Raw genomic sequence first — 47,755 nt, forward strand, 5'->3', positions numbered from 1 at the left:
CGGTGGCGTGTTTCCCGCCGCCGTTTCCGATTCGTCGCATACCCTGCGCTGATGGCGGAGGTTTCGGGTCAGGCGACGGTCGGGCAGGCCAGTGGTCGCGGGCAGGTGGTCGCGTGGGGGCTGTGGGACTGGGGTTCGGCGGCGTTCAATGCCGTGATCCTCACCTTCGTATTCTCGGTGTACCTCACCGACAAGGTGGGCGAGAATCTGCCCGGTGACATCTCGGCGAGCGCCTGGCTGGGGTGGGCGCTGGGAGCGGCGGGTCTGGTGGTGGCCCTCACCGCGCCCGTGAGCGGCCAGTGGTTCGACGCCACCGCCAAACGCAAACTCTCCCTGGCGATTCTGACCGGGCTGACCGTGCTGAGCATGTCGCTCATGTTCTTCGTGCGCGACGACTACCACTACCTGTGGCTGGGTCTGGTGCTGCTGGCCTTCGGCTCGGCCTTCTTCGAACTCGCGAACGTCCCCTACAACGCCATGCTGCGCCAGGTCTCCACGCCCGCCACGGTGGGCCGCGTCTCCGGATTCGGCTGGGCCATGGGCTATTTCGGCGGCATCCTGCTGCTGCTCATCTGCTATTTCGGTTTCATCAGCGGTGACGGCGATTTCCGCGGCCTGTTCGGCGTCCCCACCGATACCGGCCTGAACATCCGGCTGGTGGCGGTGCTGGCGGCCGTCTGGTTCGCCGCCTTCGCCCTGCCGGTGCTGTTCCTGGTTCCGGAGCTGCCGCGCACCGACGCCGATCCCGGTGCGGCCGTGCGGGTTCGGACCGGCGGCAGGCTGACCGGCTGGTGGCGCGCCCTGCTCACCTCGTACCGGGTGCTGTGGCGAGACCTGCGTGAACTCTGGCGCGTCGACCGCCGCACGGTCGGTTTCCTGCTGGCCAGCGCGGTCTTCCGCGACGGCCTGGCGGGTGTCTTCACCTTCGGCGCGGTCCTGGCCGTGAACGTCTACGGCATCGCCGACGCCGACGTGCTGCTGTTCGGCATCGCCGCGAACGTGGTCGCCGCCCTCGGCGCCGTCGTCGCGGGCCGTTTCGACGACCGCGTCGGCCCCAAATCCGTCATCGTGGTGTCACTGGTGTCCATGATCATCTGCGGCACCGCGCTACTCGCGGTCTCCGGCCCCCTCATGTTCTGGATCTTCGGCCTCCTGCTCACCGTCTTCGTCGGCCCCGCCCAAGCCTCCGCCCGCTCCTTCCTGGCCCGCCTCGCCCCACCCGGCCGCGAAGGCCAGATGTTCGGCCTCTACACCACCACCGGCCGAGCCGTATCCTTCCTCGCCCCCACCCTTTTCGGCCTCTTCGCCTACGCCTTCGACGCCGACCGCGCGGGCATAGTCGGCCTGCTGCTGGTGCTGGTAGCGGGCCTACTGGCCCTTCTGCCGGTGCGCGCCCCCGCGCTGCGCGCCGACTGACGGCTCACGGGCGCCAGGCGCTCATGCCGAGGGAGATCAGTCGGACCTGGCGGACGGCGGTGTCGATCAGGTGGGTGTGGTCGTGGGGGGCGGCGGTGATGTAGTCGGCTATGCGGGCGGCGACGGTGGAGACGATGAGGTCGGCGGCCAGTTCGAGGTCGTCGTGGGACCAGGCGTCGAGGGCGCGGATGCGGGAGAGGTCGACCACCAGTTCGCGGACTATGAGCTGTAGTTCGACGGAGATGGCGCCGCGCAGGGCCGCGGAACCGCCGTGGCGTTCGCGGAGCAGGAAGCCGTAGAGATCTTCCTTGCCGTCGACTTGCTCGAAGACGAAGCGGACGGTCTCGGCCAGGCGGGCGTCGGGGGTGCGGCGCAGTTCCCGCAGGGCCAGGCGGAGTTCGCGGACGCCCTGATCCACCAGGGTGGCGCCGAGTTCGTCGAGGGAGGTGAAGTGCCGGTAGAAGGCGGTCGGCACGATGCCCGCGGAGCGGGCGATCTCGCGCAGGCTCAGGGCGGCGAACCCGCGGTCGGCGGCGAGAGCGAGGGTGCCTTCGAGGAGCGCGGCGCGGGTGCGTTCCTTGCGTTCGACTCGGGTAGCTGCCTGCTCGCTCACGTCGATGAGCATACATGCGTTCACATTCAGTTCCTTCACGAGATGTCGCGTGGGTCACACGAACTGCTGGTTGCACTCGAGGCCGGGTACTCGGCAGACTAGTTCAGTGTACAGATGTGCACCGAAAAGCTGGCGAGCTAGTGCTCCCGGTGCACCGCAAGATCGACGGGGCGCGCCGAGGCGAACTCGGCGACGCGACAGGAGGCCCGCATGGTTGGACTGCTCGAACTGGTGCAGACGCTCACCAGCCCGCACCCGCTGGACCGCTACCTCGAGCTGGTGCGCCCGACCTTGACCGTGCGCGATATGCGCGCCGAGATCACCCACGTGCGCCGTCATCCGGGGCCGGGCAGCGCGGAGGGCTCGGTGACCCTGACCCTGCGCCCCACCCGGCAGTGGACCGGACACCTGGCGGGGCAGTACGTGCAGATCGGCGTGGTCATCGACGGCGTGCGCCACACCCGCTGCTACTCGCCGGTGAATACGCAGAGCCGCCGCGACCGGCATATCGAACTCACCGTCAAGGCCCACCCGAACGGCCTCGTCTCCCAGTACCTCAACGCGCACGCCATCCCCGGCATGGTGGTGGACCTGTCCCCGGCGGCGGGAGTGTTCCATCTGCCCGACCCGCGCCCGGACCGCATCGTGCTCATCAGCGGTGGCAGCGGCATCACCCCCGTGCTGTCCATGCTGCGCACCCTGGCGGCCGAGAGCTACGCCGGCCAGGTCGTCTTCCTGCATTACAACCGTGCTCCGGAAATGGTGCCGCACCGCGCCGAACTCGACGCCATCGCCATGCAGCACGGCAATGTGCGCATCGAGCTGCTGTATCCGGAACGCGATCCGGGGCACCGCTTCTCCTACGACCAGCTGGAGGAGTTCGCCCCCTGGTTCGCCGACGCCGAGACCTACCTGTGCGGCCCGCCCGCGCTCATGAACGCGGTGCGCACCGTCTACGAGGCCGAGCAACTGGCCGACCACCTGCACAGCGAGGAGTTCACGCTAACGGTGGCCCCGGCCGATCCGGAGACCGCCGAGGGCGAGGTCACCTTCTCCGGCAGCGGCGTCACCGCCGCCAATTCCGGCGCGACCCTGCTCGAGCAGGCCGAGGCCGCCGGACTCACGCCCGAATACGGCTGCCGCATGGGGATCTGCTTCTCCTGCACGGCGGTCAAGACCAGCGGGTGCACCCGCAATCTGCGCACCGGGGAGCTCGACAGCGACCCGGATCAGCCCATCCAGCTCTGCATCAACGCCCCGGTCGGGGACGTTGACATCGCCATCTGAAAAGGAGGGTTCATCATGGCGATTCTGACCGAAACCACCGCGGGACCCCTGGTCCTGTCCGCCGAGCAGGTCGAGGAGATCGGCCGCGAACTCGACGAGTTGCGCGCCCGTGTCGTCGCCGACCTGGGCGAGCGCGACCGCGAATACATCTACACGATCATCAAAGCGCAGCGCGGCTTCGAGATCGCCGGGCGCGGCCTGATGTACCTGGGCTTCCTGCCGCCGTTCTGGCTGGCGGGCGTGGCCGCCCTGGGCGTGTCCAAGATCCTCGACAATATGGAGATCGGCCACAACGTCATGCACGGCCAGTACGACTGGATGCGTGAACCGGGCCTGAACTCGCGGGTGTTCGAGTGGGATACGGTCTGCCCCGCCGACCAGTGGAAGCACTCGCACAACTACATGCACCACACTTTCACCAATATCCACGACATGGACCGGGATATCGGGTACGGCATCCTTCGTATCGACGAGGGCCAGAAGTGGAACCCCTACTACCTGGGCAACCCCATTTACGCGTTCTGGCTGATGGTGCTGTTCGAGTGGGGCGTCATGCTGCACGACCTCGAGGCCGAGAACATCGTGCAGGGTAAGCGCAAGTGGTCGGATATCAAGCCGCTGCTGATCGGACAGTGGCGCAAGTCCGGGCGGCAGGTGCTCAAGGACTACATCGTGTTCCCGGCGCTGACCGGGCCGCTGTTCCTGTCCACGCTGGCGGGCAACGCGGCCGCCAATCTGATCCGCAACGTCTGGGCCTTCTCGATCATCTTCTGCGGGCACTTCCCCTCCGGCGTACAGACGTTCACCAAGGAGGAGACCGCTGAGGAGACGCGCGGTGAGTGGTACGTCCGGCAGATGCTGGGTTCGGCCAATATCACCGGCGGCAAGCTGTTCCACATCATGTCGGGCAACCTGTCGCACCAGATCGAGCACCACCTGTTCCCGGATCTGCCCGCCAACCGCTACCCGGAGATCGCGCCCCAGGTCCGCGCGCTGTGCGAGAAGTACGGCCTGCCGTACAACGCCGGTCGGCTCGGCAAGCAGATCGGCTCGGTGTGGGCGAAGCTGTTCAAGCTGGCACTGCCGGACTTCCTCGTCAAGAAGTCGCCGCAGCCGGGTGTTATCGTCATGCGGCGGGGGAAGCCGAGCGAAGTGGGCGTTTAGATGATCGGAAAATTCGAGAGCAACAAGGATCTGATCCAGGAATTGACGTCGTCGGGCGCGAAGCACGTCGGCAATATCGCGAACATCATCACCGGCACCGTGGCCGAGGTGACCCGCGAGATCGGCGACTGGATCACCGACGCCATCGAGATGCGTGAGGCCGCCGCGGCCGCCGCCCGGGACGCCGAGGCACAGCGTGCCGCGGAGGGTGATGCGGCGGGCAGCGTCGATGGTCTCGACGATGACGCGGATATTGCTGCGCCGCAAGATGTTTCGCCCAAGCGTTCCCCTTCCGGGGACGTCATCGACGCCGAGGTCGTGGTCGAACCTCGCCAGTACTGACCGTCATTACGCCGGGCAATCGGGGTCCTGTCGGCGCGGGGGTGGCAGCCGGATGCCCCCACGCCGACCGGTGGTGGGCGGGCCGCCGCGGCCGGTTCACCGAGGCCGAGCCGGGGTGCGTCCCGGTGCACCGCCCGGCGACGCGCCGCGTCCCCGGACCCTGCGGCCGATCATCCGCGCAGGTCACCACACGGGCAGCCGACGCCGGTGCTCGGCCACGTCGGTGATCAGATCCCGGTAGCCGTCGGCCAGCTCGGCCAGGCGGTACCAAAGTAGATGTGTTTCCCGGTCGACGCCGCGCCTGCCATTGCGCCGCGCGGCGTCGTCGCCGTTCTTGGCGATGTGTTCCCGGCCGGTGCCAGTGCCTCGTGCGGAATCGTCGGCACCGCCGCGTGGGCCGTCGCCGGTGTGGACCGGTGGCCCGTCACCTCGATGGGGTCCGATGCGTGGGCGGGGGCGGCCGTCGGCCGTGGGGGGCCGGGCGGAACTGCTGGGCATGCCCAAAGCCTGTTGTGCCGCAACCCATTTCGCCGCCATTCGATCGATGACCGCGCCCAGGGTCTCGGTGTGCAGCGAGGCTCCGCTGCGATGCGCGATATTGGCGGCCACCCAGGTGTCGATGCGTTCGACGAGTTCCGAGCGGCGGGCGTCGATGTTCTCCACGACCTGGCTGCAGTGCGCGACGCGGCGCGGGGTGGCCCCGCTGGCGTGCGCGGACTGCTGCGCCTGGTGTCGGCGTTCGTGGCATTGCACCAGCTCATGGGCGGCGTCGAGGACGTCGCGGTCCGGGCGGTCGGTGGCGACCGGTTCGCGGAAGGCCCGCAGGAGGGTGGCCGGTGCGGGTAGTCGCGCCCCGGACATCGGCAGTTCTTCCCCGAAAACCGCTGCGCCGTAGTCGGTTGTCATACTTCCACCCTCGACTGTCTGTGGTGTTGGATGCGCCAGGGCCGAGGGGGTTTCGGGGAGGGGCTCCCCTCGGCTCCGGCGCAGCCCCGTATGCCGGAACGCACAGCCCACCACTCAAACGACACGGTGAAGAAACCGGGAAATCCGCGACGATGCGATGAGAAGACTGTCCGAAATACGGGACATATCCAGGTTGGCGCGACTGTCGGAGACGCGCAACCAGTGGGCGTGCGATTCGCCGAAGCTGCCGGGGAATCGTTATACACCATTACAGGACGGTCACACACGGGGTGCGGTTCGAGGCGATTCGACACCTGAGCGCCCGGCTTGCCGGCGCGGGTGCACCCGCGCGCCGGGACCGTCGGCGCATGCGACCCGGTGATCGTCAGGCGCATCGATGGCAATCCGCAGGGCGTGGCGACCGGGCCGGACGGGTTCGCGGGGATAGCCTCGATATTCGTGCCAGCATACGTGTCCTCACCGGAGCTGACCTTCGGTTTCATGTTCGCACTGGAAGACCCGGAGCGAATCGCGGAAGTGGTGCGCACGCTCATGGTTCGCCGGACCGTGTCGGTGTTCCGGCTCGCGCACCTGTCCACCGACAACGGCCCGCCGGAGCGCTACGTCGTCAACTGGGCCGCCATCCCGCAGATCTCCATCACCACCGCCGCACCCGAACCGGACGAGTTGCGTACCTCGGCGACGATGCTGGTCAACGCCTTCCTGGGGGAGGACGGCGAGGTGAGTCTGTATTCGGCCGGGGCGCAGCCTCCGCGATAGGCGCGCACCGGCTTTCGTTACGGTGACACTACCCACAACGGGACTCAGCGATCTCTCAGCTACCAGCCAGTGCGCTGTAAGTCTGCGTCGGCAGTGTGGTCACGTCCACGGCGGGAAATCCTCGCCGGGGGCGCCATACGACAGAGAGGTTGATTCCATGATCCCGGTTATCATCGACACCGGTAGCGCCGCCCTGAACGGTCTGTTCAGCACCGGTTCGGCCGCGCTGCACGGCATTCTGAGCACCCTCTGGACGGGTTCCTTCGGCGGCTGATACCGCCCGCGAAGGGTTTTCGGGCTACCGCCCCGGATGCGAGCGCATCCGGGGCGGTCTTCGTGTGGGCGGTGTTCATCCTGCCAGCGCGGGCGCGCGGCGGCGCAGCAGGACCTGCTCCAGCAGCGCGACCAGCACCGCCTGCACCGATTTCCGGTCGCGCGCATCGCAATCCATGAGATGGATGGCCGGATCGATTTCCAGCGCCTCGCGTACCTCGTCGAGTTCGAACCGCTGCCCGGCGTCGAATCGGTTGACCGCCACCACGAATGGGGTGCGCCGCCGTTCGAAGAAGTCGAGCACCGGATAGCAGTCCTCGATCCGGTCGGTGTCCACCAGCACGACGCCGCCCAGGGCGCCGTCGAGCAGATCGTCCCAGAGGAATTCGAAGCGCTCCTGGCCGGGCGTGCCGAACAGGTACAGCACCAAGGATCGGTCCAGGGTGAGGCGGCCGAAGTCGAGCGCCACCGTGGTGGTGGTCTTGCCGGTGTCGCGGCCGGGAGTGTCCACGCCCACCGAGACCTCGGTCATGGCGGCCTCGGTGGCCAGCGGCTCGATCTCGGAGATGGCCCCGATGAAGGTGGTCTTGCCGACCCCGAAACCGCCGCTCACGACGATCTTCACGGAGGAGGCCAGGGCGGGTGCGGCGGTGACGTGCTCAGAGTGCCCGGACAAGGTCCCGGATCCTTTCGATGGCGGCGGTGGACAGTTCATCGGCCCCGTTGACCGATACGTGGCCCGCGCTCACCAGATCGCTGACCAGCACGCGGGCGACGCCGACCGGAACCCGCAGGGCCGCGCCGATTTCGGCGATGGAGTGGGTGTGCTGACACAGCCGCACCACGCGTTCGAGTTCGAAGCGCAGCGGGGCGGACAGCGCGGCGGGGGTGGCGCGAACCAGGGTCTCCAGGCGCAGACCGTCCATCAGCGGGGTGGTGCGGCCCGAGGTCACCATGAACGGTCGCACCACGAGTTCGTCGGCGGGGTCGGGGCGGAGTTGGCTGTCGCGCGGGGCGGTGGTGGGCCGAGCCCAGCCCGCGGGCTGGTTCAGCGTGATCATGCGGGGGTCCGGGAGCCGTTGCCGATCGTTCATCGCGACAGCGACTCTCTCAGTTCGGTGATGAGCGCCGGGGTGAGCAGCGCTCCGGCGCGGTCGGCCAGCACCGCCATCTGGTAGCCGACCAGTCCGACATCGCAGGTGTTGTCGGCGATGACGCCGACGCTGCTGCCGTCGGCCATGGCGGAGACGAGCAGGAAGCCCCGGCCCATCTCGATCATGATGAGCCGGAGCCCGTCGAAATCGTAACTGCGGGAGGCGCTTCGGCTCAGACTGGTGAGTCCGGAGACAATGGCGGCGAGCCGGTCGGCGCCGGTGCGGTCCAGTCCGGCCGACATGGCCATGAGCAGTCCGTCCGAGGACACCGCGACGGCGTCGCGCACCCCGTCGGTGGTGCGGACGAAGTCGGCGAGCAGCCAGTTGAAGGTGTGCGGATCGGTCTCGGTGTAGTGGGTGGTCACCTGCGGTCCTCCTGGGTGTTCGACGCGCCGCGCTGATGCCCGGCACGAAATCCGGCGAGGATGCCGCGCACCTCGTCGGGGGAGCGTTGTGCGAGCGCGGCGCTGGGCTGCCGAGTCGGCGCGGGGTGCCCGCTCTCCGCCGCACCGGTGTGCCCCCGAGCCTTCCGGTTCCGCTTGACGAGCCCGTTTCGAGTGCGTTGCACCTCCGTGCCGTTCGCTTCGTCCGCAATCCGAGAAGCGTTGCCCGGCAGGGGGTTCGTCACCTCCACTGCCGGGGACGGGCCCGCTGTCCGATCGGTCGGTGCGTGGTCGAGTGGGAACGACTGCCGCTCGCAGGTGGCCGCGCCGTCCGAGTCCCGTGTCACGCTGATCTCTTGGGGCGCAGTGTCTTTCGCCGTCAGTGCGGGTTGCTCCGCGCGCTGGTCCACCACCAGATCCGGTGGCAGCAGCAGTCGCGCCACCACGCCGCTGACCGGCGAGATGGTGAGCTCCACCTGCACGCCGAGGCGGCGGGCGAGGCGGCCGACCACGTAGTGGCCGAGGAAGCGGGTGGGGGCGACCAGGAAGTCGGCCTCGCCGCGCAGCCGGGCATTGGCGATGGCGAGCTGGTCGGGCGACATGCCGACGCCGTGGTCGACGATGGCGATCAGGTAGCGCTGGCCGGTCCGCCGCCCGTAGATCTCCACCTCCAGATCCGGTGGGGAGAAGGACAATCCGTTCTCGATGAGTTCGGCGAGCATATGCGCCACCTCGCTGACCGCCGAGCCGACGACGGCGATCTCGTCCACCCGCCGCAGCACCACCCGTCGGTAGTCGTCCACCTCGGACAGCCCGGCCCGGATCACATCGCTGAGTGGAATGGGCTCCGACCAGCGCCGCGGGCTGGCCTCCCCGACCAGTACGAGCAGGCTTTCGGCATTGCGGCGCATGCGCGTGGCCAGATGGTCGAGTTCGAACAGATTGGACAGTGCGGTGGGATCCAGTTCCGCCCGCTCGAATTCACTGATCAGCCCGAGCTGGCGGCGCACCAGATTCTGATTGCGCCGTCCCAGGTTCGCCAGGGATTCGGTCGTATTGCGCCGCAGCAGCGCCTGTTCCGAGGCCAGGTCGAAGGCGGTGGTCTGGACGCGGTCGAGAGCCTGTGCCACCGAGACGATTTCCTCGCCCGCCCCGGCACTGACCCGTACCGGTGGCGGCGGCGCGGGGTCCGCGTCCGCGTCCCGGTGCCAGGCCGCGATGAGTTCCGGCAGCCGGTGACCCGCCACGTCGTCGGCTTCCGACGCCAGTCGCGCCAGCGGCCGCACGATGGAGCGCACGGTCGCCACCACCAGCGCCACCAGTGCCAGCACGGCCAGCAGCGCCGCGAGCACGTACCCGCCGAGCAGCAGCGCGGCCCGGTCCCGCAGCGTGTCGGCGCGAGCGCGGATATCGGCTCCGACCGACTGCTGCACCTCGTGTTCGAGGTCGACGACGGCCGTCATCTGCCGCCACCAGTCGGCGGTGCTCACCGGTTCCAGCAGCGGTCCCGCGGTGGACGCGATAGCGACGGCCTCGGCAGCGCCGGCACCGACCGCGTCCTCGGAACGCATGGCGGCGATGAGCAGGGCGCGCTGCTCGGGAGTGGCGTCGCGGTCGAAGGCGGTGATCGCGGCCTGTTTGGCGGCCCGGATATCGAGGAACCGCACGTATTCGCCCGGTTCGAAGCCGCCCGCGGCGAAGACGCCGTGCAGGAACCCGCGCTCCTGTCCGGTGTATTCCTTGGCGTCGCCGAGTGCGTACAGCGCCTGGAGGCCGTGCCACAGGTCGGTTTCCCCGGCCTTGTCGAGTCCGGGCCGGGCCCGGTTCAGTGCGGTGATGGCACCGGTGTAGAACTGGAAGGAGGCCGAGCGGTCGATGCGGCGGGCGTCGACGTCGGCGCGGTTGGCGCTCAATCCGGCCACGTGCGTGAGTGCCGAACGCACCTGGTCGGTACCGGCGGGCTGCGCGGCCACGGCGCGTTCGAGCGCCAGCAGGGCGTTATCGGTGGCGGCGCGCTGCTGCTCCACCACCGGCCGCAGCGAATCGTCGCCGCCCTGAAGTCCATTGGTGAGGCCGCGCTCGCGCTGCGCCTCGTGGACCAGATCCTGGACCGCCAGGGCGAGGGTGACCGCCCGTACGGTCGACCCGGTGTCGCGGTAGGCCGCGACCTCCCGGGAGATGATGATCGCGAGCAGTCCGAGCACCATCGCCACCGAGACCAGCAGGATGCGCCGCAGCCGGGCGCGGATCGTGCGCGGGCGTACCAATGCCGTTGCCAGCGCGCGCTTTCCGCTACCGTTCGGCAGCAATGCCGTAGGTCGGAATAACACCATTCGACTCCTGCTCGATCGGTTACCGTGTCGAGGACGGCATGTCACATGCGCACACGATCCTGCTCGCGCGGGATGTGGAGTTCGGGTCCGGCGGGAAACAACGAGATGTCCATCGGCTCACCGCCGTGTCGGCGGTACGCGAGAGCCGCGGCGGTCCGGCCGGTCGCCGCGGGCGGTATCGCGGAATTGTTACGAACCGAGCGGTTTCGCGCTGGATTCGTAGATGCGCCGCACCACATCCTCGATATCGGGTTCCTCCAGCGACAGGTCACGCACCTGGGTGCGGGCCGAGATGGCGGCCAGCAGCTCCGCGGCCGTGGTGCGCTCGGAGTCGAACGCGAACCGCTGCCGCAGCCCCGCGCCCTCGCTGTCGAGCAGTTTCGCGCCCGGCAGGTCGGTGAGTTCGGCGCAGGGCTCGATCAGGTCCACGGTCAGCACCCGCTGCGCCCCGACGGTGGCGGCCAGTCCGGTCAGCGAGCCGTCGTAGACGAGACGGCCGCGGTCGACCACCAGGACGCGCTCGCACAGTCGCTCGATATCGCCCATATCGTGGGTGGTGAGCAGCAGCGTGGTGCCGCGCCGGGTGCGTTCGTAGCGCAGGAATTCGCGCAAACGCTGTTTGGACAGCACATCCAGGCCGATGGTCGGCTCGTCGAGAATGACCAGCTCGGGCGAGTGCAGCAGGGCCGCGGCGACTTCCGCGCGCATGCGTTGCCCTAGGGAGAGCTGCCGTACCGGAGTGTCCAGGGTCTCGGCCATCTCCAGCTGCTCCACGAGTTCGTCCAGGCGTCGCCGCGCCGCCGACTCGGGCAGCCGGTGGATGGCCGCGAGAATCGAGAAGGATTCGCGCAGCGGCAGATCCCACCACAGCTGGGAGCGCTGCCCGAACACCACCCCGATCCGGGCGGCCAGTTCCCGCCGCTGCCGGACCGGATCGAGCCCGCAGGTGCGCACCGTCCCGGACGAGGGCACCAGAATGCCGGTGATCATCTTGATGGTGGTCGACTTCCCGGCTCCGTTCGCGCCGATATAGCCGACCGCGGCGCCCGGTTCGACGCGAAAGCTCATGGCGTCCACCGCCGTCAGCTCCTCGCGTCGTCGCCGCCAGCGTCCCTGGCGGCGGTGCAGGACGAAAGTCCTGGTCAGTTCCTCGATATCGATGATCTGTCCGGTCATCCGCCGCCTCCCTGGTAGTGCCTGGTCCCCAGCCGCCACAGTCCCAGCGCCGCCGCCCACACCCAGATCGCCGCCAGCGGCGCGCCCCAGGCCAGCCAGGACGGCAGCATGGGCGGGCCGGGGAGCTCCAGCAGTGCGATGGTCGGCAGATAGGAGGTGAAGGCCACGGGCACCAGGAATCCGAAGATGAGTTTCATCGGTGTGGGGAACACCGAGGTCGGTTGCATCGAGGCGTAGGAACCGCCGTAGGTGAAGGAGTTGGTGAGCTCCGCGCCGTCGATCAGATAGAACTGGAGCCCCGCCGCGCAGACGAACAAACCCGCGAAGATCGCGATCCCGGACAGCAGGGTCAGGGCGAACAACGCGAGATGCGATGGGGTCCAGTCGATGTCGTTGTGGGCTATGCCGAGGCCGAGGATCGTCACCGCCACCGCGAGGCGGGCGATGCGGCGCAGCGCGATATCGCTGGTGGCCAATTGCAGCAGCAGCGGCTGCGGGCGCAGATAGAAGGCGTCCAGCTGTCCCATGCGGATGTAGTTCGGCAGCGTGTCGAGATGTCCCACCAGCATGTCCGCCACCGTGAAGGCGGTATTGCTCAGGCCGAACAGCAGCAGCATGGCGGTGAGGTCGAGCCCGCCGAGCCGCGGCACGTTGGCGAAGATCACGTACATCTCCGCGAATTCGACGAGGCCGATGAGGAGCGCGCTGCACAGGTCCAGCCCGAACGACAGCGGGTAGGCGCGTTGCGCGCGCAGCCGGGATGCGAGCACGGCCCGATAGGGGGCCAGCCGCGAGGGCGCCTCACCCACCCTGCACCTCCAGCTTGCGCTGTCCGGCGCGCAGCACCAGCTGCCCGGCGGCCAGCAGCGCGAACAGCCAGCAGAGCTGCGCTCCGACCAGTCCCACCGCGTGCCAGCCGACGGTGCGCCCGGAGAGCACGTCGATGGGCCATTGCAGCATGGACGGGAACGGCGTGCAGTAGGCCAGGATGCGCAGCCACTCCGGGAACAGGTGGACCGGTGCGAAGAGTCCGGCCAGGAAGGTGCCGAGGATCATGTGCAGCGTCCGCAGTCCGCGCGTCTCGACCACCCAGAATCCGGCCAGGCATACGGTGAACAGCGACAGGAAGGATACGGCGATGGCCAGGACCAGGCTGATCGCGCCGAGCAGGTAGGGCCCCGGCGTGGCGGGCACGGCGAGTCCGAAGGTGAGCGCGCCGATGAGCACGCTGGGCAGCCCGCGCGGCAGCAGGGTGTAGACGGCGCGTCCGCAGTATTCCGCCAGGTGCGCCAGCTGGATGTCGATGGGTCGCAGGAAGTCGATGGCCACATCGCCGGACTTGATGCGCTCCACGATATTCGGCACGCCCCAGAATGCGATGGCGCCCAGCAGTCCCTGTGACAGCCAGGTGTAGGCGCCGATGGTGCCCTGGTCGTAGCCGCCGAATTCACTGCCGCTGTTTACGGCGGTCATCAGCACGGCGGCGCGGACGAAGCCGAAGACCACATTGGTGATCAGGCCCGCGACCATGGCCGATCGGTAATAGGACTGTCGGCGGAATCCCGCTCGGACCAGCTGCCAGTAGATCCCTACGTCAGCACGCACAAGATGTCGACAGTATGGTGGCCGCGCCGCTGGCGCAAAGGATTTATTCCGGCCACCCCGCCGGGATTCGGCGAAAACGGTCCGGTCCGCCACCTCGCAGTGATAGAAACAGTCACGTTTCACTTTGCCGCACTGCGAGGACGCCCATGACCACCGCCGAGACGACCGTGTTCGAGACGCTCGAATCAAATGTGCGCGGCTACTGCCGGTGCTGGCCGACGGTCTTCGCGACCGCCCGGGGCGCCTGGCTGACCGATGAGAGCGGCAAGGACTACCTCGACTTCTTCGCCGGGGCGGGCGCGCTCAACTACGGGCACAACAATCCGATCCTGAAGCAGGCGCTCATCGACTACCTGCTCGCGGACGGGGTCACGCACAGCCTCGACATGTCCACCGCGGCCAAGCGGGGACTGCTGGAAGCCCTGCGCGAGGTGGTCCTCGACCCGCGCGAGCTGGACTACAAGGTGCAGTTCCCGGGCCCGACCGGAGCCAATGCGGTGGAGGCGGCGCTCAAACTGGCCCGCAAGATCACCGGCCGCGGCACCGTCCTGAACTTCACCAATGCCTTCCACGGCATGACCCTGGGCGCGCTCGCGGTGACCGGCAATGCCGCCAAGCGAGCGGGCGCGGGCGTGCCGCTGGTGCACGCCACCCCCATGCCCTACGACGGCTACCTCGGTGCGGCAGACGATTTCGCCTGGATGCGCCGCGCGCTCGACGACTCGTCCTCGGGCCTGGACCGCCCCGCCGCGGTCATCGTGGAAACCGTGCAGGGCGAGGGCGGGGTGAACGTGGCGCGCCCCGAATGGCTGCGCCAGTTGGCCGACCTGTGCTCCGATCGCGGCATCCTGCTCATCGTCGACGATGTGCAGATGGGTTGCGGGCGTACCGGACCGTTCTTCTCCTTCGAGGTCGCGGGTATCACTCCCGATATCGTGACGCTCTCGAAATCCATTGGCGGATACGGACTTCCCATGGCGCTGGTGCTCATGAAACGAGAGCTCGACCAGTGGACGCCCGGCGAGCACAACGGCACTTTCCGCGGTAACAACGCCGCCTTCGTGACGGGTGCCGCGGCGCTGCGGCACTACTGGTCCGACGGCGCGCTGGAAGCCGCGACCCTGGCCAAGGGGGAGCGGGTGCGCGCCGGGCTCACCGCCCTGGCCGCGCATTTCGACGGCGTGTCCACGCGCGGCCGCGGCCTCGTGCACGGGCTGGTCTTCGCGGAAGCCTCCGAGGCCGCCAAGGTCAGCCAGATCGCCTTCGAGATGGGACTGCTGGTGGAGACTTCCGGATCCGAGGACGAAGTGGTGAAATTGCTCCCACCGCTGACGATTACGGACGAGGAGCTCGACCACGGCCTGGACCTGCTGGGCCGGGCGCTGGACACCGTGCGCCACGCCCACTGACCCCGCGCCATCCGGCGCGTAGACGTCGGCCCACCGCCCACACCGGTGTGTCGACAGGGGGCCGGGCTCCCAGCTGCGGAGGGAGCCCGGCTTCACCCTGTGCCGAGCCGATCGCATGCGCGTCACCGTCGACGCGTGCGCCACCGGGCTCAGCGCCGGAATTCCTCGACCGGCTCGAATTCGGCCGCGCGGTCCCCGACCTCGTTGCGGTACCACTGCTCCCGCCGGTGGCGCTGCACGCGGTCGGCGACGGCATCCAGTCCGGGGATGGTGCGCCGCAGGGTTTCCGCGCCGAAGATGAGCGGGGCCTGGACGATGGGGTGCAGCACCCAGGGGAAGCGGCGCGGCATGGAGTGGCGCGCGTAGGTGGACGGCAGCAGCCAGACGCCCGTGTAGCCGATCTGCATCCGATAGTTGATCTCGTCGCGTAGTCGTTTGCGCCACGGCGTACCGGGTTTCGGTTCGAAGGCGGGCAGATACGACTCCACCAGTTCCGCGCCGTCCACGCCCGCGGTGTGTGCGCGTTTGACGAAGGCCGCGAACATGAGCCGCACCGATTCCCGGAAGTCCCGCGGGTACCACGGCGGCTGCACACCGAGCAGATGTCCCACGTATCGCCAGAAGTGCAGTGTCGCTTCGATTTCGCGCACCGTGGTCTGGTGTCCGATGCTCCACAGCGCCAGACCGGGCACCACGCTGCCGCCCATCAGGGTCAGCGTCGCGTCACCCACGCTGATCGGCACGCCCCAGGCGTCGTAGTCCCATTCCGGTCGGGCCATGAGCTTGCGGCGGATGAATACGTGCATGATCCGGACCCGCATGGCGGTCTGCCGTCCCCGAGCGCCGGGGTCGAGCCCGCCGGGTTCGGATACGTCGATCCAGAATCGCACGGTCTCGAGCTGCCGCTTGTGCGCCCGGTCGCCCGCGTAGCCGCCGGTGTAGGACAGCGGTTTGGCGATGGAGCTCTCCGAATACATCTCCAGTGTGCTGGTGGTGGCGAAGCTGAATACCGAAGTGCCCCACCGTCGGAACACCCGCGCGCCCTGGGCGACCAGTTCCGGGTCCAGCCAGTCCGGCGGCGTCTCGAACTCCTCGAACAGCCGGATGAGGGAGGGCGGTGCGTCGGGCACCGAATCCACGCCGTACTCCAGGGCGCGGTCGAGCATGGCCCGGCCCGCCTTCGGGCCGGGCTCACCCAGGTACACCTCGTCCACGAACGCCTCGGCCACCGGGTCGGCCTGGTAATACGCCTCCCCGAAGGCGCGCACCAGGTCCTCCGCGGGTTGCGGGTCGAATCGGAAGACGGTGCGGAACATGCGGCGCGCCTGCTGCACCCGAGGATCGGCGAGCCGGTCCCAGTAGCGGAATTCGGTGGGGATCTTGCCTGCCGCGGCGGTATCGAGCGTCGCGGGCACCTTCTCGCGGACCATGTCAGCAGCGTAAAATGAGCTGATGCTCAGGTTCTACTCACTTTTCACGCCGAACCGGTTCCATGGCTGAAACCGGCAATCACCGGCGTAAACGTCCGACGCAGGAGCGGGCCCGGGAGTCCCGCGAGCGCATCGTCGCGACCGCGGCTCGACTTTTCGCCGAACGCGGTATCGCCGACACCTCCACCAATCGGATCGCCGCCGGCGCCAATATGAGCATCGGCACGCTCTACCGCTACTTCACCGACAAACACGAGATCGTGGAGGTGCTGCGGGCCCGGCTGCTCGCGGAACTGGAGGAGCGGTTCACCGCGGCCGTACTCGACGGCATGGGTCTGTCCCCACGGGATTCGGTGGCCACCAGCCTGCGCGCCATCGTCGCGGTGCTGGCCGAGCGGGAGCCACTGGTGCGCGCGCTCACCGCCGACGCGACGGTGGACGGCGCGGGCTTCGGCGGCCTGGAACGCCGCCTGCTGCTGCTCACCCGCGCCTACCTGCTCCAGCAGCTGGGGCCGCTGCCCGAGCACGATCTGGACGTCCGCGCCTTCGTCATGGCCAATGCGGGCCTGGCCGCGGCCCTGCGCATCGGCCTGAAACCGCCGCCGGAGCTCGACCGCGACCGGCTCATCGACGAGACCGCGGAGATGATCGGCGGCTGGGTCAGCCGTTCCTGATCCGTTGCACAGGCGCTTCACCCGAATCGGGTGAAGGGGCGAAGGTGCGGCGGGGTGAGAATGGGAGGCCATGAACGGCGAACTCGATCGGTTGTCGACGCGCGTCTCGCGCCGCACCGCCCTCGGGCTGGCCGCCGCGGCCGGTATCACCCTGGCCGCCTGCGGACGTTCCGACGATGGCACGGGTGCGACGTCGACCGACGCCGCCGATCTTCGGGGAATCGCCGCCGACGCCTACGTCTTCGGCTACCCGCTGGTGCTCATGGACGCCACCCGCGCCGCGTTCGAGGCCATCGTCCCGACGAATCGCTTCCTGCACGCCGACAGCCTGCCCACCCCGGCCCGTCGCGATCTGGTGCGCGTCAATATCGACACGCTGTACTCCATCTCCTGGCTGGATCTGGCCGCGGGGCCGATCGTGCTGCGGGTGCCCGCGGTGGAATCGGGCCGGTTCTGGGTGATGCAGTTCCTGGACGCCTGGACCAATACCGTGCACAGTCCGGGCAGCATCCGGCCGCGGGTGGGACCCGACGCGCCCGGACCGCCCTATACGTACGTGGTCACCGGACCGGGGTGGGCGGGAGACCTGCCCGACGACGCCGTACGCCTGGAGATGCCGACGCCCATGGTGTGGCTGATCGGCCGCATCCAGGTCGACGGCGTCGCGGACGTGCCCGCGGTGCGGGCCCGTCAACGCGAGTTGGTGCTGGTGCCACTCGGTGACTGGCTGGCCGGGCGGCCCGCCCCCGAGGGAACGGTCAAACCCGTCGAGACCACGACCCCGCCCGCCTTCCGGGTCGGCAGCATGGATGCGAACAGCTTCTTCACCCGCCTGTGCGCGCTCATGGCCGTGAATCCGCCCGCGCCGGAGGACGCACCCGCCCTGGCGCGTTTCGCGCGGATCGGCATCCGGCCCGGGGGAGCGGTCACCGGGATCTCCGCCGCCGACCTCGCCGCGGGGGTGGCCACCGCCCGGCGGCAGCTCCCGACCTACACCGATCCGGATACCACGGTCGCCAACGGCTGGGAGTACTCCACCGAACTCGGCGACTACGGCACCGACTACCGGTTGCGCGCCCGGGTGGCCCAGCAGGGGCTGGGCGCGAATCTGCCCGAGCATGCGATCTATCCGAATCTGGACGGGCTGGCCGACACCGACGGCACGCCCAACCGCTACCGGCTGCGCTTCCCGCCGGACCAGATCCCGCCCGTGGACGCCTTCTGGTCGATCACCGCCTACGACGGCGACGGCTTCCTGATCCCGCATCCCTCGGGCGTGCACTCGGTCGGCCATCATATTCCGCCGGTGCCGAATCCGGACGGGTCGCTGGAGATCGCGGTTCAGTACGAGCATCCCGGATCCGCTGTCCCGCCGGGCAATTGGCTGCCCATTCCGGACGCGGGGCCGTTCTCGCTGACCATGCGCCTGTACGCGCCGCAACCGAGTGTGCTGCGCGGCGAGTGGCGGCCGCCCGCCCTGGAACCCGCGCCGTGACCGGTCAGTTGGTCTGGATGCCCGTGGCGATCTTCACCACGACCTGATCCGGCGTGACCTCCTGCACGGAGACGTTCATGCCGTCTGCGGGCTGCGTCTCCCCGGCCGGCACCGACACCTCCTGTCCGGCCACCTTCAACGTCACCAGATTGCCGTTCACGGCAACGAGTTCCGCCTCCACCCCCAGCACGCTGGCCTTGGCGTTCACACCCCGGTCGAAGGTGATGGTGCAGCCGCTGACCTGGCACTCGGTCTTGGATCCGGGGCCCTCCGAGGTGCAGGCGGCCACGCCGAGCGGGGTCAACACGACACAGGCGGACAGGGCGATCAGACGTCGAATGCGCACGCGGTCAGTGTAGAGCGAAACCTCGCCTCCCCGGGGCGGGAGCCGCCACCCGGGTGGCCCGGAATCCGCCACCGGGGCGATAGGGTTGCCCGGAGTTGACCGCCCGCCGAGCCGTCGTGGAGGAGTGCGCCGATGCCGAAGGGATCCCGCCGGGCGTACCGCACCGGCCTGTCGCGCGCGGTGATCGTCGATGCCGCACTGGCATTGACGGCCGAGCGCGGGCTGGACGGCTGGAGTATGCGGGAGCTGACCGGCCGGTTGGACACCTCGCTCTCGGTGATCTACCACCATGTCGGCGACCGGGGCAAGGTGTGCGCCGCGGTGGTGGACCGCGTGTACGCGGACATGGGCTTGACCTTCGACGATACCGATTGGCGCGCAGGGCTGTACGCGGAGCTGTCGGCCATGATCGATCAGCTGTCGCGGTATCCGGGGGTGGCCGCCTGGCTGCTGCGCAACGGTCCGCAGACCGAGGGGTTGCTGCCCATGGTCGACGCGGGGCTGACCCGCATGATCGAGGCGGGCTGGGGCGAGGAGGCGGCCCCGGCGTACACCGTCGCCTTCAACACCTGCCTCGGGTTGATCTCCATCGGTGACCAACGCGAGGACGAGGGATTCGGCCTCGCTGGGCTGGAGCGGTTGCTCGCCGCGCATCCGTCGACCGGGGTGGAGCGGATGCGGCGCATGATGGCGGGGTTCGTCACGGCTCCCGAGGGCGTGGCGGCGGCGCGGCGGGAGTACTGCCGCTACGCGCTGGATCGCGTGCTGGACGGGTTGGAAGCGCGCCTGCGACAGATCGTCGAGGCCGGTTAGCCGCGCTGTGCCGGCGATCGCTTGTCATTGTCGGGATGCTCGGTACACTCCAAATTAGAACAGTGATCTAATTTGTGGAGGGGTCATGAGTACCGCGGTGCTGGAACCGGTGACGTCCGAGGAGACCCCGCCACCGCGCGAGCGCGGCGGCCTGGCAGTCGTGCTGGGGCCGGTGCGGCACCGGCTCGCCGGGGCCGCCGCCCTGCAGCTGGTGGGCACCCTCGCCGGACTCGCGCCCTATATCGCCGTGGTCGAGATCGCGCGCGAACTGCTCGCCGGGACGGCGGTGGACCGTGCCGCGGTCTGGGGATGGGTGGCCGTCGCGGTCGCCGGTTTCGTGGTCCGAACCCTCTGTGCGGCAGCGGCTTACACCATCAGCCATATCGCCGACGCCGATGTGGGGCTGGAGATCCGTCGCCGGATGGCCGCGCGGTTGAGCCGAGTTCCGCTGGGCTGGTTCACCGCTCGCAGTTCCGGTCGGGTGAAGCGGGTGCTGTCCGATGATGTGGCGTCGGTGCATCATGTCGTGGCGCACGCGCTCAACGATCTGGTGGCCGGGATCGTGACACCGATCGTGGCGCTGGGCTACCTGTTCGTCCTGGACTGGCGGCTGGCGCTGGTCTGCCTGGTGCCGCTGCTGCTCTGGTTCGGCATCCAGTTGTGGATGATGCGGGACGAGAACGGCGCCATGGACCGCTGGACCGCCGAACTCGACCGGGTCAATGCCGCCGTCGTCGAATTCGTGGACGGCATCGCGGTGGTGAAGGCGTTCGGTCAGGCCGGACGCGCGCAGGACCGCTATCGGCGCGCCGCCGACGAGATGGCGCGCTCGCTCAGCGCCTGGTCCGGCCCGATGAACCGGATGGAAGCGCTGTCCTCCACGCTGATCTCGCCGCCGGTCCTGCTGCTGGCCGCGCTCGGCGGCGGGGTCTGGCTGGACGTCGAACCGGTCGAACTCATTGCCTTCGTCATGCTGGCGGTCGGGCTCGGCGGGCCGGTGCTGGCGCTCGGTTTCGGGGCGCTGGCCCTCCAGGTCGCGAAGGACGCCGCCGGACGCATCGCGGATCTGCTCGCCACCGCGGAACTCGGCAACGTCGAGCATCCGCGGCCGCCGCATGGTGCGCGAGTCGAATTCGACCGGGTGCGTTTCTCCTACGACGGCGGCTCCACCGTGCTCGACGGCGTCGACCTGGTGCTGGAGCCCGGCACGGTCACCGCTCTGGTGGGCGCGTCCGGGTCCGGCAAATCGACGTTGGCGCGCCTGCTGCCGCGGTTCTGGGATGTGGATTCCGGCGCCGTGCGGATCGGCGGCGTCGATGTGCGCGAGATCGCCGAGGACACGCTGTACCGGCAGGTGGGCTTCGTTTTCCAGGAAACCTCGTTGTTGCGCACCAGCATTCGTGACAATATCGCCCTCGGACGACCCGACGCCGACCGCGCCGATATCGAGGCCGCGGCCCGCGCCGCCCAGATCCATGACCGCGTCGCGGCCCTGCCGCGCGGCTACGACAGCGTCATCGGCGTGGACGCGCACCTGTCCGGTGGCGAGGCGCAGCGGATCTCCATCGCCCGCGCACTGCTGGCCGACACCCCGGTGCTGGTGCTCGACGAGGCGACCGCCTTCGCCGACCCGGAATCGGAGGCCGCGGTGCAGGACGCCCTGTCGCGCTTGGTTTCCGGTCGCACGTTGCTGGTGATCGCCCACCGGCTGCACACCATTCGCGGTGCCGATCGCATTGTCGTGCTCTCACACGGCCGCGTGGTCGAAGCGGGCCGCCACCGCGAACTGCTCGCCGCGGGCGGCGCGTACGCCCGCATGTGGCACGCCCAGACTCGTGATCGGGAGGAATCACTGTGATCCGCAAGCTTTTCCGCATCGTCGACCCGGGCGATCGGCCGCGGTTCACGCGGTGGCTCGGCCTGATCGTCACCTTCTCGGTACTTCAGGGACTCTGTGTCCTGCTGGTGGTTCCGGTGCTGCGGGCGATGCTCGACGGCGATCGGAGCGCCGCACTGCCCTGGCTCGCGGCCTTGGGCGTGACCACCGTCGCCACCTGCGTGGTCTTCTACGCGCAGGCCCGGCAGGGGCAGCGGGTCGCCGACGCGCTGCTGTTCGGCATGCACCACCGCATCGGCGACCATCTGGCGCGACTTCCATTGGGCTGGTACGGAACCGACCGTATCGGCCGCCTGACGCACTCGCTCTCCCAGGGCACGACCAATATCGTCAGCGTGCCCGCGCACCTCATGCAGCCGGTGATCGCCGCTGCGGTGACGCCCGCCGTGGTGGCCGTGGGGATGGTGGTGTTCGAGTGGCGGCTCGCGGTCGCGCTGGTCGTCGCGGGCCTGATCCTGCTGTTCACCCACGAGCGGGCGCAGACCGCGATGGCGCGGAGTTTCGGCGATATCGACCACGCGGCCGTCGAATCGGCCGGGCGGGTGGTGGAATTCGCGCAGAACCAGCCGGTGCTGCGGGCCTTCGGGCGCGGGGGAGCGGGCAACCGTCTGCTCGACGACGCGCTCGCGGGGCAGCGGCGGGCCTACGGTGCCCTGAATCGCCGTGCGGTCGGGTCGCTGCTCACCTTCTCGGTCGCGGTGCAGGCCGCGTTCCTCGCGCTCATGAGTATCGGTGTGGCGCTGGCCCTGGGCGGTTCGCTCGATGCCGCCGAACTCGTCGCCCTGCTCGTCCTCGTCACCAGGTTCACCGGGCCGCTCATCGAGATCGTGGATCACGCCGCGGCGCTGCGCATGGCGGCCGAGGACATCGACCGGCTCGACGAGGTGCTGGCCGTGCCGCCGCTGCCGGAAGGAACGGTGCGGCAACCGGTCTCGCCCGGCACGGTGGAGTTCGGCCAGGTCGCCTTCCGCTACGACGACCGCCCGGTGCTGCGGAATGTGAGCTTCACGGCCCGCCCCGGCACCCTGACCGCCATCGTCGGCCCCTCGGGCTCCGGCAAGACCACGCTGCTGCGCCTGGCCGCTCGCTTCTGGGATGTGGACGCGGGTACCGTGCGCATCGGTGGCGTCGATGTGCGTGAGCTGACCACCGAGGCGCTGATGGGTCAGTTGGCCATGGTCTTCCAGGACGTCTACCTGTTCGACGACACCATCGAGGCCAATATCCGCCTCGGCCGCCCCGACGCCACCGTCGAAGAAGTCCATGCGGCCGCCCGCGCCGCCCGCGTGGACGAGATCGTGGAACGCCTCCCCGACGGCTGGCGAACCCGGGTCGGCGAGGGCGGCGTCAGCCTCTCCGGCGGTGAGCGCCAACGGGTTTCGATCGCCCGCGCCCTGATCAAGCAATCCCCGATCGTCCTCCTGGACGAGGCCACCGCCGCCCTGGACCCCGACAACGAGGCCGCCGTCGCCGCCGCTCTGCGCACCCTGGCCCGAGACCGCACCGTCCTGGTGGTGGCCCACCGCCTGCACACCATCGCCAGCGCGGACCAGATCCTGGTCCTGGACGAGGGCGGCATCGCCCAGCGGGGCACCCACGCCGACCTGCTCGCCGTCCCCGGCCGCTACCGCGACTTCTGGCGCGAACGGGAACGGGCACAGGGCTGGCGACTGACGCCACGAACGGGCTTGCACTCTCCTGCGGGGAGTGCTAAATAATATCTATGTCAGCAGACACAAGTTATCTAATCCACTTCGAATGAGATTGGAGTGAGTTGGAGTGGCGACCATGCTGATGCGCGCGGATCCGTTCCGCGATCTGGACCGGTGGGCGCAGCAGGTGTTCGGCACCGCGGCGCGTCCGGCGGTGATGCCGATGGACGCCTGGCGTGACGGCGACGAGTTCCTGGTGGAGTTGGATCTGCCCGGCATCGACCCGGACTCCCTGGATCTGGATGTCGAACGCAATGTGGTGACGGTGCGGGCCACCCGCCCGGAACTGGATTCGGACCGTTCGATGATCGCCGCGGAACGCTCCCGCGGCGTGTTCAGCCGACAGTTGTTCCTAGGTGAGAGCCTCGATACCGAGCGGATTCGCGCCGACTACCGAGATGGTGTGCTGCGCTTGGTCATTCCGATCGCGGAACAGGCCAAGCCCCGCAAGATCGAAGTCGCCCGCCCCGAGCGCGAGCGCCAGGCCATCGACGCCTGACCCGCACCCGGCGACGGACCCCGAACTCGCGTCGTGTCGACGCCGAGATATCAGTCGCGCATGGAAGTGAGGTGGTGCCTGTCCATTCGAATCGCTCGACAGCCGTTTCGCGGCCGGCACGCGTCGTCACGCCTGCCTCCGGCACTCCGCGGACACCTTCGTGATCGGGTGATCCGCTGTGCACGGTCACCGTTGTGGCGCAGCAGGCGACCCGCGTCGGTCGCCGCGACACGGCAGATATCTTCCCTCGCGAACGCTTCGTTCGACTCCTCCGTTACGGGTGGGCCCGGTCATCATGCTTCCGGGCTCACCCGGCCTGTTTCCGCCCTCATGGTGGTGAGGAAGGCACGCTCGGCCGTGTTCTTCGTGCGCTCCAGGGCAGCGGCATATGCGCGTTCGGCGGCGGCGAGGCGTCCGAGCCGGTGCAGCAGCCTCGCGCGGATGGCGTGGTACAGATGGTATTCGGCGAGGTCGAGGGTATCGACGGCGGCGAGGCCCGCCTCCGGGCCGTGCACCTCGGCGACCGCCACCGCACGGTGGAGAGCCACGATCGGGCCGGGGGACAGCGCCGTGAGCTGGTCGTACAGGGCGAGGATTTGCCGCCAGTCGGTCTGTGCGGCCGCGGCGGCGTCCGTGTGCACCGCATTGATGGCGGCCTGAATCTGGTAGGGCCCGGGTTGATTGCGGCGCAGGCACTCTCGGACCAGCGCGTGACCCTCGGTGATCAGGTCGTGGTCCCAGCGGCCGCGATCCTGTTCCGGCAGCGGTACCACGCCCCCGTCGGCGTCGGTGCGCGCGGCGCGACGGGAGTCGGTGAGCAGCATGAGTGCCAGCAGTCCCCGGACTTCCGGCTCGTCGGGCATGAGTTCGGCGAGCAGTCGACCCAGGCGGATGGCCTCGGCGCACAGATCGGCGCGGACCAACCGGTCGCCGGAGGTGGCGTTATGGCCTTCGGTGAAGATGAGGTACAGGGTGGTCAGCACCGAGTCCAGCCGCGCGGGCAGGTCGGCGTCCGTCGGTACCCGATAGGGGATGCGGGCATCGCGGATCTTGCCCTTCGCACGGGAGATGCGCTGTGCCATGGTCGATTCCGATACCAGGAAGGCTCGGGCTATCTCGCCGGTGGTCAGACCGCCCAGCAGCCGCAGCGTGAGTGCGACCCGCGCGGCGGGTGCGAGTGCGGGATGGCAGCAGGTGAAGATGAGCCGGAGTCGATCGTCGCGGACCGCACCGGTCTCGGGTGGTTCGTTGCGGGCGTGCAGGAGGGCGGCCTCCGCGTAGCGGCTGTGTCGAGCCGCCTCGCGCCGCAGTCGATCCACGGCCCGATTGCGCGCGGTGGTGATGATCCAGCCGGGCGGGCTCGGCGGCAACCCCTCGGCAGGCCAGCGATCCACCGCCGTCGTGAAGGCGTCTTGCACCGCGTCTTCGGCGATATCGGCATCGCCGAACACTCGGATCAGACTGGCGACGGCGCGACCGTAGTGTTCGGCGAACACCCGCTCGATGGTCGCGGTATCGACGGTGGCGGAAGGCAAGTCAGCCGTCCTGTAGCGGTCGCACTTCGATCGGTAGCGTGATCACCGTGGCCATCCGCTCGGCCCACTCCAGCGCCTCGTCCAGGTCGGCGACCCGGATGACGGTGAATCCGCCGATATGTTCCTTGCCCTCGGCATACGGGCCGTCGGTCACGAGTATCTCGGACCCGGACGGCCGCAAGACGGTGGCTGTGCTGGCGGGATGCAGGCCCGCGGCGAACACCCACATGCCTGCGGCCCGCATCTCGTCGTTCAGCGCGGCCAGATCACGCATGATCTCGTCGAGATTCTCCGGCGGTTCGGTGTCGTCGGGTTGATAGATGCTGAGCAGGTATTGCTTCGTCACGACTCCTCCGCCCGCCGGTAGGTGGCGATGATGACGCCGGTGGTGGTGGGCACGCTGTCGATCAGTCGCAGCGCACCGAGATCCACTTCCTCGAACAGCCGCCGCCCGGCCCCGACCACCAGCGGATGGATTTGCAGCAGATACTCGTCGATCATGCCCGACCGCATGAGCGAGCGCAGCAGTTCACCGCTGCCCAGGACGACGAGATCCAATTCCGGCCGTTGTGCGCGCAGTCGTCGCACCGCGTCCACCGCGTCACCCGTGAGCAGGGTGGAGTTCTGCCACGGCAGCGGTTCGGTCAGGGTGCGCGAGGCCACGAACTTCTCGGTCTTGTTCAGTACCTCGGTGAATGGATTGTCCTGTTGCTTCGGCCAGTACCCGTGGAAGTCCTGGTAGGTGCGTCGTCCGAGCAGCAGTGCGCCCCGATGGGCGGCCATGTGCTCACCCATGACCCGGCCCTGGACGGCGTCGTTGAAGCGGTGTGCCCAACCGCCGTGCCGAAATCCGTCGCGGGTGTCCTCGTCCGCGCGACCCGGTGCCTGCATGACCCCGTCCAGGGTGAGGCTGACGACCGCCACGATCTCGCCCATGTTCCGCTCCTCTCGATGTGCCCGGTCCGGTTCCGGGTTCATCACCTATACGAGTGGGGTTCACGGTTTTCGACAGTCGCGGACGATGTGATCGGTGACAATCTTCCTGCGGGTACGCGAATGGCCCGCATCCGGGGTGGATGCGGGCCGTGTCGCCTGCTCAACGTTCGATCAGCTTGCGCCGCATGCCCTCGGTGGCGATGACCAGGGCGGGCACCAGGGTGAGGTGGGTGATCGACAGGGCGATGGTGGAGGCGGTGTCGAAATCGGCGTCGACGGTGAGCGCGATGGTCGCGACCGCCAGGAGTGAACCGATCACGGCCGCGGTTCGCAGCACGCCCACCCACTTGTAGGACAGCAGTGCGGCGGCGGTGAGGCCCACCAGCATCGGAACGACGGTCAGGATGACGATTCCGCCCGGCGCGACCGATTGCGTCACGCCCTCGTTCGTCATGTCGAAGGAACCGCCCGCGGCGGCACCGATCAACCAGACGACCAGGTTGACCGCGACGGCGGCCGTGATCGCGCCGAGAACGGCGACCGGGCGGCTCAGCGCGGGGACGGTGATGGCGTCGCGGGCGGTGGTGGTCGTGGTCGTCATGATGATCTCCTGAGTCGAAGCTGTGCAGTTCGTGTGAGACCATCCTGAAACCTCAACAATTATTCAGGTCAAGCCGCGTCGGAGTGGAGTGTCGCGGATCACAGCACCGCGTGGCCGGTGGACCCGAACCGGCCCACGACTATGCTTCTGCGCCTATGGCCCTGAGTGCGACGATGTACAACTTCTCCGTCAACCTGGCCGACGTCGATCGCGGCGTCTACCAGGAGGTCGAGCTACGCGTCGCTCGCCACCCATCCGAAACACCCGCGTTCATGCTGACCCGGCTGCTGGCCTATTGCCTCGAATACACCGAGGGCATCACGTTCAGCGAAGGCGGCGTCTCCTCGACCGACGAACCCGCGGTCCTGGTCCGCGACCTCACCGGCCGCATCACCGCCTGGATCGAAGTCGGCGCACCCGACGCCGAAAGACTGCACCGCGGCAGCAAACTCGCCGACCGTGCCGCCGTCTACACCCACCATCGCGACCCCGCCAAGGTGCTGGCCCAACTCGTCGGCAAGAAGATCCACCGCGCCGAGGACATCCCGGTCTACAGCCTGGATCGAACCTTCGTCGACGCGGCCGCCGCGACGCTGGACCGTCGCAATGCCATGGGTGTCTCCATTACCGAACGCCTGCTGTACTGCGAGATCAACGGCACCACCCTGACCACGCCCGTCGAGGAACTCCGTCTGGTCTAACGAGACCTCAGGAGGCGGTTTCGGCCCGCGGTGGTACGTCGAAGGCGGCCAAGGGGCGGCGGCAGATGGCGCGGGCTTCGTCGGCCGACAGGCCGAGCATGCGCAGCAGGTCCTCGGTGACCTGGTCGGTAGCCGCCGCGTCATCGCGTTCCGGATGGTCGTGCAGGAGCTGGCCGAGGCAGAGGGCCGCCCCGGCGATGATGGTCATGGTGAGTTCGACGTCGGCGACCTGGAAGCGGCCCGCGCGGGTGGCCGCTTCGATATCGCGGCGGGCGCGGGGAGCCATGCCCTTGTCGGAACCGGTGAGCATGAGCCCATTGCCGAGCAGCACCTTGCTCAGGGTGGGATTGCGGCGGTGCAGGCGGCCGGTGAGGCGAAAGCTCTGCGCGAAAACCTCTGCGGGATCGTCGATATCGCGCGTGAGGAGATCGAGGGCGGCGGCGTGGCGTTCCAGTGCCTCCTCCACCGCTGCTCGATACAGCTCCTCGCGGCTGTCGAAGTGGTTGTAGAACGAACCCATCCCGACGTCGGCGGCCTGGGTGAGTTCGAGGATGGGCGCGTTGAGTCGACCCTCGGCCAGGAAGGTCTGGGCGGCATCCACGAGCGCGGCACGGGTGCGCGCCTTGCGGCGTTCCAGCCGGTTGGGTTCGGAACCATGTCGCGCGGGCATCGCGGGTCACCTCTCGTCGGCGATTCGCCGCCATCGTAACCCCGGCAGTCAATACTGACGAATTCCTCAAAACTTGTTGACTGGGTGAGGCGTCTCGAGTGACGATATCGTCAGTTACTCGGGAAGGGGGTGGCCGATGAGCGGCCATCACGACGTACACACCGGCCTGCACAGCGAATACGGTGGCGCAGCGCACGAACACCCCGGGCGTGCACGTGACCCGGTGATCAAGGTCGCGGACCTGGCGTGGCTGGAGTTCCAGAAACCGGATCTGGAGCGGGCCGAGACCTTCGCGCACGCCTTCGGATTCACGACGGCGGCGCGAACCGCGGACGAACTGCACTTGCGCGGAACGGATCCCGGCTCGCCCTGTGTGCTGATTCGTCGTGGCCCCCGGTCCCGGTTCCTTGGTCCCGCGTTCCGGGCTGCCGAGGCGGCGGACCTGCCGCGGTTGGCGGCGGCCGTCGAGGCCCGCCCCGTACCTCTGCCCGAGTCACTGGGGGGCTTGGCCGTCGAACTCACCGATCCGAGCGGTCTGCGGGTTCACGTGGTCGCCGACACCCACGTCCTGGGTGCGCTGCCCGCCCAGCGGACCCCGGTCTTCAACTTCGGCCGGGAGACGCCGCGCGTCAATGCCACCCAACGGCCCCCGCGGGAACCCGCACGCGTGCGGCGGCTCGGTCACGTGGTGGTGCAGACCACCATCTACCGCCGAACCCTGGACTGGTACCTGCGGCGGCTGGGGCTGATCGTCAGCGACTTCCTGTACTACCCGGGCCAGCGCGAACGCGGACCCGTGATGAGTTTCCTCCGGTGTGATCAGGGGTCGATCCCGACCGACCACCACACGCTGGCGCTGGTCCTCGGCCCGGCCGATCGATACGTGCACTCCGCGTACCAGGTGGCCGATCTCGACGCCCTCGCCGCGGGCGGAGAATATCTGCGCGACCGGGGCTATCGCCGTTCGTGGGGGATCGGTCGGCACATCCAGGGCAGCCAGATCTTCGATTACTGGCGTGATCCGGACGGTTTTCTGGTCGAGCATTTCAGCGACGGCGACCTGTTCGATTGCTCGGTCGCGCCGGGCTGGGCGCCCATGTCGGCATCCGGTCTGGCGCAATGGGGTCCGCCCGCGACCAAGGATTTCCTGGGCATCGCCCCGAGGAGGGACGCACTGCGCGAGGTGCGCACGATCGTCGACGCCCTGCGCGACGACAACGAATTCGATCTTCGCCGCCTGCGCGGCCTGTTGAAAGTGGCAACCTCATGAGCGTTTCCGTTCTCCGTACCGCTGACGCCTGGTGGGTGTCCACCCCATCCGGTGCGGTGCGGGTCGACACCGCCGCGGCGACCACCGCCGCACTGCTGGCCGATCGAGCGGCGATCGACGCCGCCGCGCACGGAGCGGGCGATCCGGTTCCGGTGCGTGAACTCGACCTGCTCTCCCCGGTGACCGCGCCGTGCCGCGTGGTGGCGCAGATGACGAATTTCGCCTCGCACGTGCGTGATTCGGGCGGCGACCCGGAGACGGTGCCGCTCACGTTCTTCCGCAAGTCCTCCGGGTCGATCAGTGGTCCCCACGACGATGTGATCCGGCCCGCCCATGTGGGTCTGTTGGACTACGAGGTGGAGATCGGGTTGGTGTTCGGTCGGGCGATGCCGGTCGGTTCGCGGCTCACCTCGGAGAGCCTGGCCGAGTACGTCGCCGGATTGGTCATCACCAACGACGTGTCCGCGCGCGATGTGCAGCTGCCGAAAACGCAATTCTACGAGGCGAAGTCATATCCCACCTTCACCCCGGTCGGACCTGCGCTGGTGCTGTTGGACACCGGCGAGTTGAGGCGCTTCACCGATCTGCGGCTGCGATTGTGGGTCAACGGCGAAGTGCGACAGGACATGACGGTCGCGGACATGATCTATCATCCGCTGGAGACGCTGCGGGCACTGACCCGATTCCAACGCATGGACGCCGGGGATCTGCTGCTCACCGGCACCCCGGTCGGCACGGCGATCAGCGCACCGCCGCGGCCGGTGACGATGTTGGCCGCGTTGTTGCCGCCGAATATAAAGTGGCGCTTGTTCTTTCGTGGCCAGGCCAAGAATCCGAAGTACCTGGGGGAGGGCGATGTCATGGAGGCCGCGATCGCGACCGACGACGGCGTGCTCGATCTCGGCCGCCAGCGCACGGTGGTGAGGTACGCGCGATGACCGGCTTGGCCCCGGTCGTCCCGGTGGTCGTCGTCGGGGCAGGCCCGACCGGGCTCACGGCCGCGACTCTGCTGGCGCGTGACGGGATCGACGTGGTGGTCCTGGAACGCTGGGACGGTCTCTTCCCGCAGCCGCGCGCGGTCCATCTCGACGGCGAGGTGCGCCGCATCCTCGCCCGGCTCGGGATCGGGACCGCCTTCGACGCCATCACCCGGCCCGCTCTCGGGTTGCGCCTGATCGACCGAGAGCGGCGGGTGCTGGCACAGATCGATCGCGATCCGACGGGCGGACGCAATGGGTATCCCGAGGCGAACCTGTTCGACCAGCCGGAGCTGGAAGCGGCGCTGCGCGCCAATCTCGCGGGCTGTTCGTCGGTCACCCTGCGCGGCAATATCGACGTCATCGGCGTCGCCGAGGAGGAGGACTGTGTGCGCGTCGACTACACCGATCGCGTGACCGGCGCAGTGGGTGTGGTGCGGGCACTGTACCTGCTCGGCTGCGACGGTGCGAACAGCGTGGTCCGCACCGCCATCGGGGCGCGCATGCAGGATCTGCGGTTCGAACAGCGTTGGCTGGTGGTCGATGTGGTCACGGCTGCCGAACTCGGTCAGTGGGGTGGCGTGCATCAGGTGTGCGATCCGGGTCGGGCGGCCACCTACATGCGTATCGGGCAGACGCGCCACCGCTGGGAGTTTCGGCTCGCGCCGGGGGAATCCGCCGCGGACTGGCCGGATATTCCGCATCTGTACCCGATGATCCGGCACTGGACCGCGGACGTTCCCATCACGGACCTGGAACTGGTCCGCGTCGCCGAGTACACCTTCCGCGCCCAGCTCGCCGACCGCTGGCGCTGCGGGCGAATGTTCCTGCTGGGCGACGCCGCCCATCTCACGCCGCCGTTCATCGGTCAGGGTCTGTGCGCCGGGTTGCGGGACGCGGCGAATCTCACGTGGAAGTTGGCCGCAGTCCTGCACGGGCAGTTGCCCGACACCGTGCTCGACACCTATGAGTCCGAGCGAAAACCACACGCCCGAGCCATGATCCGGCTGGCCAAGCTGGTCGGCGTCATCATGACCGAGGGCGGTGAATTCGGCAACCGCCTGCGCCGCCTGATCGCACCCCGGCTGCACCGTGTCCCGGGCGTAGCCGCGCTGATCATCAGTGGCGAGACGCCGCCGCTGCACCGCACCGACCTGGTCGTCACGCCGCTGCTGCGCCGCGGCCTGGCCGGGCGGCTCATACCGAACGCCCGGCTCACCGACCAGCGTCGCGTCGACGATGTCATCGCCGGGCGCTACGCCGTCGTCACCGCCATCGCACCGTCACCGGCCGAGCGGCAGGCGTTCGAACGACACGGTGTACTCCTGCTCTCCGTGCGCCCAGGCGACGATCTGCACCGCTGGCTGCGCCGCGCGCACACCCGAGCGGCGCTCGTCCGCCCCGACGGTACGGTACAGCGCACCGGCAGGGATCTGGCCGCCCTGTGCGCCACCATCGGCGGCCGTGGCGAGCCGCTCAGTGGCCGTGAACGGCGGGCGGTGTGGGGGCGTCCGACCGGCCCTCGACGAGCCAGCCGATCGTCCATGCGGTGCTGAACAGCCAGAGCAGCAGCAGGGCGAAGTGCGCCGCGCGGCGGCGGGTTCCGCGATCGTCCGGGCGCACTGTCGCCTCTCTCTCGTCATCGGCCGAATGTCCGACGGTTCGGTCCGGATGCCAACCCTGGTGGAGGTGGTGGTTCATCCGCAAGTCCGGGCGTGGATATCGTCATCATCGATCTTGATACGGTGCTCGCCATGACATCGACGACGCGCCGGACACGGCTGTTCTCGCTCCTGGGTCTGGTCTGCTGCCTCGTCGCCGGACTGACCGCCTGCGGTGGCGCGGCCGATACGGCGGAGACCGCGGCCAGCGGCGCCCCGCAGGCGCCGGGCCGCACCAGCTATCCGCTGACCATCGAGAACTGCGGTGTGGAGGTGACCTTCGACCAGGCGCCCACCCGGGCGGCCTCGCTGTACCAAGCGTCCACCGAGATCTTGCTGTCGCTGGGGCTCGCCGACCGCATGGTGGGCACGTCGACCTGGTTCGATCCGGTGCTGCCGCAGCTGGCGGCCGACAATGCGAAGGTGCCCCGGCTGGCCGACAACGATCCGTCACTGGAGGCGGTGCTCGCCACCGAACCCGATCTGGTGACCTCGGCGAGCGCGCACACCTTCACTCCCGCCGTGGTGGCGGAGCGGTCGCGGTTCGCGCAGCTCGGCATTCCCACCTATCAGTCGCCGTCGGTGTGCACGGGGGCGACGGTCGAGGGTGAAACCGTCACCCGCACCGAACCGCTCGGCATCGAGACGCTGTTCCAGGAGATCACCGAACTGGCCCGCATCTTCGATGTGCAGGAGCGGGGCGCGCGGCTGGTCGACGAGCTGCGCGGGCGGTTGGCGGCGGCGACGGCGAAGCTGAACGCGACCTCGGAGCCGACGGTCGCCTTCTGGTTCTCCGGAATCAAGACCCCGTACATGGCCGGATGTTGTTCCGCTCCCGGCATGTACGCCCGCGAGGTGGGTGCGCGCAATGTCTTCGCCGACGAGCGCGAGGACTGGCCCGAGATCAGCTGGGAGGCGGTCGTCGCCAGCGATCCCGATGTGCTGGTGCTCGCCGATCTCAGCCGACAGCGCATCGACGGCGACGCGCTGACCACGAAAATCGAGTTCCTGGAATCGAACCCGGCGACCAACCGGATGCGGGCGGTACAGGATAAGCGCTATGTCGTCATGACCGGCTCGGAGCTGGATCCGGGAATCCGTGAGATCGACGCCATCGAGAAGTTGGCGAACGGTCTCGCGACAGCGCGTTGACCCGCACCCGCCGCGCGGCGTCGATCTGCCTGGCTTGCGCTGTCCTGCTGTGCTTTTCGATAGCCGTCACGGTATCCATCGGCCCCGCCGACATATCCGTGCGTGATGTGTATTCCATCATCGGACAGCATCTCGGCCTGGGGACGTCGTCGGCCGGTCGACTGGCCGACGGCATCGTCTGGCAGTTGCGTTTGCCGCGTGCGGTGCTGGCGGCGATCTGCGGGGCGGGGCTGGCGCTGTGCGGGGCGATTCTACAATCGCTGCTGCGCAATACGCTCGCCGATCCGTTCGTCCTCGGCGTCTCCTCGGGGGCGTCCACCGGCGCTGTGCTGGTCGCGGTGGTCGGCGTCGGGGCGGGGGCGCTGACGCTGTCGGGTGGGGCGTTCCTGGGCGCGGTGCTGTCGTTCACGCTCATGCTGGCCCTGGCCTACGCCGCGGGCGGCACCCCGGACCGGGTGGTTCTCGCGGGTGTGGCGTGTACGCAACTGTTCTCGGCGCTGACCTCGCTGACCGTGCTGTGGTCGGCCAATGCCGATCAGACGCGCGGCGTGCTGTTCTGGCTGCTCGGTTCGCTGGCCGGGGCGACCTGGTCGGATGTGGTCGTCTGCGCCGCCGTCGTCGCGGTCGGCTGCGTGCTCTGCCTGTGGTACGCGCCGACGCTGGACGCCTTCGCCTTCGGCTCCGATGCCGCTGCCGCGCTGGGCGTCGCGGTGGGCCGGACCCGGCTGTTGCTGTTGCTGATCACGGCCGTGGTGACGGCGGCGCTGGTGAGCGCGGCCGGTGCGATCGGCTTCGTCGGCCTGGTGCTGCCCCACGCCGCCCGCTTCCTGGTCGGCCCCGGTCACGCCCGGCTGCTGCCGGTCACGGTGCTGCTCGGCGCGGTCTTCATGGTCTGGGCGGACACCCTCGCCCGCAGCGCGTTCGGTGCCCGCGAGGTACCGGTCGGAGTGGTCACCGCCCTGCTCGGCGTACCCGCCTTCGCCATCCTGCTCGCACGGCGTCGCAGGCAGCTCACCTGACGCCCGCCGCATCGCCTCGGTCGGCCAGCGCACACCGCCCTTACCGCACACCGCCGCGATAGGTGGCGGGCGGGCGGCCGACCACCGTCTTGAAGTCGCGGGCGAAGTGCGCCTGATCGGCGTAACCGAGTTCGGCGGCGAGGGCGGCCAGATCCCGGTAGCCCTCGTGCAGGCGCTGGGCGGCCTCGTGCAGGCGGTAGCGCTGGATGACCCACTTCGGGGAGACCCCAACATGGTCACGAAACAGCTTCTGCAAGTGGCGTTTTCCGAGACCGAAGCGCTGTGTGAGGTCGTCGACGCGCATAATCGTGCGATCGGTGAGGATCGCGTCCACGATCTCGTTGAGCAGTGCGGTACAGCCGGATTCGCTGTCACACCGTTGGCGAACGAAGTCTTCCGCGAATCCGCCCCGCACGCGGGTATCGGATTCCGCGCTGATGCGCGCGGCGAGTCGATCGGCATCCGACCCGAACAGGTCGGAACCGGGCACCACCCGATCGGAGAGATCGGCGACGGGTCGGTCGATCAAGGTGCGAAATCCCGCCGGGCGGAAGGTGATTCCGAAGATATCGCCCCGGTCGGACAGCTTCTGCGCGTACTTGCCGCGCAGCACGCCGTGCACCCGGCACCGCGCGTCCTCGACGACCAGCACCACCGCCGGACTCGGGAGCACCTCCACTTCGAACGGCTCGCGCCCGCGCAGATCCCAGCGGACCGACCAGTGATGCGCCACGATGTGGGCCAAGTCCTCGGATACCGGAACGAAGCCCTCGCGATACACACCGGCCCCCGCCCGCGGGTCGAGGAGGCCGCGCGGTGGGCTGTCGGCGGTCGAATCCATGGCGCCCCGCGTTCGCGTTTGTTCAAGACCGGGATACCCCCTCGACCTTAGCGTCGAGTTATGAACGACACGACCGCCACCGGCACCATCGAATCGAAGTCCTGGGAGCAGACCGAGTTCGCGTCCGCCGACGGAGCCCCGGCCCTGGGCGTCGCCACCGGCCACGACCGCTACAGCGGCGACATCGTCGGCGACGCGGAATGGCGGGGCATCATCTACAGCAACGCCGACGGCAGCGGCGGCTTCGACAGCCTGCAACGCATGCACTGCACCCTGGCGGGCCGCGCCGGCACTTTCGTCCTCCGCATGACCGGCACGTTCGACGCCGCCGGCGATTCCCGGGCCGACTGGTCCGTCCTACCCGGTTCCGGCACCGGAGACCTCACCGGCCTCACCGGTACCGGCGGCTACGACTCCACCGATGGTGCCAACACCTACCGTCTCACCTACCGTTTCACCTAGCCGACACCACCCGCGGCGTCTCCGTCGGCACCGGACACCGATGGCGGCAGGCAGGACAAGGCGGTCGCAACGGCCGCCGTCGGCGTGCGCACCTCGATCCCCGCGTCGAGCGGTCGCCCGTCGGCATCGTGCACCCGCCATCCCCCGATACCGACCACGGGCACGCCACCCCGCCTGCGGGCGAGGGCCACCTCCGACAGCGTCCCCCACGATCCGCCGACCACGATCACCGCATCGGCCGACCACACGATCACCGCGTTCCGTGCCTCGCCCATATTCGTGTACAGCACCGCCGAGAGGCCGTCACAGACTTGCTCCCGATCGTTATCGGGACGCACGCCGATCACCAATCCGCCAGCGCGGGAAGCACCTTCGGCGACCGCGGCCATGACGCCGGTGCCGCCACCGCACAACACCGTCGCCCCGGCTTCCGCCAGCAGGCGGCCGATCTCGCGGGCATTGTCGACGTCGGTCGGTGTGCAGTCCCGAGGACCGCACACCGCAACCTGAATCGAGGGCATGTTCATCCGTCCTTCGCGTCGGTGATTCCGGTATTCCGTAATGGAAGAAAGGGGGCAAATCGGATCTGAAGATATGCAGTTCAGACAGCTTATTTCATTCTGCCGCAACGTATTTGGCGGTAGAATGGCTGCATGAATTCGGAGGGGGAGATCCAGCAGCGTGATCCCGCGCTCGCCATGTTGGTGACCGCGATCGACACGCTGCTGGCCGAGGACCTGACCGGATTCACCGACACCGCATTCGCTGCCCGCGTGCAAGGACTGGAAGCGTGTCGCCGCCGGTTGGAGGCGGTGGGGCATCGGCACGTGGTCGAGATCAACGACCGACAGTTGTGGACCACCACCGGATCGGTGGGGCTGTACCGGTACCTGGTGGAAACCCTGCGCCTGGCCAAGGCCGACGCCGTCGCGCGGGTGAAGACCGCCGCGCAGCTGGGGATCATGACCAGTGCCTACGGCGAGCCGTGCGAACCCCGTCTGCCCGCTACGGCGGCCGCGCAGGCCGCGGGGGTGATCTCGGGGGATCACGCGCGGGCGGTGATGCGGGTGATGGACCGCATCCCCGACGCGGTCGATACCGAACACCGCGCCATCGCCGAGGAACACCTCGCCGACGCCGCGCGGGCCGGGACCCCGGAGATGGTGGGCAAGGTCGGTGACCGCATCCTGGGCTACCTCGACCCCGACGGGACGCTGACCACCGACAAGGACCGCGCCTGGGTGCGGGCAGCGACGTTCGGGGAACAACTTGGACGGGATGAGCCCGTTGCAGGGCTGTTTCGATCCCGAACTGCGGGCGATGCTTGATACCGTGTTCGCGAAGTGGGCACGCCCGGGCATGTGCATGCCCGACGACCCCGACAGCCCCCAACTCGGGGTGCATGATCCTGACGGGTTCGACCCGAACCGGCTGGAGGCCGCCGTCGGGCGTGATGTGCGGTCTCCGGCGCAGCGGCGCCACGACGCGTTGACAGCGTTCCTGTCCGCCAGCGGCCCGGACAACCTGGGTGCCCATCGCGGGTTGCCGGTCTCGATCGTGCTCACGATGTCGGTCGCCGACCTGCTCGAGGGTGCGGGGGTGGCGCGGGCGGCGTCGGGGACGACAATCCCGGTGCGGGAAGCGTGGCGGATGGCGCAGGGCTCGATCCCGCTGTTGCTGCTCTTCGACGACACCGCTGGCAAGCCGCTGTATTTGGGAGAAGGTGCGAGGATCGCGTCGTCGTGGCAGCGGTTGGCCGCGATCGCTCGTGACCGTGGCTGCACCCACCCGGACTGTTCGGCTCCGGCGACGATGTGCGCGATGCATCACCTGATTCCGTGGGCCGCGCAGGGTCCGACCGATATCGACAATCTCACTTTGGTGTGCGATGCCCATCATGCGCAGATCGCCGCCGACCCGGAGGATCCGAGTGGGTGGGCCACCCACCGTGTCCCGGCTGGTGGCGTGGATGCGGGGCGGACGGCGTTCTGTCCGCCGGTCTCGGTGGATCCGCGACGGCGGGCGCGGGTGAATCGGTTCCATCACCCCGAACAAGTACTCGCCGAGAGTGTGAACCGTCGCCGCGCCCGGCTGCTGGCCGACCGCGCGGCCGTATCCGGGCATGGCGTCGGCCGCGCGGGTGAATCCCGCCGTGGCCGGGAGCCGCACTCCGCCGCAGAGGTGCCTCCTGGTGGCGTAAGCATCTCACCGCGTCTGCGATGACTCGCCGCTCTCATCGCGTCCGCGACACCCCACCGCTCCCTCGGGGCGCACTCGAGTGCTTCACCGTGTTCCTCGCGAGGGAGCCATCCCACCGCCGCACCCGCCGCATCCAGCACCATCCGCCGTATCTCGAAACCGGACCACAGCCAGTCCGACGGCCCGAACCGAGCCCATGACCCCCAACCTGGCGTCAGCGACAGTCAGGTAAGGCACACGAGGCAACCACACTTCCAATCTTTTGATCTCTGCCGCAACCGCTCCCGTCACGGTCACCGCACCAGACGAATGGTGACCACCGCAGCCTGGAACGCCACCCCGGATATATGAAACATCCATAGTTCTAATTGGGTCAATTTCTGGACGGGAGACCAGTTAACTGTGTTAACTTGGCCGCCGGGTGACCACCGTCGCCCCGGGGACGTCCGCAGGGTCCTGTTGCTATTGCCTTGTCCCGGAGCATCTTTCGGGGCACAACAAGGAGAACTATGTTCCGAACCACGAGGATGACCGCACTCACGGCGTCCACCGCGCTCGTCTTTGCGGGACTGAGCGCCGCCACCGGCATCGCCACGGCGGACGGGGGTTGCGAGGTGCGCAGCTATCAGACCAAGAAGGACGTCAGCACTGTAGGGATCACCCACACCTACGAGAAGATCGCCAGCGCCGAGAGCATCGGCATCGGCACCACGGTGACCTACGACGTGAAGATCGGCACCACCGGCATCGGCAACCCGTACGTCAACACCATCACCGACTTCCCGCCCACGGGCTTCGGCGCGCCGGTCAAGGTCGCGGTCACCGCGTACCACGCGGGCAGGGGACAACAGACCGAGGACGTGACCGCCACCCCGAACGCGGGCGGGTGGAAGGTCACCAGCACCGGCTGGTTCGTCAATTCCGGCAACCCGGTGACCCTGCACATCACCTACCCGGTGCCGGACAGCCTGCGCGCGGGCCAGCAGATCACCAGTGGCGGTGTGGGTGTCGCGGGCACGGTCGGCGTGAGCAACGAGATGCCCAATCTGACCTCGTGTTTCACCGCGCGCGGCGCCAATCCCGGTGAGTCCGTGCTGGGCAGCCTCGACGACAACGGGCTCGGCTCCGATGACGGACAGCTCAGCTCCACCGGCTCGTTCAGCGACGTGCTGGCCGAGACGCTGCGCAAGTTCCTGGGCAGCTGACGGTCCACACTCCCGAGCATCCCGCTCGCCCCGGCCGATGGGGCGAGCGGCGGTGCGCGATACGAGCGATGAGGGGTGAGCGGATGCTCGCGAGAAGAATGTCGATGCTGACTGCGATCGGCTGCCTCGTGGTCGCGGCGGGACTGTCCGGCGCGTCCGGTACGGCCGCGGCCGATCCCGCCACAACCGAACCGGGCACAGCGGATACCGCCCCCGCCGAACTGGTGCTCATCGACCGGGCGGGGCAACGGCAGCAGATCATGCACGTCTACTCGCCGTCCATGGGCCGGGTCATCACCCTGCACGTGATCACCCCGTTCGACACCAGCGCGCCACACCCGACGCTGTACCTGCTCAATGGCGCAGGCGGCGGTGAGGACCGCGCGAACTGGCATCGGCAAACCGATATCGTGCAGTTTCTCGCCGACAAGAACGTCAATGTGGTGACCCCGATCGGCGGCGCGTTCTCCTACTACACCGACTGGTACGCGGACGATCCCGAGATCGGCCGACACCGGTGGACGACCTTCCTCACTCGCGAACTGCCGCCCGTCATCGACGCGGCCCTGGGCGCTACCGGCGTCAATGCCATTGCGGGCGTATCCATGTCGGCCACGTCGGCGCTCAATCTCGCGATCGCCGCCCCCGACCTGTACCGAGCGGTGGCGTCCTACAGCGGTTGCGCCTCCACCAGTGACGCCATCAGCCGCACCTACATCGAACTCGTCCTCGCCCGCGCCGACGCCGACGTCCGCAATATGTGGGGCGAGCCCGGCGACCCCGCCTGGCTGCGCCACGACGCGGTGCTCAATGCCGACAAGCTGCGCGGTAAAACCATCTACATCTCCAGCGCGACCGGACTGCCCGGCCGCGAGGACACGCTCGCCAATCCGCTGGTGGGCGGCGAACCGACCACCCTGGCGAATCAGATCGTGCTCGGGGGCATGATCGAAGCCGCGACAAACCTGTGCACCCACCGGCTGGCGGGCCGCCTGGCCGAGCTGGGCATCCCCGCCACGGTCGAATTCCAACCCGCCGGAACGCATTCCTGGATGTACTGGCAGGACGCCTTCCACCGCTCCTGGCCGATTCTGGAGGCCGCGTTGCGGTGACCGTCCGCGTCATCCACCGCCGACGCTGACCCGCCCGGCCACCACCGGATGCGCGTAATCGGGTGCGAGGGCGAGTGATCTGGCGGGCTGCCAGAGTCGGCGCAGGGTGCGTTCGTCGGGTACGTCGGCCCAGTACGCGGTCGGCTCGCCCGGCGGTTCCCCACCGTGGTCAGCGAGGTAGCGGGCCGCCAGGACCAGTTCGGCGACCAGCCGCATATCCTCCTGGTCGGCTTCGGCGACGACGGTGTCGATCAGCTCGTCGACGGCATCGGGAAGCGGCCGGACATAGCGGGCGACGATTTCCGCCGCGTCGTGGATCTCCATGCGGCGGCGGTGCAATCGTTCGCGGGGGGAAATGTGCCAGCTGTCGGCCCACTTCAGCCGGAATACCACCTGCGGCGCGGCGGCCGTCAGATCCCGCCAGATCGGGGACAGGCGGCGGACGGTGCGCGACTCCTGGTCCAGCCGCAACAGCCGCAGCACGGCCTGCGCCGAGGTGGGGATGAAGACGACGACCACGGCGGCGTACACGAACAGCCCGGCTTCGCCCGAGGCCAGTTCACCGGCGACCCGGGTGTAGGTGAGGTGGAAGGCATCGTGGACGCCCGCGACGTCCAGGACGCCGGCGGCGGCGATCGTGCCCAGCGGGAGCAAGGTGGCCAGGCCCAGACCGACCATGGCCGCCACCGTGATTCGCTCCCACCAGGTGGTCGTCCGCCACAGCGCGCCCTTGTACAGCAGGACGAAGTAGTAGGTCGTGATCACGGCGGGCAGTCCCGTGTACAGCCCGAAGTAGACCGCGAATTGCCAGCCGCCATGGTTCGCGATGGAGGACATACCCTGTGCGCGCGCCGGATGGCTGAGGGCCAGGAAGGCCAGGCCCACGAGCACCGACAGCCCGATCACGATGCGGAATCGGAACCGGTAGCGGGTCGGCCCGTATTCGTGCAGCAGCGCCATCCCCAGCCCGCACGCCCAGGACAGCAGGGTCAGCCAGTGCCAGGCGTCGAAAACGGTGGGCAGGCCGCCGGGCACGACCCCGGCCAGATTGCGGGCGACGACCGGCTCCCGCAGCACCGCCGCCGAGGCGTTGAGCGCGATCACTGTATTGGTGAGATGGCCGAAACTGCTCGCGTGCCTGGTCAGGGCGACTCGGATGATGGTGATGAGGACGATGAACGCCGTCGCCGACGCGGTAGCCCAGAGGGGCATGTGGTCGTGCGGCCACATGCGCTACATCTCTTTCAGCATCGGGTCCCGGCGCGGCCCGTCGGTGCGGGCGTGGGAGCCGATCAGGGTGGCGAACAATTCCGCTTCGTACTCCTCGTTGGAGGCGTAGCTGGAGATGCCGCGAGCGGCCCGGACGGTGGCGGGGTCGATATCGCCGACGGTCTCCTTCAGCGTCTTCCACTCCGTCGCGGAGATCGGCCGGTCCTGCCCGTGGCCGAGCAGCATATGGCCGATCTCGTGCAGCACCACGTGCGTCTCCACGGTGGAGTCGGGGGAGGGCCGCAGGAAGATGGCGTCGTACTCCTTGCACGCCAGCCACAGTCCGCACAGTCCCACCGGCGCGGTGGGCGGCAGCGGCAGCCGCGCGATGCGGCGTCCGCGCATGCGCTCGACCGCGGCGATGAACTCCTCGATCGTCCAATCCGGGGGCAGATCGAGGTCGTCGACCATGGCCCGCAGCCGGGCCCGGGTGGAGATCTTGCCCCGGTCGGGCCGCCACGGCCACGGGAATGGCTTGCGCCAGAACAGGTTCAGTATGCCGCTCAATTGGAGTTCCTGTCCCGAGCCTTCGGACATCTGATCTTGCTCACCGCGCACGGCGGCGCGGACAATCACAGTCGACCACAACCCGGCGTTCCGCGCAATCGATCGGAAGTCGTTACGGTGGCTAGGTTTTCGACGTGTCGTCCGGGGTCGACTCGTCGGGGGCTCGGGTGGGTTTGGCGACATCTTGCAGTGCCTGTAGTAGCTGGTCGATCGCTGTCTTGGGGAAGATCAGCTGGTACCCGTCGGTGTGGCTGCGTGCCCGCTTCAATTCGATGCCCAGCCGGTCGAGTTCGGTCACGAGGTCCACGACGGAGCGGTGCTTGCGTGCCAGATTCTGCAGGGCGTTCACGCCGCTCTCGACATCGTCCGCGTCATCGGTCATGGGTGCGGCGGGTGGCTCGTCGACGGGCATTCCGAGCGTGCCGCCGTGGTGCAGGGCCGCCGTCGCGCTGCCGGGCGGCAGTCCCAGGGCCTCGAGCGCTCGATTGTATTTGGCCTCCGATGTGGCGCTGATGGTGTCGACCTGCCCGCTCTCGATCCGAGATTGCACATTCCGGGTAGGACCTCCCAGTTCATGGATGTGCTGATGCGTGATCAGCTCATCGGGAAGATTGCGTTGCCGAAACGCCTTCAGCTGCCGTCCGAACCGCTGTCCAGCGGACTCGACGACTTTCTCGCGCTGCGCGCTCTCGCCGACGCCCAATTCGTCGCCCATGAGCAGGCATTGTAGCACTCACATGGGCAGAGCTGGGCATGACGTCCCATCGCTGAGAAGCGTACCTAGTCGATCGAGGGTCGGCAACGGGATTTGACCTTGAATCTGTCCACGCTTTCGGGTTCCTGACGGCGGGATGCGCTGTTAACGAATCTGCCATGTGCACGATGCACACCGATGTGTTGACATGAGTATTCATGGTCGCTAAATTGCACTCGAAGGGGCGGGTTCGGGCGCCAATGCGAGGTGGGCAGCGATCATGTGGAAGTTCGGCACGATCGGAGAGACTCCCGACGGAATCACCTTCGGCGGAGTCGGGTTGCGCGAATCCGGCGCGGCGCGACCTCGGACACTCCTGGTTGCCTCCGATTCGCCGTTCGCGCGAACGGATTTCGAGGATGCGGTCGCGGCCAGCGAAGGCTTCGTCCTGGCGGGAACCTGTTCCTGGCGTGAGGTCGCCGACCGGGCCGGGCACTGGCGGCCCGACGTGGTCGCCGTGGACGCCTCGGTCGCCTACGTGGCGGGTCTGGCCGAGACGGTGGCCCAGCTGCGCGGCCTGGCGCATACGCCCATGATCACGCTCCTGGTCGAGCACGGCGCGGCCAAGGCCGATATCGACCAGGTCGACGCGGTGGTGGCCACCGATCGCGGCGCGGCCGCGGTCTTGGAGGTGCTGGAGGTGCTGATCTCCGGGGCGGTGCTGGCACTGATGCCGCAACCGGACCGGGTGCATGCCGACGCGGCCGCGGACTACGAGGTGCAGCGCCGCCTCGCCGCCATGACCAAGCGGGAACGGGAGATCCTGGAGTTGGTCGTCGACGGCCTGTCCAATCGAGAGATCGGCTCCCGGCTCTACATCAGCCCGGAGACGGTCAAGGAGTACGTCAGCCGCATTCTCACCAAGCTCGAGGTGACCAGCCGGATCGAGGCGGCGGTGGCCGCCGTGCGGGCCGAACAACTCGCCTGCGGCGAACGATAGCTGACCACAACGGAATCCGATCCGCATGTTCGCGACTATCGGCATGCCCGGGGCTATCGGTCGCCCCCGGGTAGCCAGACGTCCTCGGCCGCCAGGTCCCCGATCCGGTACTTGCCGAGGGCGCTGATCAGCAGCCGCAATTCCAGCTCCAGCGCACCGAGCAGATTGCGCAGTCCGTGATCGAGATCCTCGTCGGCGGCGATCAGCGCCGCCCGGCCGAGGCCGGTGGCCGCCGCGCCGAGCGCGAGGCATTTCACCACCCGGGTGCCCTCCCAGCAGCGACCGGACACCAGTAGCGCGTCACTGCGGTCGAGATCGGCGATCCGGCGCAGGCATTCGTCCAGCGGCAGCCCCACATGATCCAGGAATCCGCTCGGCGCCCAGCCGGTTCCGGCCTCGGCGCCGTCGACGGTCACCGCGTCCGCGCCCGCCGTCCACGCCACCTCGGCCGCGGCGGCCACATCCCGTGACGGCGGCAGCTTCACCCATACCCGGCATCGCGGATAGTTGTTGCGCATCAAGCGAATCTGATGGCGCAGAATCTCCGGGGTGAAGGTGCCCGGGGTGGCGCAGCGCAGGACGGGCCCGGTGCCGCTCTCGTTATCCGTGCCGATATCCACCATGTCGTACCACGCCGCCAGCTCCGCGGCGCGATGCCGGGGCACCAGGGTCATGCCGCCGAGACCGGGTTTGGCGCCCTGGCCCACCTTCAGTTCGAAGGCCAATCGGCCGGTGGCCAGCAGCGGTTCGGCCGCCGGGTCGCTGTACACCAGGTTCCACACCTCGGCGTCGGCGTCCTCGGTGCTCTGCTGGACGATCACACCGCCGGTGTCACCGGCGGCGGTCTTGGCATACTCGTTGAGCCTGCGCAGCAGTGACCCCCGCGACTCCCGCTCTCCCGGCGCCTCCGGGCGCAGCCGGCCGTACCCGGATACCGGCACGATGTTCTCGCCGATCACCATCGGCACGCCGGACAGTGCGGCCTGCCGTGCCAGCGCGACGCCGAGTTCGCCCTCCGCCACGGCGGTCGACCCGAATGCCGAGACGTACACCGGAAGTTCGGCGCGCAGGCCGCCGATGGTCGTGGTCAGGTCGACATCACCGGCGAGTGGTTCCCGCCCGAGTTCGAACAACCGCTCCTCGCGTTTGGGCACGAATACCGGTGGCACCAAACGGAACCGATCGATCGTATCGGGCGGTTGCGGAGCCGGGTGCTCGCCCTGTCCGAACAGGGTCGAACCGTACCGGGCGCGGTCGGGGAATACCGCGGCCGCCGCGGCGCGTGCGCGGGCGCGTACCTCCCGCTCCGGGAATCCCGGGGCTGTCAGGGCGGTCACGGTCGCGGATCCCCCGGCAGCTTCGGATAGGCGGTGGCCTGCCAGACGGCGTCGGAGCCGCAGAGGAAGCGGGTGAAGCGTTCCACCCCGAGGCCGAATCCCGCACTGGGCGGGAGTCCTTCGCGCGCCAGCGTGAGATACCACTCGTACTTGGCCGGGTTCTCCCCGGTTTCACGAATTCGGGTCAGCAGGGTCCGGTAGTCCGACTCGCGCTCACTGCCGCTCATCATCTCCCCGAAGCCGCCGGGGAAGATCAGGTCGAAATTGCGGAGCACGCCGGGTGAGTCCGGATCCTCCCGGTCGTAGAAGCCCCGCGACCCCTTCGGGTAGTCGGTGACGAAGAACGGGCGGGTCGCGGCCGCCGAGACGAGTTCCTCACCGGCCCATTCGATCTCGGTGTGGTCCGGCTGGTCGTAGCCAAGGTCGCGTAGTTCGCGCACCGCGTCGGTATGGCGCTTGCGGCCGTAGGGACCCGCGAGGACCTGGTTCAGCTGTTCGACGTCGCGGCCGAGTTCTCGCAGCTCGTGTTTGGCATTGCTGAGCACGTACTCCACCACGTGGGTCGTCATGCGTTCGGCGACATCCATCGCGTCGTCCCGGGAGCCGCCGGCGATCTCCACGTCGAGTTGATGGAATTCGACCAGATGGCGATGTGTCACCGCGGTGTCGAGCGGCTCCAGTCGCACATTGGGGGCCACGTGGAAGATCTTGTCGAAGGCGAGCAGGGATGCCTGTTTGTAGAGAATTCCGCTGGTCATCAGCTTGTATCGATGACCGTAGTAGTCGATGTCGACCTGCTTCGCGCCGCGGGACCCGGGATCGGTCACCGGGCCGATGATCGGCGGCAGCAGTTCGGTGAAACCCTCGGCGGTCAGGAATTCCCGCGCGGCCGCCTGGAATGCCGACTGGACGGTCAACGTCGCAATGGTCCGCGGCGAGGTGAGATGCGCACGTGTCGACGGGAGTACGGATGCCGTCGATTCGGTCGATTCAGTGGGCAAGTCCGGTCCGTTCAATAGTGGTGAAGGTTGATCGGATAATTGGATCGATACCGAAAAGAATTGTGTGGACGAAGCCCATTATCGAGTGTCGGAGGAGGTGTGTCCATCACCCGGTCGGGGGGATTTCGGCAATCGTGAGCGGTGCGAAATCGCTGGTTGACATCGGTCGTAACACGCGATTAACCTCGGTCGGGAAGCTTTGGTGATCAATTCCGAGACCGAAATGAATCTCGATAAATGAATTCTGATCGTATGGAGTTCGCCCCGATTTCCGCGGCGCGAAACCATGATTCCGGAGAATTGCGATTCCACTGGTGTGCCCCGGCGGACAGTGGACAGCAGTCGGCCACCGAGAAGTATCGGGTCGGCGAACTCGACTTCGACGGGATGGTGGCGTTCGCGCAGGAAGCCGACCGGCTCGGCGTCGACTCCCTGCTCATGGGCATCGCCCACTACATGCCCGATCCACTGCCGCTGATCGGCGCGCTGGTCCGGGAGACGCGCGATGTCACCTTCATTCTCGCCTACCGGCCCGGACTGCTGTCGCCGACGCTGTTCACGCAGGTGGTCAACACCATCTCGTGGATGTCGGACGGCCGCATCTCGTTGAATCTGGTGGCCGGGATCTCGCCCGTGGAGCAGGCCTACTACGGCGACTTCGTGGCCCACGACGGACGCTACGCCCGTACCCAGGAGTTCCTGGAGGTCTGCCACCGGTTCTGGAACGGGGAGTCGCCGTTGACCCACGAGGGCGAGCACTACGTCATCAAGGACGCCGATCTCGGCCTGGGCTACAAAGGCAAGGGTCGGCCGGAGATCTACCTCAGCGGCGCATCGGAGATCGCCAAGGAGACCGCGACCATGTACGCGGACTGCTGGCTGCGCTACGGCGACACCCCCGAGGGCATCGAGGCCGCGGCCCGGCCGGTGCTGGACAAGGGCACCCGGGTCGGCATCCGCATGCACGTCTTGGCCCGTGCCACCCGCGAACAGGCGCTCGCCGATCTCGCGGCCATGCGGGAGAATCCGGATCAAGCGCATCGGGCATGGGTCGAGAAGTTTGTCGCCGCTTCGGATTCCGAGGCCGTCAAGACCTCCTTCCGGCTCGCCGCGCAGGCCGACGACGACTGGCTGTCCCCGATGATCTACTCCGGCTTCGTGCCGTATCGGGGCGGTCCCGCGCTCTGCGTGGTGGGCAGCTACCGGGAGGTCGCCGACTACCTCTACTCCTACCGCGCGGCCGGTGTCGGCGAGTTCATCTTCTCCGGCTGGCCGACTCGCGACGAGATGCGGATCTTCTACACCCATGTGCTGCCGCTCATCCGGGAACGGGAACGCGGCGGAGGGTCCACGTGAGCCCAGGGGCGAATGTCCGGCATCGCGCGCTGTTCGCCTCCGGGGTCCTGCTGGGCCTGGTGGCGGAACAGGTGATCCTGTTCGCGGTGCCGCTGCTGATCTTCCAGGACACCGGTGAGGTCTCCACCCTCGGTTTCGCGTTCGCGCTGGAGTGGCTGCCGGGCCTGCTCGCCTATCCGTTCGCGGGCCTGCTCGCCGACCGTGACGGCGGAGCGCGATTGTTCACCCGGGTCTCGTTGCTGCGCGCGGTCATCCTGCTCACGGTGCTGCTGGTGTGCCTGGCCCAGCCCGGCTGGACGACGGTCGCCCTGATGGCGGGTGGTGCGTGCCTGTCGGTCTGCATGGCGCCCATCCGGATGTCGGTCGAGAAGATGGTGCCGCAGTTGGCGCCGCCGTCACAGGTCGCGGCGGTGCAGTCGCTGGTTCAGAATATGGAGCTGCTGGCCATGGCGCTCGGCCCCGCGCTGGCGACCGTGGCCGCACTGTGGCTGGGCAAACTGTGGCTGCTGCTGGTCGCGGCCGCCGCCTTCGCGATCGCCGCGG

Annotated in this window: 50 protein-coding genes; 27 read left to right on the forward strand and 23 right to left on the reverse strand. The window is 68.5% G+C overall.

Features of this window, described 5'->3' with window-relative positions; translation table 11 throughout:
• Window positions 1–51: 51 nt before the first annotated feature.
• Window positions 52–1,416 carry an MFS transporter gene (locus QK444_RS01365; protein WP_282776244.1) on the forward strand — a complete coding sequence of 455 codons (1,365 nt, stop codon included), beginning with the start codon at window positions 52–54 and terminating at the stop codon, window positions 1,414–1,416.
• A gap of 4 nt (window positions 1,417–1,420) precedes the next feature.
• Here the strand turns inward: QK444_RS01365 and QK444_RS01370 are convergent, their stop codons facing one another.
• Window positions 1,421–2,029 (reverse strand): TetR family transcriptional regulator, encoded by a 609-nt coding sequence (locus QK444_RS01370; RefSeq protein WP_349239504.1) that lies wholly within the window; start codon window positions 2,027–2,029, stop codon window positions 1,421–1,423.
• 210 nt (window positions 2,030–2,239) lie between these two features.
• Between QK444_RS01370 and QK444_RS01375 the strand changes: the two genes are divergently transcribed.
• The 3 genes from QK444_RS01375 to QK444_RS01385 are packed head-to-tail and all read left to right on the forward strand — an operon-like array spanning window position 2,240 to window position 4,822.
• Window positions 2,240–3,316, forward strand: coding sequence for a ferredoxin reductase (locus QK444_RS01375; protein ID WP_282776246.1), 1,077 nt, complete (start codon window positions 2,240–2,242; stop codon window positions 3,314–3,316).
• Between the two features lie 15 nt (window positions 3,317–3,331).
• Window positions 3,332–4,480, forward strand: a complete 1,149-nt coding sequence (locus QK444_RS01380) for an acyl-CoA desaturase (protein WP_282776248.1) — start codon at window positions 3,332–3,334, stop codon at window positions 4,478–4,480.
• Window positions 4,481–4,822: a hypothetical protein gene (locus QK444_RS01385; RefSeq protein WP_282776250.1), complete on the forward strand. Its 342-nt coding sequence runs from the start codon at window positions 4,481–4,483 to the stop codon at window positions 4,820–4,822.
• Between the two features lie 183 nt (window positions 4,823–5,005).
• Here QK444_RS01385 and QK444_RS01390 read toward each other — a convergent pair whose 3' ends face one another.
• The gene (locus QK444_RS01390) at window positions 5,006–5,728 is read right to left on the reverse strand and encodes a DUF4254 domain-containing protein (RefSeq protein WP_282776251.1); all 723 of its coding nucleotides are present in this window, start codon (window positions 5,726–5,728) and stop codon (window positions 5,006–5,008) included.
• Between the two features lie 459 nt (window positions 5,729–6,187).
• On the opposite strand from QK444_RS01390, the gene QK444_RS01395 reads away from it, so the two are divergent.
• Window positions 6,188–6,508: a hypothetical protein gene (locus tag QK444_RS01395; protein ID WP_143984285.1), complete on the forward strand. Its 321-nt coding sequence runs from the start codon at window positions 6,188–6,190 to the stop codon at window positions 6,506–6,508.
• 349 nt (window positions 6,509–6,857) lie between these two features.
• On the opposite strand, the gene QK444_RS01400 is transcribed toward QK444_RS01395, so the two are convergent.
• The 7 genes from QK444_RS01400 to QK444_RS01430 all read right to left on the reverse strand — a co-directional run bounded on the left by QK444_RS01400 (window position 6,858) and on the right by QK444_RS01430 (window position 13,432).
• Window positions 6,858–7,418, reverse strand: a complete 561-nt coding sequence (locus tag QK444_RS01400) for an ATP/GTP-binding protein (protein ID WP_029926863.1) — start codon at window positions 7,416–7,418, stop codon at window positions 6,858–6,860.
• Window positions 7,419–7,440: 22 nt separating this feature from the next.
• Entirely contained in the window at window positions 7,441–7,875 is a 435-nt protein-coding gene (locus tag QK444_RS01405) for a DUF742 domain-containing protein (RefSeq protein WP_282776253.1), read from the reverse strand.
• On the reverse strand, window positions 7,872–8,300 hold the full coding sequence (locus QK444_RS01410; protein WP_039811017.1) for a roadblock/LC7 domain-containing protein: 429 nt from the start codon (window positions 8,298–8,300) through the stop codon (window positions 7,872–7,874). Before QK444_RS01410 ends, QK444_RS01405 begins: the two co-directional genes overlap by 4 nt.
• Complete coding sequence (locus QK444_RS01415; protein WP_282776256.1) at window positions 8,297–10,651, reverse strand: ATP-binding protein; 2,355 nt, start codon at window positions 10,649–10,651, stop codon at window positions 8,297–8,299. Before QK444_RS01415 ends, QK444_RS01410 begins: the two co-directional genes overlap by 4 nt.
• Window positions 10,652–10,840: 189 nt before the next feature.
• The gene (locus QK444_RS01420; protein WP_282776258.1) at window positions 10,841–11,827 is read right to left on the reverse strand and encodes an ATP-binding cassette domain-containing protein; all 987 of its coding nucleotides are present in this window, start codon (window positions 11,825–11,827) and stop codon (window positions 10,841–10,843) included.
• Window positions 11,824–12,636 carry an ABC-2 family transporter protein gene (locus QK444_RS01425; RefSeq protein WP_282776260.1) on the reverse strand — a complete coding sequence of 271 codons (813 nt, stop codon included), beginning with the start codon at window positions 12,634–12,636 and terminating at the stop codon, window positions 11,824–11,826. The genes QK444_RS01420 and QK444_RS01425 overlap by 4 nt, the downstream gene beginning before the upstream one ends.
• Entirely contained in the window at window positions 12,629–13,432 is an 804-nt protein-coding gene (locus QK444_RS01430) for an ABC-2 family transporter protein (RefSeq protein WP_282776263.1), read from the reverse strand. The genes QK444_RS01425 and QK444_RS01430 overlap by 8 nt, the downstream gene beginning before the upstream one ends.
• A gap of 146 nt (window positions 13,433–13,578) precedes the next feature.
• Here QK444_RS01430 and ectB point away from each other — a divergent pair, with 146 nt between their 5' ends.
• The gene (gene ectB / locus QK444_RS01435; protein WP_282776265.1) at window positions 13,579–14,841 is read left to right on the forward strand and encodes a diaminobutyrate--2-oxoglutarate transaminase; all 1,263 of its coding nucleotides are present in this window, start codon (window positions 13,579–13,581) and stop codon (window positions 14,839–14,841) included.
• A gap of 149 nt (window positions 14,842–14,990) precedes the next feature.
• On the opposite strand, the gene QK444_RS01440 is transcribed toward ectB, so the two are convergent.
• Window positions 14,991–16,271: an oxygenase MpaB family protein gene (locus QK444_RS01440; RefSeq protein WP_282776267.1), complete on the reverse strand. Its 1,281-nt coding sequence runs from the start codon at window positions 16,269–16,271 to the stop codon at window positions 14,991–14,993.
• Between the two features lie 62 nt (window positions 16,272–16,333).
• On the opposite strand from QK444_RS01440, the gene QK444_RS01445 reads away from it, so the two are divergent.
• Both QK444_RS01445 and QK444_RS01450 read left to right on the forward strand, forming a co-directional pair.
• On the forward strand, window positions 16,334–16,945 hold the full coding sequence (locus QK444_RS01445; RefSeq protein ID WP_282776269.1) for a TetR/AcrR family transcriptional regulator: 612 nt from the start codon (window positions 16,334–16,336) through the stop codon (window positions 16,943–16,945).
• A 70-nt stretch (window positions 16,946–17,015) separates the two neighbouring features.
• Window positions 17,016–18,440, forward strand: coding sequence for a DUF1254 domain-containing protein (locus QK444_RS01450; RefSeq protein WP_282776270.1), 1,425 nt, complete (start codon window positions 17,016–17,018; stop codon window positions 18,438–18,440).
• 4 nt (window positions 18,441–18,444) lie between these two features.
• On the opposite strand, the gene QK444_RS01455 is transcribed toward QK444_RS01450, so the two are convergent.
• The gene (locus QK444_RS01455) at window positions 18,445–18,786 is read right to left on the reverse strand and encodes a hypothetical protein (protein WP_282776271.1); all 342 of its coding nucleotides are present in this window, start codon (window positions 18,784–18,786) and stop codon (window positions 18,445–18,447) included.
• 132 nt (window positions 18,787–18,918) lie between these two features.
• On the opposite strand from QK444_RS01455, the gene QK444_RS01460 reads away from it, so the two are divergent.
• The 4 genes from QK444_RS01460 (at window position 18,919) to QK444_RS01475 (ending at window position 23,707) form a co-directional block, all read left to right on the forward strand.
• Window positions 18,919–19,599 carry a TetR/AcrR family transcriptional regulator gene (locus QK444_RS01460; RefSeq protein WP_282776273.1) on the forward strand — a complete coding sequence of 227 codons (681 nt, stop codon included), beginning with the start codon at window positions 18,919–18,921 and terminating at the stop codon, window positions 19,597–19,599.
• Window positions 19,600–19,684: 85 nt separating this feature from the next.
• Window positions 19,685–21,457, forward strand: a complete 1,773-nt coding sequence (locus tag QK444_RS01465) for an ABC transporter ATP-binding protein (RefSeq protein ID WP_282776275.1) — start codon at window positions 19,685–19,687, stop codon at window positions 21,455–21,457.
• Window positions 21,454–23,214 carry an ABC transporter ATP-binding protein gene (locus tag QK444_RS01470; RefSeq protein ID WP_282776277.1) on the forward strand — a complete coding sequence of 587 codons (1,761 nt, stop codon included), beginning with the start codon at window positions 21,454–21,456 and terminating at the stop codon, window positions 23,212–23,214. The genes QK444_RS01465 and QK444_RS01470 overlap by 4 nt, the downstream gene beginning before the upstream one ends.
• A 70-nt stretch (window positions 23,215–23,284) precedes the next feature.
• A complete protein-coding gene (locus QK444_RS01475; RefSeq protein WP_282776278.1) occupies window positions 23,285–23,707 on the forward strand; it encodes an Hsp20 family protein in 423 nt (140 codons plus the stop codon).
• Window positions 23,708–24,000: 293 nt separating this feature from the next.
• Here QK444_RS01475 and QK444_RS01480 read toward each other — a convergent pair whose 3' ends face one another.
• The 4 genes from QK444_RS01480 to QK444_RS01495 form a co-directional block, all read right to left on the reverse strand.
• Window positions 24,001–25,242 (reverse strand): sigma-70 family RNA polymerase sigma factor, encoded by a 1,242-nt coding sequence (locus QK444_RS01480; protein WP_282776281.1) that lies wholly within the window; start codon window positions 25,240–25,242, stop codon window positions 24,001–24,003.
• A gap of 1 nt (window position 25,243) precedes the next feature.
• Window positions 25,244–25,588, reverse strand: coding sequence for a YciI family protein (locus QK444_RS01485; protein WP_282776283.1), 345 nt, complete (start codon window positions 25,586–25,588; stop codon window positions 25,244–25,246).
• Window positions 25,585–26,178, reverse strand: coding sequence for a dihydrofolate reductase family protein (locus tag QK444_RS01490; RefSeq protein WP_282776285.1), 594 nt, complete (start codon window positions 26,176–26,178; stop codon window positions 25,585–25,587). The genes QK444_RS01485 and QK444_RS01490 overlap by 4 nt, the downstream gene beginning before the upstream one ends.
• Before the next feature lie 160 nt (window positions 26,179–26,338).
• Window positions 26,339–26,779 (reverse strand): DUF6069 family protein, encoded by a 441-nt coding sequence (locus QK444_RS01495; RefSeq protein ID WP_282776286.1) that lies wholly within the window; start codon window positions 26,777–26,779, stop codon window positions 26,339–26,341.
• Window positions 26,780–26,934: 155 nt separating this feature from the next.
• Between QK444_RS01495 and QK444_RS01500 the strand changes: the two genes are divergently transcribed.
• Entirely contained in the window at window positions 26,935–27,480 is a 546-nt protein-coding gene (locus QK444_RS01500; protein WP_282776287.1) for a YaeQ family protein, read from the forward strand.
• Between the two features lie 7 nt (window positions 27,481–27,487).
• Here the strand turns inward: QK444_RS01500 and QK444_RS01505 are convergent, their stop codons facing one another.
• Complete coding sequence (locus QK444_RS01505; RefSeq protein ID WP_282776288.1) at window positions 27,488–28,150, reverse strand: TetR/AcrR family transcriptional regulator; 663 nt, start codon at window positions 28,148–28,150, stop codon at window positions 27,488–27,490.
• A 136-nt stretch (window positions 28,151–28,286) separates the two neighbouring features.
• Here QK444_RS01505 and QK444_RS01510 point away from each other — a divergent pair, with 136 nt between their 5' ends.
• The 5 genes from QK444_RS01510 to QK444_RS01530 all read left to right on the forward strand — a co-directional run bounded on the left by QK444_RS01510 (window position 28,287) and on the right by QK444_RS01530 (window position 34,229).
• Window positions 28,287–29,420, forward strand: coding sequence for a VOC family protein (locus QK444_RS01510; RefSeq protein ID WP_282776289.1), 1,134 nt, complete (start codon window positions 28,287–28,289; stop codon window positions 29,418–29,420).
• The gene (locus QK444_RS01515; protein WP_282776291.1) at window positions 29,417–30,358 is read left to right on the forward strand and encodes a fumarylacetoacetate hydrolase family protein; all 942 of its coding nucleotides are present in this window, start codon (window positions 29,417–29,419) and stop codon (window positions 30,356–30,358) included. The genes QK444_RS01510 and QK444_RS01515 overlap by 4 nt, the downstream gene beginning before the upstream one ends.
• A complete protein-coding gene (locus QK444_RS01520) occupies window positions 30,355–31,953 on the forward strand; it encodes a bifunctional 3-(3-hydroxy-phenyl)propionate/3-hydroxycinnamic acid hydroxylase (protein ID WP_282776292.1) in 1,599 nt (532 codons plus the stop codon). The genes QK444_RS01515 and QK444_RS01520 overlap by 4 nt, the downstream gene beginning before the upstream one ends.
• Window positions 31,954–32,151: 198 nt before the next feature.
• Entirely contained in the window at window positions 32,152–33,210 is a 1,059-nt protein-coding gene (locus tag QK444_RS01525; RefSeq protein ID WP_282776294.1) for an ABC transporter substrate-binding protein, read from the forward strand.
• Window positions 33,207–34,229, forward strand: coding sequence for an iron chelate uptake ABC transporter family permease subunit (locus QK444_RS01530; RefSeq protein WP_282776296.1), 1,023 nt, complete (start codon window positions 33,207–33,209; stop codon window positions 34,227–34,229). Before QK444_RS01525 ends, QK444_RS01530 begins: the two co-directional genes overlap by 4 nt.
• 40 nt (window positions 34,230–34,269) lie before the next feature.
• On the opposite strand, the gene QK444_RS01535 is transcribed toward QK444_RS01530, so the two are convergent.
• Window positions 34,270–35,070 (reverse strand): helix-turn-helix domain-containing protein, encoded by an 801-nt coding sequence (locus QK444_RS01535; protein WP_282776297.1) that lies wholly within the window; start codon window positions 35,068–35,070, stop codon window positions 34,270–34,272.
• 60 nt (window positions 35,071–35,130) lie between these two features.
• Here QK444_RS01535 and QK444_RS01540 point away from each other — a divergent pair, with 60 nt between their 5' ends.
• The gene (locus QK444_RS01540) at window positions 35,131–35,532 is read left to right on the forward strand and encodes a DUF3224 domain-containing protein (RefSeq protein ID WP_282776299.1); all 402 of its coding nucleotides are present in this window, start codon (window positions 35,131–35,133) and stop codon (window positions 35,530–35,532) included.
• Here QK444_RS01540 and QK444_RS01545 read toward each other — a convergent pair.
• Window positions 35,529–36,053, reverse strand: coding sequence for an LOG family protein (locus QK444_RS01545; RefSeq protein WP_282776301.1), 525 nt, complete (start codon window positions 36,051–36,053; stop codon window positions 35,529–35,531). The two genes, QK444_RS01540 and QK444_RS01545, sit on opposite strands and share 4 nt — an antisense overlap.
• A gap of 132 nt (window positions 36,054–36,185) precedes the next feature.
• On the opposite strand from QK444_RS01545, the gene QK444_RS01550 reads away from it, so the two are divergent.
• The 4 genes from QK444_RS01550 to QK444_RS01565 all read left to right on the forward strand — a co-directional run bounded on the left by QK444_RS01550 (window position 36,186) and on the right by QK444_RS01565 (window position 40,048).
• Window positions 36,186–36,860 carry a DUF222 domain-containing protein gene (locus tag QK444_RS01550; RefSeq protein ID WP_282776303.1) on the forward strand — a complete coding sequence of 225 codons (675 nt, stop codon included), beginning with the start codon at window positions 36,186–36,188 and terminating at the stop codon, window positions 36,858–36,860.
• Window positions 36,811–37,755, forward strand: coding sequence for an HNH endonuclease signature motif containing protein (locus tag QK444_RS01555; RefSeq protein WP_282776305.1), 945 nt, complete (start codon window positions 36,811–36,813; stop codon window positions 37,753–37,755). The genes QK444_RS01550 and QK444_RS01555 overlap by 50 nt, the downstream gene beginning before the upstream one ends.
• Before the next feature lie 503 nt (window positions 37,756–38,258).
• Complete coding sequence (locus QK444_RS01560; protein ID WP_282776307.1) at window positions 38,259–38,936, forward strand: hypothetical protein; 678 nt, start codon at window positions 38,259–38,261, stop codon at window positions 38,934–38,936.
• Window positions 38,937–39,034: 98 nt separating this feature from the next.
• Window positions 39,035–40,048: an alpha/beta hydrolase family protein gene (locus QK444_RS01565; protein ID WP_282776309.1), complete on the forward strand. Its 1,014-nt coding sequence runs from the start codon at window positions 39,035–39,037 to the stop codon at window positions 40,046–40,048.
• A 9-nt stretch (window positions 40,049–40,057) separates the two neighbouring features.
• Here the strand turns inward: QK444_RS01565 and QK444_RS01570 are convergent, their stop codons facing one another.
• From QK444_RS01570 to QK444_RS01580, 3 genes are all read right to left on the reverse strand, one after another.
• Window positions 40,058–41,260 (reverse strand): DUF6545 domain-containing protein, encoded by a 1,203-nt coding sequence (locus QK444_RS01570; protein WP_282776311.1) that lies wholly within the window; start codon window positions 41,258–41,260, stop codon window positions 40,058–40,060.
• 21 nt (window positions 41,261–41,281) lie between these two features.
• A complete protein-coding gene (locus QK444_RS01575) occupies window positions 41,282–41,824 on the reverse strand; it encodes a regulator (protein ID WP_282776313.1) in 543 nt (180 codons plus the stop codon).
• Between the two features lie 121 nt (window positions 41,825–41,945).
• The gene (locus QK444_RS01580; protein WP_282776315.1) at window positions 41,946–42,374 is read right to left on the reverse strand and encodes a hypothetical protein; all 429 of its coding nucleotides are present in this window, start codon (window positions 42,372–42,374) and stop codon (window positions 41,946–41,948) included.
• A 36-nt stretch (window positions 42,375–42,410) separates the two neighbouring features.
• Between QK444_RS01580 and QK444_RS01585 the strand changes: the two genes are divergently transcribed.
• Together QK444_RS01585 and QK444_RS01590 are read left to right on the forward strand one after the other, a co-directional pair.
• Window positions 42,411–42,554 (forward strand): hypothetical protein, encoded by a 144-nt coding sequence (locus QK444_RS01585; protein WP_282776317.1) that lies wholly within the window; start codon window positions 42,411–42,413, stop codon window positions 42,552–42,554.
• A 244-nt stretch (window positions 42,555–42,798) separates the two neighbouring features.
• A complete protein-coding gene (locus tag QK444_RS01590; protein WP_282776319.1) occupies window positions 42,799–43,518 on the forward strand; it encodes a LuxR C-terminal-related transcriptional regulator in 720 nt (239 codons plus the stop codon).
• A 53-nt stretch (window positions 43,519–43,571) separates the two neighbouring features.
• Here the strand turns inward: QK444_RS01590 and QK444_RS01595 are convergent, their stop codons facing one another.
• Together QK444_RS01595 and QK444_RS01600 are read right to left on the reverse strand one after the other, a co-directional pair.
• On the reverse strand, window positions 43,572–44,855 hold the full coding sequence (locus QK444_RS01595; RefSeq protein WP_282776321.1) for a glutamate synthase-related protein: 1,284 nt from the start codon (window positions 44,853–44,855) through the stop codon (window positions 43,572–43,574).
• A complete protein-coding gene (locus QK444_RS01600) occupies window positions 44,852–45,871 on the reverse strand; it encodes an asparagine synthetase A (protein ID WP_349239505.1) in 1,020 nt (339 codons plus the stop codon). Before QK444_RS01600 ends, QK444_RS01595 begins: the two co-directional genes overlap by 4 nt.
• Before the next feature lie 222 nt (window positions 45,872–46,093).
• Here QK444_RS01600 and QK444_RS01605 point away from each other — a divergent pair, with 222 nt between their 5' ends.
• Together QK444_RS01605 and QK444_RS01610 are read left to right on the forward strand one after the other, a co-directional pair.
• Window positions 46,094–47,212 carry an LLM class flavin-dependent oxidoreductase gene (locus QK444_RS01605; protein ID WP_282776324.1) on the forward strand — a complete coding sequence of 373 codons (1,119 nt, stop codon included), beginning with the start codon at window positions 46,094–46,096 and terminating at the stop codon, window positions 47,210–47,212.
• Window positions 47,209–47,755: MFS transporter (locus tag QK444_RS01610; protein ID WP_282776326.1), on the forward strand; the 547-nt coding region annotated here is incomplete at its 3' end. The genes QK444_RS01605 and QK444_RS01610, both read left to right, overlap by 4 nt.

The sequence above is a fragment of the Nocardia sp. CC201C genome, assembly GCF_030010695.1.
Taxonomy (GTDB): Bacteria; Actinomycetota; Actinomycetes; order Mycobacteriales; family Mycobacteriaceae; genus Nocardia; species Nocardia otitidiscaviarum.

Coding starts and splice junctions, on each gene's coding strand:
- QK444_RS01365 (WP_282776244.1), top strand. CDS start 52: ATGGCGGAGGTTTCGGGTCAGGCGACGGTCGGGCAGGCCAGTGGTCGC.
- QK444_RS01375 (WP_282776246.1), top strand. CDS start 2,240: ATGGTTGGACTGCTCGAACTGGTGCAGACGCTCACCAGCCCGCACCCG.
- QK444_RS01380 (WP_282776248.1), top strand. CDS start 3,332: ATGGCGATTCTGACCGAAACCACCGCGGGACCCCTGGTCCTGTCCGCC.
- QK444_RS01385 (WP_282776250.1), top strand. CDS start 4,481: ATGATCGGAAAATTCGAGAGCAACAAGGATCTGATCCAGGAATTGACG.
- QK444_RS01390 (WP_282776251.1), bottom strand. CDS start 5,728: ATGACAACCGACTACGGCGCAGCGGTTTTCGGGGAAGAACTGCCGATG.
- QK444_RS01405 (WP_282776253.1), bottom strand. CDS start 7,875: ATGAACGATCGGCAACGGCTCCCGGACCCCCGCATGATCACGCTGAAC.
- QK444_RS01415 (WP_282776256.1), bottom strand. CDS start 10,651: ATGGTGTTATTCCGACCTACGGCATTGCTGCCGAACGGTAGCGGAAAG.
- QK444_RS01420 (WP_282776258.1), bottom strand. CDS start 11,827: ATGACCGGACAGATCATCGATATCGAGGAACTGACCAGGACTTTCGTC.
- ectB (WP_282776265.1), top strand. CDS start 13,579: ATGACCACCGCCGAGACGACCGTGTTCGAGACGCTCGAATCAAATGTG.
- QK444_RS01440 (WP_282776267.1), bottom strand. CDS start 16,271: ATGGTCCGCGAGAAGGTGCCCGCGACGCTCGATACCGCCGCGGCAGGC.
- QK444_RS01445 (WP_282776269.1), top strand. CDS start 16,334: ATGGCTGAAACCGGCAATCACCGGCGTAAACGTCCGACGCAGGAGCGG.
- QK444_RS01450 (WP_282776270.1), top strand. CDS start 17,016: ATGAACGGCGAACTCGATCGGTTGTCGACGCGCGTCTCGCGCCGCACC.
- QK444_RS01460 (WP_282776273.1), top strand. CDS start 18,919: ATGCCGAAGGGATCCCGCCGGGCGTACCGCACCGGCCTGTCGCGCGCG.
- QK444_RS01465 (WP_282776275.1), top strand. CDS start 19,685: ATGAGTACCGCGGTGCTGGAACCGGTGACGTCCGAGGAGACCCCGCCA.
- QK444_RS01475 (WP_282776278.1), top strand. CDS start 23,285: ATGCTGATGCGCGCGGATCCGTTCCGCGATCTGGACCGGTGGGCGCAG.
- QK444_RS01490 (WP_282776285.1), bottom strand. CDS start 26,178: ATGGGCGAGATCGTGGCGGTCGTCAGCCTCACCCTGGACGGGGTCATG.
- QK444_RS01495 (WP_282776286.1), bottom strand. CDS start 26,779: ATGACGACCACGACCACCACCGCCCGCGACGCCATCACCGTCCCCGCG.
- QK444_RS01500 (WP_282776287.1), top strand. CDS start 26,935: ATGGCCCTGAGTGCGACGATGTACAACTTCTCCGTCAACCTGGCCGAC.
- QK444_RS01505 (WP_282776288.1), bottom strand. CDS start 28,150: ATGCCCGCGCGACATGGTTCCGAACCCAACCGGCTGGAACGCCGCAAG.
- QK444_RS01510 (WP_282776289.1), top strand. CDS start 28,287: ATGAGCGGCCATCACGACGTACACACCGGCCTGCACAGCGAATACGGT.
- QK444_RS01515 (WP_282776291.1), top strand. CDS start 29,417: ATGAGCGTTTCCGTTCTCCGTACCGCTGACGCCTGGTGGGTGTCCACC.
- QK444_RS01520 (WP_282776292.1), top strand. CDS start 30,355: ATGACCGGCTTGGCCCCGGTCGTCCCGGTGGTCGTCGTCGGGGCAGGC.
- QK444_RS01525 (WP_282776294.1), top strand. CDS start 32,152: ATGACATCGACGACGCGCCGGACACGGCTGTTCTCGCTCCTGGGTCTG.
- QK444_RS01535 (WP_282776297.1), bottom strand. CDS start 35,070: ATGGATTCGACCGCCGACAGCCCACCGCGCGGCCTCCTCGACCCGCGG.
- QK444_RS01540 (WP_282776299.1), top strand. CDS start 35,131: ATGAACGACACGACCGCCACCGGCACCATCGAATCGAAGTCCTGGGAG.
- QK444_RS01545 (WP_282776301.1), bottom strand. CDS start 36,053: ATGCCCTCGATTCAGGTTGCGGTGTGCGGTCCTCGGGACTGCACACCG.
- QK444_RS01550 (WP_282776303.1), top strand. CDS start 36,186: ATGAATTCGGAGGGGGAGATCCAGCAGCGTGATCCCGCGCTCGCCATG.
- QK444_RS01555 (WP_282776305.1), top strand. CDS start 36,811: ATGAGCCCGTTGCAGGGCTGTTTCGATCCCGAACTGCGGGCGATGCTT.
- QK444_RS01560 (WP_282776307.1), top strand. CDS start 38,259: ATGACCGCACTCACGGCGTCCACCGCGCTCGTCTTTGCGGGACTGAGC.
- QK444_RS01565 (WP_282776309.1), top strand. CDS start 39,035: ATGTCGATGCTGACTGCGATCGGCTGCCTCGTGGTCGCGGCGGGACTG.
- QK444_RS01570 (WP_282776311.1), bottom strand. CDS start 41,260: ATGCCCCTCTGGGCTACCGCGTCGGCGACGGCGTTCATCGTCCTCATC.
- QK444_RS01585 (WP_282776317.1), top strand. CDS start 42,411: ATGCGTGATCAGCTCATCGGGAAGATTGCGTTGCCGAAACGCCTTCAG.
- QK444_RS01590 (WP_282776319.1), top strand. CDS start 42,799: ATGTGGAAGTTCGGCACGATCGGAGAGACTCCCGACGGAATCACCTTC.
- QK444_RS01605 (WP_282776324.1), top strand. CDS start 46,094: ATGAATTCTGATCGTATGGAGTTCGCCCCGATTTCCGCGGCGCGAAAC.